Raw genomic sequence first — 55983 nt, forward strand, 5'->3', positions numbered from 1 at the left:
GATGCGCGTACGCTCGAAGAGATACGCAAGGACGGCAGGATCGTCATCGCGACCGAAGGCGCGTTCGCGCCGTTCAACTTCTTCGAGGGCAAGCAGCTCACGGGGTTCGAAATCGACGTCGCGAATGCGATCGCGGCGAAGATGGGCGTGAAGCCCGAGTGGAAGGCCATCGGCTTCGACGCACTGCTCGCCGGCCTGCAGCAGGGCCGCTGGGACATGGTGATCGCATCGCACGGCATCACGGAGGAACGCGCGAAGGCCGTCACGTTCGCCGATCCGCACTACTGCTCCGGCGGCGTGATCGTGGCGAAGGACTCGCGCATCCGCGGCGCGGGGGATCTCGCGGGCAGGAAAGTCGCGGTGCAGACGGGCACGACCTATCTGGACAACGTGAAGAAGATCGCGGGCGTGGCGGAGGTGAAGAACTTCCCGCAGGATGCCGATGCGCGCAACGCGCTTGCCACCGGGCGCGTCGACGCATGGGTCACCGACCGTTTCGTCGCGAAGCAGGCGCTCGCCGCGCACCCGGGCGCGGGCATGAAGATGGGCGACTTCCTCTTCGTGGAGCGCATCGCGTCGGCGGTGGCCAAGGGCAACCAGCCGCTCGTCGCGGAAATCGACCGCGCGCTCGCGGCGATCATGGCCGACGGCACATACGCCGCGATCTCGAAGAAGTGGTTCCACGAGGACGTGCGGTGCAAGTGATCGCGCGGTCGCGCGGCACGGCCGGCATGCTGGCCAGCGCGGCGGGGATGGTGCTCATCCTGTGGCTGATCGCGATTCCTCTATCCTGGGCGCCGGAGCCGATCGGCGGCAACGCGCAACTCTTCGCGGAGGGAACGCGCGTCACGGTCTTGCTCACGCTCGTGTCCGGCGCGGCGGGCCTTCTGCTCGGGCTTTTTGCCGCGCTCGGGCGGCTGTCGGGCGTGGCCGCGTTGCGCTGGGCGGCCGGCGCCTACCTCTGGATCATCCGCGGCACGCCCCTCATCGTGCAGGTGCTCTTCGTGTTCTTCGCGTTGCCCTCGCTCGTGCCCGCGCTTCAGTTGAGCGATTTCGCATCGGCCTGCGTGGCGCTTTCGCTGAACGTGGGCGCGTACAACGCGGAGGCGATCCGCGCGGGGCTGATGGCGGTGCCGCGCGGCCAGACGCTTGCCGCGCAGTCGCTCGGCATGAATCGCCGGCACGCGTTCGCGGGCGTCGTGCTGCCGCAGGCGACGCGGATCGCGCTGCCGCCGCTCGTGAACAACGTCGTGGCGCTTTTGAAGGATTCGTCGCTGGCGTATGCGATCGGCGTGGTCGAACTCACCAATGTCGGCAACCGCATCCAGGCGGCGACCTTCCAGCCGCTTGCGACGCTCACGACCACGGCGGTGATCTATCTCGCGCTGACGACGGTGACGACGCGGTTTTCGGATGCGCTGGAGCGGCGCTATGCGCTGGCCTAGACAGCCTGCCGAATCGCGCCAAAGACGCCATTATTCTGGCGAAAACACGGAGATATCGCTAGAATAATTTCATGGCCCAGCGCTCCTCCCCCCTGCTGCCCGCGACCGAGCGGCGACTGCACGACCTGGGCGAGCGCATCCGGCTGGCGCGCTTGAGGCGCAGGCTCACCGCGCGCCACGTGGCAGAGCGCGCCGGGATGTCGCCGATGACGCTTCGCGGCATCGAGCGCGGCGGACCGGGTGTCACGATCGGTGCCTATGCGGCGGTGCTGCAGGTACTCGGGCTCGAGGCGGATATCGACCATCTGGCGACACAGGACGCGATCGGCCGGGACTTGCAGGACAGCCGGCTGCGGCAGTCGCCTGCGCGCGCGCCGGCACCTCCAGCCGCGGTGCAGAAGTCGAAGATCGTGCCTTCGCGGCAAGCGCCTTCGTCGCCTCCACCCACTCTCGAGCCTGCCGTCGCGGCATCGGCCGCATCGCGACGCAAGGCGAGTGCGAGCGGCGTGAGTGCGCAGGACCTTGCGAAGCTGATCGTCCCTGCGCCCGCGCCGTCGCCTGCAAGCGCCGGCCGGCGTGGGCGAAGGAAGACCTGACGTGCCGCGGCGCATGTTCGTCTACGCCGACTGGCAAGGGTTGGCGGGCCCTCGCCGCCTGGGCACGCTTCACGCCCGGACAGGAAGCGCGCGCGAACTGTTCGAGTTCGAATTCGCGAAGGATGCGCTCGAGGATGCGTCGCTCACCGGTGTCCAGCTGGACCCGCGGATCGGTGCTTTCGAAGGTCCGCAGCACGCAACCAGGGGTGCTGCGAACTTCGGCGTGTTCGCCGATGCCAGCCCCGATCGCTGGGGGCGCCTGCTCATGCAGAGGCGGCTGGATCGGCTGAAGCGCGCGGGCAGCGTCGAGCGCAGCTATCGCCTTCAGGAGTCGGACTACCTGCTCGGTGTGCACGATGCGTTTCGCGCGGGTGCCCTGCGGTTTCGCCTGCAGGAGGAGGGCCCCTTCCTCGATAACCAGCACGGCGTCGCCGCGCCGCCTTTTGTCCGTCTGCGGGAGCTGGAAGCGGCCAGCCAGGCCCTGGAGGACGAATCCCTGACGGGCCGGGAACCCGGCATCGACGAATGGCTGAGGATGCTCGTGGCGCCAGGCGGCTCGCTCGGCGGCGCACGTCCGAAGGCGAGCGTGGCGGACGAGCACAACAACCTCTGGATCGCCAAGTTTCCGAGCATTCGGGACTCGCATGACGTGGGTGCATGGGAACTGGTCGTGCATTCGCTGGCCGTCGCATGCGGCCTCGCGGTGTCGCCCGCCAGGGCGCAGAGGTTCGGCAGCGATCGACATACCTTCATGGTGCGGCGGTTCGATCGCACATCGGCCGGAGCACGACTGCACTTCGCGTCGGCGATGACGCTGACGGATCACCAGGACGGCGACGATGCTTCCAGCGGCGCGAGCTACCTCGAAATCGCGAGAGTCCTCATCCGGTACGGTGCGCAGACGGCCGTTGACCTGAAGGAACTCTGGTCGCGCATCGTCTTCAACATGCTCGTATCCAACACGGACGATCACCTGCGCAATCACGGCTTCCTGCTCGTGCCCGGCAAGGGGTGGCGCCTGTCGCAGGCTTACGACATGAATCCCTCGCCCGAAGGCGGCGGGCTGCGCCTGAACGTGAGCGAGTCGGATAACGCGCGCGACGTGGAACTCGCGCGAGACGTCGCCGGATATTTTCGGGTGAAGCCTCGTGATGCGGCCGCGATCATCGAGCGTTTTCGTGCCGTCGTCGCGAAATGGCGCGTGCTCGCGGGCAGGCTCGGTGTTTCGCAAAGAGAGCAGGAGTGGATGGCCCCGGCGTTCGAGTTGGCGCAGGCGCCGTAGCCGGCCGCAGCCGGCTCTCGCCTCACGGCTTCACGAACTTCAGCACGAATTCATCCTTGGGCATCGGCGGCACGGGCGTGTTCCTGTCGCGCGGATCGTTCGGGTTGCGCATGAAGTTGCCGACCTCGGCGAGCCGGAAGCCCGCCGCTTCCACTTCACTGCGAACGAAAGCCTCTTCCACCCGATGCAGCGTGCCCGCCTCGGAGATGCCCGTGCCCGGCCGCCCCGAATGATCGGCGATCACGTACACGCCGCCCGGCTTGAGCGCGCGAAAGACTGCCGCATTCAACTTCGCGCGATCGACACCCATATGGCCGAAATCGTGATAGTTGAACATCAGCGTGACGAGATCGAGATGGCCGATGGCTTCGGGCGGCGCGGGGTCCTCGAAAGGACGTGACACCACGGCCAGGTGAGCAAGCGCGGGATTGCGCGTGCGCTCCGCGAGCGTGGGCAAGGGCGGCGGCGTGCCGGCAGGCAGCGGGGCGGCCTGGCCTTCCGGCTGCGCGGGCGGCGTCGCATTCTCGCGACGGGGTGCATTCTGCGCGTAGACCTTGCCGGTCGGGCCGACGGCGCGAGCGAGGAGCTCCGACGTATAGCCGCGCGCCGCGCTCACATCGAGCACCGTCATGCCCGGCCGCACGCGGATGAACGCGAGCATTTCGGCGGGGTGGCGCCGGATGTCGTTGAAGCGGTCGCCGGCGGAGCGGTCCGGCGCGGACAGCACGGCGCCGATGCGGTCCGCCGTGAGGCCATCCGTGGAGGCGCAGCCGGCGAGCGCGGCGAGCAGCGTGGCGAGACAGGTGAGACAGGCGAGCGAGGCAGGCAGGCGCGTGATCTTCATGGCTTGCGCACTATGCACTCCCGTTCCACCCAAGGCAAGCGGGCGCCCAAATTGCGAGGGGTCCGGATAAAGACTATATTCGGTCATGCGTTACTCGACCCAGGTCAAGCCCATCAGCTACGTCAAGGCGAATGCCGCTCAGGTGATCCAGCAGCTCGCGCAAACCCGGCAGCCGTTGCTCATCACCCAGAACGGCCAGGCGGCCGCCGTCATGCAGGATCTGGCCTCGTACGAGACCGACCAGGAGGCACTCTCTCTGCTGAAGATCATTGCACTGGGCAGGCGCCAGGTCGAGCAAGGCAGGGTCTACACGGTGAAGCAGGCGCTCGCGGCAGTCCGCGGCCGGCGAAAGAAGTGACGCGCCGCTGCCGCGTGATCCTCACGGAAGATGCGGCGCGCGACCTGGATGAAATCTTCGAGTACGTCGCCTTTCACGACGCACCGCAAAAGGCGGAGTATGTGCTGGATCGTATCGGGCGAACGATCGAAAGCCTTGCCACTCTTCCGGAGCCCCATCCCTGTACAAAGGAACTCCTTGCGATCGGCATTCGCGAGTTCCGGGAAACGTACTTCAAGCCATACCGGATCGTGTACGGGATCGACCGCAACGATGTGACGGTCTACCTCATCGCGGACGGCCGGCGAGACATGCACTCTCTGCTGCAAAAGCGACTGCTGCGGCCCTGAGGGCACTGAACGGTCCGAGCACCAACCGCGAACTTCGCGTATCGTCCCGCCCCATGCAGGACAACATCATCCTCACCATCGAAGGCGTCTCCAAGCGCTACGCCTCGGGCTTGCAGGCGCTGCACCAGGTCGACCTGGGCATTCGCCGCGGCGAGATATTCGCGCTGCTCGGCCCCAACGGCGCGGGCAAGACGACGCTCATCAGCATCGTGTGCGGCATCGTCACCGCGACCTCGGGACGCATCGCCGTCGACGGCCACGACATCGTGCGCGACTGGCGGCGCGCGCGCTCGATGATCGGCCTCGTGCCGCAGGAACTCACGACCGACGCCTTCGAGACGGTGTGGAATGCCTGCGCATTCAGCCGGGGCCTCTTCGGCAAGGCGAAGAATCCGGCGCACATCGAGAAGGTGCTGCGCGCGCTCACCCTCTGGGAGAAGAAGGACAACCAGATTCGCATGCTCTCGGGCGGCATGAAGCGGCGCCTCCTGATCGCGAAGGCCCTGGCGCACGAGCCCAGCGTGCTCTTTCTCGACGAGCCCACGGCTGGAGTCGATGTGACGCTGCGCCAGGAAATGTGGCAGCTCGTGAGGAGCCTGCGCGACACCGGCGTCACCATCATCCTCACCACGCATTACATCGACGAGGCCGAGGAGATGGCCGATCGCGTCGGCGTCATCGACAAGGGGCGGCTCGTGCTCGTGGAAGACAAGGTGACGCTCATGCGCAAGCTCGGCAAGAAGCAGCTCACGCTGCAGCTCGCGCACGCGCTGTCCGCCGTGCCGGCGGCGCTCGCGGCGCGCGGCATGCAGCTCGCCCCCGGCGGGCAGGCACTCGTGTACACCTACGACGCGCAGGACGAACACCCCGGCATCGCCGAGCTGCTGGAGGAGCTCGACCGCGCGGGCATCGCCTTCAAGGATCTGCAGACGAGCCAGAGCTCGCTGGAAGACATCTTCGTGGGGCTTCTGAAGGCCGAGGAGGAGCGCGCATGAACATCCCCGGCATCCGCGCGATCTACACGTTCGAGATGGCGCGCACCTTCCGCACGCTTTTGCAGAGCATCGTCTCGCCCGTGGTGAGCACCGCGCTCTACTTCGTGGTGTTCGGCTCCGCGATCGGCTCGCGCATTCCCGAGGTGGGCGGCGTGAGCTACGGCGCTTTCATCGTGCCCGGGCTCATCATGCTGTCGCTGCTCACGCAAAGCGTCACCAACGCGTCGTTCGGCATCTACTTTCCGAAGTTCACGGGAACGATCTACGAGCTGCTCTCCGCACCGGTGTCTCCGCTGGAAGTGGTGGTGAGCTACGTGGGCGCGGCGGCGACCAAGAGCGTCATGCTCGGGCTCATCATCCTCGCGACGGCCGCCGCGTTCGTGCCGCTCAAGATTCTGCACCCGGGCTTCATGCTGCTCTTCCTGGTGCTCACGGCGGTGACTTTCAGCATGCTCGGCTTCATCATCGGCATCTGGGCCGACGGATTCGAGAAGCTGCAGTTCATCCCCACGCTCATCATCACGCCGCTTACCTTCCTGGGCGGCAGCTTCTATTCCATCGACATGCTGCCTTCGTTCTGGCAGAAAGTGACGCTCTTCAATCCGGTGGTGTACCTGGTGAGCGGCTTCCGGTGGAGCTTCTACGGGCATTCGGACGTGGGCGTGGCATTGAGCCTCGCGATGACGTCGGTGTTCCTCCTCGTCTTCGTGGGCACCGTCGTGTGGATTTTCAGGACGGGGTACCGGCTGAAGAATTGAAGCGCGGGCGGCGAAACGCCCTTCGATTCCCCACCGTAGCGCCGCTGCCGCCGAACTGTGCCTGTGCCTGCGGCCAAGCTGGCGGGGGACCCGCAGGCGCTGCATACTCGATCGTCAAGCTCCTCAAGTTGGAGGAAGCGCGTGCACGGACATCGAACTAGGATTCGCCCACGTCCTCGGGAATCTGAAACGGATTGCGGGCTCGGACCGCACCAGACCTCTTGGCATTCGGAGAGTTCACATGCTTCGCTTTTCCGCCAGAGGCTGTCTGTACCTTCTGACTTGGCTTGTCGTGGCCACTGCGCTCTTCGCGTGCGGAGGAGGCGATACCGACGATTCTCTGAGCGAGCGCGTTCCGCCAAGCGCATTGAATGCCGTCTCGATTCCTTCGTCGCAAGGCTCCAATGAGGCAAAGTCGATCGCGAGACAGGCAGTGGCGAGAGCTCCCACCGCGGATCCGTATGGTGGGGTCGATCCGATCGACGCGGTCGAGCAGCTTTTCAATCTGGTCGAGAGCAGGTTCGCGCAATTCTTTCCATCGCATCGCGTGTCCGCGAACACCGGGCCCTTCGTCTATCGCTTCTATCCGGAAAGCGGCGCCTACATCGCGGTAGCGGTCGGAGACAGGGCATTGGCGGCGGGACTTCCGGACAGCGCCGTCTACGTTCTGGGCGGCGCCTTCGGTTCGACTCCCACTTACGTCGGCCTCCTGCTCCAGTTCATCACGCCGTCGCCATCGTCGCTCGACGGAATGCCCGCTATCGAAACCACTGCGGCGTCGCCCAACGAGTTCGTCCTCTCGACCGGGTCCCTCATCCAGGAAGCCGCGAATGCCGCGGCCACGGGATCGCGGCCGCTTGCCGTTTCGCAAGGTGTCGATTCGCGCATCTTGTCCGGCGTGCCCTGGATTTCGCAGATGCCTCCGAGCGCGACGAACTACGCGAGCATCTTTTGCCCCTGGTACAAGGACGCCGCCGGCAACACCGTGGGGGGACAATGCAGAAACGTCGACGACGCATCGCTGGCCGGCACGGGCAATTGCGGTCCCACTTCCTATCTGATGGCCGAAGCGTTCATCACGAACCGGCCGCTCACGCAGGCCAATTCCGAGCAGGCCATCGAGCACATGGTGACCTGGCTGGGAGCGCATCCGGAAGTCCACGACGGCTACACTTATAGCCCCAACGCGAGCTATCCCTACTCCGGAACAGGCGTGAGCACGGCGGCCATCAAGGCCTACGCGGAAGCGGACGGCAGCGGCCTCACCGGGCAGTCGGTCACCAATCATTCGCTCGACGGCCTCTATTCGGAACTCAATGCCGGCCGACCGGTGATCGTGCTGGTCTACTTCCAGGCCCTCAGCAACAAGACGTCGGACCAGATGCAGATTTCCGGGGGATTCCACCACTACATGCTGCTGGTGGGCATGGACGATCAATACGTCTACTTGAACGATCCGGGACGGTATTGGAGAGACAGCGCCTACGGAGCCTATCGGAAATTCACCAGAAGCTCGTTCTTCGCAGCCTGGCAAGCGGCAGGCTTCAAGGCCCTCTCCATCTTCTGCAAGACCTGCGCGGGCCCTTGGGGCATTGTCACGTCGACAACGAACCTCGGGACGGCGACCGTCGGTCTGCCGTTCTCCGCAACGCTCGCGAGTTGGGGCGGGGCCGCGCCTTATGCATGGACTTATCGAGTGCCCGGATCCGTCTCCTTCCTTTCGAACCAGACCATCACGGGACTTCGCCTGAATTCCGACGGCAGCATCTCCGGCACGCCTGGGCAGGTCGGTCAGTTCACCTTCGACGCGCGCGTGACCGACGCGACGGGTCGAATCGCTGAGGCCACTGCCACCTTGAACGTCGCGGCTGGAACGCAATTGCCTCCGTTGACGATCACCACACCCCCCAGCCTGCCGAGTGGAAGCATCGGCATCAGCTATTCGCTCAAGCTCTCGGCCTCGGGTTCGTCCAGCGGAACGTACCGGTGGAGCAAGAGCGCGGGGTCTCTTCCGCCGGGCATCGCCATGTCATCGGACGGCACTTTGTCTGGAACGCCCTCGCTAGGAGGAGCGTACGCATTCAGTGCACAGGCGAAGGACGCCTCGGATGGGTCTCGCACCGCGGTCAAGGCCTTTTCGCTGACGGTCGGCTGTAGTGCCAATCAGGACCTCGCGAACGGCGCTTGCGTCACCTCGACCGTCGCCTGCCAGCCGCCACAAGTCGCTCTCGGTGGAATTTGCGTAACGCCGCCCGTCACCTGTACGGGAGACCAGACGCTCGTCGGCGGTCAATGCGTAGCCAGCGCGCAGCACTGTCTCTCGTTCCAGGTCGTTCGAAACGGGGAGTGCGTGACGCCCGGCGTTGCGATCCCCGCGGTGCCTTCGGGTCTCAGTCCTGGGCTGGCGAGTCTGCCGGGACCCATGGTGGCCGGCAGCGCGGTGGTCCTGCGTTGGGCTGCGGTTTCTGGCGCGTCTTCATACAGGCTTGTCGTGCTCGACTACTACGCCAACAGACGCGTGCTGCAGGTTTCTGTGAACGGAGTCACGAGCTATTCGCTGCCGGCGCAGCCCGGAACGGTCTACTCATGGACGGTTTCCGCGTGCAGCGACGGTGGGTGTTCAGCGGCGTCCGAGACTCGCTTCTTCCAGTCCCAGTCGGTCGATACCGTCCCCGTGACCGTTAATTCCATCTCGCCCGTTCGAATGATTGCAGACAATCAGAGTCAGGTCCTGACGATCGCAGGTTCCAACTTTTCCTCCACCAGCGTCGTGCAGATCATGCGAGGGCAAGGCGGACGCGCAAATCTCTGGACGAACTCCAGCGCGGCGCCGACCGTCAACTCGGTGAGCGAGATCACGGCCAGCCTCGTCCCGGGTACGGTCGACGACGTCATCCGCGTGCGCGTTTGCGCTCGCAATGCGTCGACGAATTGCTCGGATGGGTCGCAGTACGTCAGCGTGACCGTAGCGACGGCAGCGCCGAGCATCAGCAGCGTCTCGCCGGGCTCGTATGCCGCATCGTCGTCGAACCAGACGATGACCATCAACGGGTCGAACTTCCAGAACGGGGCGTCGCTCACCTTCGTGACGCCGAGCGGGGGCAGCATCGGCAGCACGGCCAGCAAGCTGACGTTCGTATCGAGCGGGCAGATCAGCTACCAGTTCAACAACGGGAGTGATCGCGGGACATGGTCCGTGAAAGTGAACAACCCCGATGGCAGGAGCTCGTCGGCCGTGAGTTTCCTGGTCCAGTGAAGCAGAGGCTGAAGAATTGAAGTTGCCGATCGGCCGACGCGGCGCTCGCCACCGGCGGCCGCTTCGGCTCACAATGGAGCCGTGAAGCTGCTCGACTTTCTCGAATCCCTCACCGGCACCGCGCCCGAGCGCGGCGAGCTCGCGAATCCGCCGCCGCTCGATCTCGCGACGGCCGTGCTGCTCGTCGAAGTCATGCGCGCCGACCCCGACTTGCAAAGCGCCGAGCGCGAAGCCGTGCGCCGCGCCCTGCGGCAACGGTTCGCGATTTCCGACCGCGACCTGGACTCGCTCGTCGAGCTCGCCGAGCGCCGCTCGCGCGAGGCCAACGACTTCTTCGCCTTTACGTCCGTGCTGAACGACCGGCTCACGCAAGAGGAAAAGGTGAGCGTGGTCGAACAGATGTGGCAGGTGGCCTACGCCGACGGCGATGCGAACCCCTGGGAGCGCAACATCGTGTCGCGCGTCGCGGGACTGCTGCACGTGCCCCACGGCGAGTACATCGCGGCGCGGCTGCGTGCGCGGGCCGCGGCGGGGCTGCAGGAAGGTTGAGGCGGCAAGTGTCCAGCTCAGTAAAAGGAGTCGCCATCATGGCGAAGCGTTCGTTCGTGATCGCGTGCGCGCTGGCGCTGGCCGGATGCGCGGCCGCACCCCCTGTCATGCACGCCGCCTCGCCGTGCGACCTCAGCGAGGCGTCGTACGAGTGCCAGGTCGAGCGGTACCACAACGTCAACGTGCCGTAGCGATGCGCGCCACCGTCACGCCCCTGCGCATCGGCCTCGCCGCGGGCGCATCGGTTTCCGCCGTGCTGCGCACGCCGGAGCAAGCCTCGGCCGTGTTCGTGTTCGCGCACGGCGCGGGCGCGGGCATGAACCACCCGTTCATGGCCGACCTCGCATCCGCGCTCGGCGAGCGAGGCATCGCCACGCTGCGCTACCAGTTCCCCTACATGGAGCAGGGCAGCAAGCGCCCCGACGATCCCGCGACGGCGCAAGCGGCCGTTCGGGCCGCGGCGGCGCAAGCCGCGGCGCACCTGCCGGGCGTGCCGCTCTACGCGGGCGGCAAGTCCTTCGGCGGACGCATGACGTCGCAGGCGCAGGCGTCGCAACCGATCGAAGGCGTGCGAGGCCTTGTCTTCGTGGGTTTTCCGCTGCATCCCGCAGGCAAGCCCGGCACGCAGCGCGCCGCGCATCTGGCGAAGGTGCAAGTGCCGATGCTCTTTCTCCAGGGCACGCGCGATACGCTGGCGGAACTCGAGCTCATCCGCACGACGGTCGCTGACCTGGGCGAGCGCGCGACGATGCATGTCGTCGACGGCGCGGATCACTCGTTTCACGTGCTCGCGCGCTCGGGCCGCACGGATGCGCAGGTGATGGAGGAACTGGCGAATGCGATCGCGGGGTGGATCGCGCGGTAGGGCTGTGCGACTGGGCAAGAGGCGCTCTCGCCGCACTCGTTCAGCCCGCCGGACTCACCGCATACCGAGCGTCCTCAGCCCCGCCGCGAGCGTCTGCCGGCACTTCCAGTACGCCGCCCACGGGTCCTCCTGCTGGAACGACAGGTGTTCACGCGCCGTGCGCACCGTCCACTGATCGCTGCGCTGAAGCGAAAGCAGGTCCTCCCAAGCGACCGGCATCGACACGCCGAGCCCCGGGCGCGAGCGGGCCGAATACGCCGCGGCCGTGGTGGCGCCGTGGCTGTTGCGCAGATAGTCGACGAAGATGCGCCCCACGCGATTGGGCGCGCCGCTTTTCGCGACGAAGCGCTGCGGAATCACCTTCGCGATGTGCTGCACCACCGCTTCGGAAAAGTTCTTCACCGTGTCCCAGCCTTCGCGCGGCGCAAGCGGCACGACGATGTGCAGGCCCTTGCCGCCGCTCGTCTTCAGCCAGCTCTTCAGCTTCAGCTCGTCGAGCATGCCTTTGACGAGCAGCGCGGCTTCCTGCACCTGCTCCCAGCGCACGCCCTCGCCGGGGTCGAGGTCGAAGATCACGCGATCGGGGCAGGCGATGTTGCGCGCACGCGCATTCCACGTGTGGAACTCGATCACGTTCAGCTGCGCCGCGGCGACCAGCGCCTTTCTCGTCGGCACTTCGATCAGCGAGGCGTGCCCGGGCCAGAGGTGCGCGGGCAGTTCGCGCAGGCCCGCGATGCGCTGCTCGTTCAGGTGCTTCTGGTAGAAGAGCTCGCCGCCCACGCCGGCCGGCCCGCGCACGAGCGAACATGGGCGGCCCAACAGGTGCGGCAGCATCCAGCCGGCGACCGACTCGTAGTAGCGCACGAGTTCGAGCTTCGTGATGCCGCTCGCCGCGTCGACCACGCGATCGGGATGCGAGACCTTCACGCCGTCCACGATGCTTTCGCCACCCTCCACGAGCGCGGGCCCGGCCGGCATCACGGCTTCCTCGCGGCGGACTTCGGCGGCCGGCTTGTCGTCGCGCAGCGCGATGAATCTGGCGTGGCGCAACTGCTGCTCGGGCGTCCAGCCGGAGAACGCCACTTCGGCGACGACGCGCGGCCGCACCCAATGCACGGCGACGCCCCGCGCGCTGCCGCGCTGCGCCCGCACGGGTCCGCCGAAGGGCGACGCGTTCACTTCGATCTTCGCCAGATGTTTCTTCAATGCGGATGCGGTGGCCGAGTCCCACCCGGTGCCGACATTGCCCACGTACCGCAGCGTGCCATCGGGCTCGTGCAAGCCGAGCAGCAGAGCGCCGATCTCGGGCTCGCCGCTCGACCGGTCGCTGTAGCCCGCCACCACGAATTCCTGCCGCAGCTTGTTCTTCAGCTTGAGCCAGGTCTCGGTGCGGCGCGATTCGTACGGCGCGTCGCGGCGCTTGGCGATCACGCCTTCCAGCCCCATGCGGCGCGCGGACTCGAGGATCGTCGCCGCATCGGCATCGAACGCTTCGGAAAAGCGCAGGTGCGGCTGCGGCCGATCCTGCATCAGGCGCTGCAGCACCTGGCGGCGCGCGACGAGAGGCACCTTGCGCAGGTCATAGCCGTCCAGATACGCGACATCGAACAGGAAGTAATCGATGTTCGCGGCGCGCGTGTCGTCGATGGCGTTCTGCAGCGCATGGAAGTCGGGCGTGCCGTCGGGGCCGAGCACGACGATCTCGCCGTCGAGCCACGCGCTTTCGAGCCGCAGCGCCGCGATCGACCTCACGAGCGCGGGCAGCTTCGCGGACCAGTCGTGGCCGCCGCGCGTGATGAGCCGCACGTCAGTGCCTTCGACGCGCGCGAGCAGGCGATAGCCGTCGAACTTGATTTCCCAGATCCACTGATCGGACGTCGGTGCGGCAGCGGCGAGGCTCGGCAACTGCGGCGAGAGCTTCTGCGGCAAAGGCGCGCGCACCGCGCCGGCCGGAAGCCCGCCGTCGCTTGCCACGGCTTCGGCCTTCAGCGGCTTGGCGATGACGCTGTCCGGCAGCGCACTCACCACGTCGAATTCCGACCGCGGCCTCGCATGCCGGTCGCGCTTCTTGAAGAGGATCCACGTGTCCTGACGGTCACCGGGCTTGGCGATCCGAACGAGTTCCCACAGGCCGAACAATTTGTGCCCATGCAACCGGAAGACGAGCTTGCCGTCCTTCATGCCCTGGCGCGGATCGGTCGCGGGCTCCCACGTGCCGCGGTCCCAGACGATCACCGCGCCCGCGCCGTACTGCCCCTTCGGAATCGTGCCTTCGAACGTCGCGTACGAAAGCGGATGATCTTCCACGTGGATCGCGATGGGCTTGTCGGCGGGGTCGTAGCTCGGCCCTTTGGGCACGGCCCAGGAGAGCAGCACGCCATCGAATTCGAGCCGGAAGTCGTAGTGCAGACGGCTTGCCCAATGCTTCTGCACGACGAACGTGAGCGCGCCGCCGCTCGCCGCCTCGTCGCCGCCACGCGGCTCCCCCGTGACGTCGAAGTCGCGCTTGGCCCAGTAGCGCGCCAGCGCGCTGGCGGCTTCGGCGGGCGGGGGCTTGCGCGCCGGCATGGCGGGAACCGCGTGCTAGCGCTTCAGCCGCCGGTAAGCGCTGTAGTGGCGCAGCGCGCCGCGTTCGTCGCCCGCCTGGTCGTGAAGCTGCGCGAGGTTGAAGTGCGCATCGGCAAGCGTGGGGTCGAGCGCGAGGCTGCGCTCGTACGCGGCCGCGGCTTCATCGAGCCGCTGGAGCTGGTCGAGCGCCACCGCACGGTTGAAATGCATCAGCGCGGAATCGGGACAGTGCTCGAGCGCCGCGTCGCAAAGGCGTACCAGCTCGCCATGGCGGCCCGCGGCATCGAGCATCGTGCCCAGGTTGAGATAGGCGTCTTCCAGGGCCGGGTCGAGTGCGAGCGCGCGCAGGTACGCCGCTTCGGCGGCGGCGGGGTCGGTGTCTTCCATCGCGAGCGCGCGCTCGAAAAGGGTCCGTGCGTCGGGAGCATCGCCGCGCGGCGACGCGCGTTCCAGCACCGTCACGCTGCCCGCCACGGGGGCCACGTCGAAATCGAGCAGGAGCTGCCCCGTGTCGGCGCGCCAGCGGCCGCTTCGGTCGCGCACGGCCACGTCGGAGCCGATCGCGGTGATGCGCAGGCCCGCCAGCGGCAGTTCTTCGGGCAGCGTGGCCTTCAGACGCGCGAGCGAGCGCAGGATGCGGCGCGATGCGATGCCTGTGGCTTGCAATGCATGCGCGGTGCGCAGCAGCGCCACGTCCTGGAACGTGAAGCGCCATTCGTTGCGTCTGCCGCGCGTGGGCTTGACGAAGCCCGCTTGCACGAGCCCGGCCACGATGTGTCGCGACAGGCCCAGCATTGCCTGGACGCGGCGCAGCGTGAAAGTGGAGCCCTCGCTCGAGAGCGTCACCGGCTCACTTGCGGGCACGAGCCTTGGGCGCGGCGGCTCGCGCGGCCACGGCTTGCGCTGCTGCTTCGCTCGCGGGTGCGGGCGTCGCGGCGCGCTTCGCGCCCTTGCGTTCTTTCGTGGCGACGGCGGGCTGTGCCTCGACCGCGGCCGCTGTCGCCGACTTGGGCGCGGTCAATGGCTTCTTCGCGAGGCTCGCGCGCAACGCCTCCATGAGGTCGATCACCTGGCCGCCCGCGGGCGCGGCTTCCTCGTGCGACGCGGCCACGACCTGCTTGCCCGCGATCTTCTCGTCGATGGCGGCGAGGATGCGCTTTTTCTCCTCGTCGACGTATTGCGAGGGGTCGTAGCTGTCGGTGGAGATCTGCTCGATGAGCTGCAGCGCGAGCTGCAGCTCGCCCGCGGCCACGTCGACCTTCTCGATGTCGAGGTCCTTGTGCGAGCGCACTTCATCCGCGTAGAGCAGCTGCTGCAGCACGAGGCCGTCTTGCGCGGGGCGAATCTGCACGACGTACTGCCTGGACTTCCACTTCCACTTCGCGAGCGCGCAGCGGCCGCTCTCGCGCATGGCCTGCGCGAGCAGCGCATAGGGCTTGCCGCCGCGCTTGTCGGGTGCGAGGAGATAGGCCTTGTCGTAGTAGAGCGGATCCACCGACTTCGCGGGGATGAACGACATGATCTCGATCGTCGGGTCGCTCGATTCCTCCAGCGCCTTCAGCTCCTCCGGCGTGAAGAGCACGAAGCGGTCCTTCTCGAATTCGTAGCCCTTCACCATCTCCGACCGCGGCACGACGACGGCCGGGTCCTTTTCGGAGACGTACTGCTGCTTCACGCGCGAGCCGTCCTTCGTGAGCATGTTGAACTTCACCGAACCCGAGGTCTCGGTCGCGGAATAGAGCTTCACCGGGATCGACACGAGGCCGAAGCTCAAGGTGAGCGAGGCAATCGAACGGGCGGCCATGGCGCTTGAGGGAACTTCGCGAGGGGAGGTGTCAATGGTAGGTGGGGTGGCCCGGCCTGTCACCCGGGCGCCACCCGAGGGCGCCGCAATGTGGGGTTATCGCGACATGGAAGCCGCCGAAGAGGGGCGCTTTCGGCGCTACCTCCGCCGCTGGCTACTGCGCGTCGTCCCGCAGCGACTCGATCACGTCACGGAACTCCTCGCGATTGCGATCGCTGAGGCCCGCGAGCGCTTCGTGCGCGTGCAGGATTCGCTTCTGTGCCGCGGCCGGGTCGCCGCCCGTGCCGAGCGCATAGAGCTCGGGAGAAGCGGGAGCGCTCACGCGGATATTCGCAAGCACCTGCTCCATGCTCAGTTCCTCGAAGAGCGCGCGCACGGCGGGCGACACGCCCACGAGCGTCACGCGGCCGCGCGACACGAGTTCGTGGACGGTGCCGAGGAACGTGCTGTCCAGGTACTCGCAATCCGAGAGATCGAGCACCAGCGCATGCCCCTTCTCCAGCACGGCCTGCGCGGTTTCGTGGAAGGCATCGCATTGCAGCCACGTGGCGCGGCCGCGAAGCGCGAGGTGCGCCGCATGCTCCGTCTCGCCGTAGAAGACGCCCGCGCCTTCGGGGCGCGATGCGCCGGGCGATGCCTCGGCAGCCGGCGCCGAAGCGCCGTTGTCGAACCACGAGACGCCCGCATGCGCCTCGATGAGGAGCAGCGTCACGTCGTCGCGTTCGGTGGCCGGCTGCTGATCGAGCTCGGACAGAATTTCCTGCGCGCTCGCGTGAGGCCCCGACAGCAGGGCCTCCAGCCGCTGAAGGTCCTCCTGTGACCCCGAGGGAAGAAGGCCGTCGGTGTAGAGCAGGATGCGGTCGCCCGCGGCGACCTGGATGCGTTCCTGGCGGAACTGCGCGTCCGGCGCGAGGCCGAGCGCGGGCCCCGTGCGGCGGATGAGGCGTCCTTCGCGGCCGTCGCGCCCCTCGCGCACGTGCAGCACCGGCGGATGTCCCGCCGACGCGAGCGTGAGCGTCGCGTCCGACGTGTCGAGCAATCCGAGCACCGCCGTGAGGAAGAGCCCCGGTGTCGTGTGCGCCTGGCACAGCGACCGGTTCACGGCCTCGAGCACGGACGCGGGCGGCAGCGCGCGGCCCGTCGCGGCGTCCGTGAGGACGAGCCGCTGCTTGAAGAGGACCGAGAGCATCGCCGACGTGACGCCGTGGCCGGTCGCGTCGGCGAGATAGAACGCGAGGTGCCGCTCGCCGAGCCGCACGACGTCGTAGAGATCGCCGCCGACGTGCTGGCCCGGCCGGTAGACGGCCTGGATGCAGTAGCCCTCCATCGGAGGAGGATTGCGCGGCAGCAACGCGCGCTGGATCACTTCGGCGCGCTGCAGGTCGCGCCGCAGGAGTTCGGAGGTTTCCTCGAGCTCCTTCACCTTGCGTTCCAGCTCGCGGTGCAGCCGCGCGTGCTCGGCAAGGAGCCGCCGCTGCTTCAGCGCGTTGTGCACCGACACTTCGAGTTCCTCGGTGCGCGGCGACTTCGCCACGAAATCGAATGCGCCCAGGCGGATCGCGGCCACGGCGGAGTCGAAAGTGTCGAGGCCGGACAGGACGATCCACATCGCGTCCGGCGCGGCTTCGCGGCCCCAGCGCAGCAGCTCCAGGCCGTCCATGCGCGGCATCACGATGTCGGTGAGCACCACGGCGACTTCCGGGTGTTCGCGCAGGATCTCCTGCGCGGCGACGCCGTCGGCGGCTTCGAGCACCGGATCGCAGCCGACGCTTTCAAGCGCATGCCTCGCAAGCATGCGCGTCACGAGTTCGTCGTCCACCACCAGCGCGACAGGAGAAGGAGCAGCAGAAGGAGATGGAGAAGGAGAAGGAGTGGCTTCGCGATTCATGCCGTGTTGCGATGTGCGGATGGCATTCATTAAAAACTATTCTGCGAGTGCGCGGGGGCGAATGGCAAGCCGCGTGGCCGGCTGCCACGCTACGGTCGAGCGGCGCGGGTCGGCGCGCGGGTCGGCGCGCAGGTCGGCGCGCAGGTCGGCGCGCGGTTCGAAGCGCTCAGGGCGTTTCCCGAGGCGAGAAGAGCGCTTCCATCTCGCGGCGCAGGCGGCAGGCACGCGTTCCCGTGTCCATCGCCACGTCGTCCCACGTGAGGCTTTGCCCCTTTTTCACAGTCCGCACGACCTTCACGCCGTGCGCGAGGCCAAGCGGCAGGCCGCCCATGCGGGCGGACGCCGCGGAAGGCAGCAGCTTGCCCCAGACTGTGTAGCCGCCTTCGCCGTCGAGCAGTTCGCCGGGGGCGAGGTCGCGCTTGGCCGTCGCGACGACGTCCGCATGCCAGCCGTCGGCGACGCCCGTGGCTTCGCCTCGCAGGGCCACGCTCGCGACCGACATGCCCACTTCGAGGCCGATCAGGTGCCAGCGCTTGTAGAGCGTGAAGTAGCGGCCGCTCGGGTCGGTGTGCGCCTGGTATTCCTCGAAGCAGTTGCGGATGTATTCGGTTTCGCCTTCCACCGTCACCCACACGCCCATGCGGATGTCGTAGTCGATCGCGCGTCCGTCGGGTTCGAGGCACGAGATCACTTCGACCATGCCTTTGCGTTCGAGCACGCCGCCTTCGCTTCTCGGCCGCGTCACGAACGGAATGTCGGCGATGCTCGCGCTCGGGTAGAGCAACCCGTTGCCGGGCACCCCGAGTCCGGTGGCGTTGGACACGGCCGCGCTTTCGATGGAGGGCTTGGAGCCATCGAGGAAGCTGTTGAACATCTTCGGATTCAGCCCGCCGCGCTCGGCCTGCTGCGGCGTGAGGCCGTAGTAGCCCCAGACCGTCTCGGGCGTCGACTCGCTGAAGTGCGCGAGCCACTTGTGGCCGCGCCCCGCGGCCACGACGGGAAAGCCGCAGGTGCGGGCCCAGTCCACGAGGTCGCAGATGAGCGCGGGCTGGTCTCCGAACGCGAGCGAATAGACGACGCCCGCCTCGCGCGCCCTGCGCGCGAGCAGCGGCCCGCAGAACGCGTCGGCTTCCACCGTCACGTTCACGACGTGCTTGCGATGATCGAACGCTTCGAGGCAATGATCGACGGCCGCGATCGGGTGGCCCGTGCATTCGACCACCACGTCGATCGCCGGATGCGCGACGAGCGCGCGCCAGTCTTCGCCGACGTGCGTGGCGCCACTGCCGATCGCTTCGTCGATCGATCGGGCCTGCGCCCGCTCGGGTTTCCAGCCGACGCGCGCGAGATTGACGTGCGCGTTTTGCGGCGAGAGATCGGCGATCGCAGCCAGGTGCACGCCCGGCGTGCGCGGCACCTGCGCGAGGTACATGGAGCCGAACTTGCCCGCGCCGATGAGGCCGACGCGGATCGGCCTGCCTTCGGCCTGGCGGTGGAGAAGTTTGCTGTGCAGCGACATGTTCAATATTCTCGTCATTCCCGCTCCCGCTCCCCGTCATTCCCGCGAAAGCGGGAATTCAGGGGACCTTTCACGCCCCCCGAGTCATCGCATCGATCGGCTCCGTCGACGTCGCGAGCGCGCTCGCGGGCATGCCGCCCTTCCAAGGCAGCTCGACAGGATAGTCACGCAGCAGGCAATCGTCCGGCAGGCACTCGATGGGCGCGAAGTCGCGGTGCGCGATGTACTCCGGCCGCTTGAAGCGGCGGATGTGATTGGACACCGCGCAAAGCGACAGGTAGACGCTCACCCGGTTCCACGGCGACAGGTTGCTCGTCGACGCATGCACGAGGCAGCTGTGAAAGAGGATCATCGAGCCCGCCGGACCCTGGGGCGAGGCGATGCCGCATCCGGAGAGACGCCCGTTCTCGTCGTAGCGCCCCTTGCCGCCCGCGCGTTCCACGAGCTTCGCGATCAGTTCGTTGTCCACCACCCACAGGGGATAGCTCGTGGTCTGCAGATCGTGCTTCGCCTCGATCACGCCGCGCTTGTGGCTGCCGGGGATGAACATGAGCGGCCCGTTGAACTCGTTCACGTCGTCCAGGAAGATCGCCACGTTCATCGCGCGCTCGGTGGGCATGAGGTCGTCGTTGAACCACGTGCCGTAGTCCTGGTGCCACTGCCACACGTCGCCTTCGAACGCCATCTTGCCGTTGATCTTGAACTGGTGCATGTAGACAGCTTCGCCGAAGAGATCCATCACGGGCTGCACCATCCGCGGGTGCCGCGCAAGCCGCGCGAATGGCTCGCTGTACAGGTGCGCCGCGAAGTTCGTGCGCACGGCGTCGCTGCCTTTCTCGCGCACGTTGTACGCCTCGCGCCTCGCGTAGATTCCAGGCACGGCGTCCCTGAGCACGCCGATCTCCCCGGGCGAGAAAAGCGAAGGGAAGAAGAGAAATCCTTCGCGGTCGAACCGTTCGAGCTGTTGGGGTGTGAGCCTCATCACCATCTCCTTGGCGCTGCAGTTGTATACCGAATACATGGGTTGCCTCGTGGGGGAACCCCCGAAATCGAAGCCCGGCCGTGCGAGGATGCCGGGTTGGCGGAGGCCGCACATGGACAAAGGCTACGACGGCGCATGGCTCGACCGGATGTACAACAACCGGGCCCGCGTCGCGGATGCAGACGAAAGAATGCAGCGCTGGACGCGCGACTCGGCGCGCGTGCGCGCGGAGCACCGCTGCACGCTCGACATCCCTTACGGCAACGCGCCGGCCGAGCGGCTCGACGTCTTCCCGGCCGAAGGGCGCGGCGTGCCCGTCCTCGTCTTTCTGCACGGCGGCTACTGGCGCGCGCTCGACAAGAGCGATCACTCGTTCGTGGCCCCCGCCTTCACCCGCGACGGGGTGTGCGTCGTCGTGCCCAACTACACGCTGTGCCCGGCGGCGACCGTGCCGCAGATCACGCTCGAGACGGTGCGCGCCGTGGCGTGGGTGGCGCGCAACATCGAGCGCTTCGGGGGCGACCCGACCCGCATCGCGGTCGCGGGCCATTCGGCCGGCGGGCAGCTCGCGGCGATGATGCTCGCTTGTCTGTGGCCGATTCACGATCCGGCGCTCGATGCGCGCACGGTGAGGAACTCCCTCGCGATCTCGCCGCTCCATGATCTCGAGCCTCTCATGCACTGCCCCTATCTGCAAACTTCGCTGCATCTCACGCCCGAACACGTGCGCCTCGCAAGCCCGGCGCGCCTCGCAGCGCCTCCTGGCGGCATGCTGTATTCGGTGGTGGGCGGCGACGAGAGCGAGGAATTCCTGAGGCAAAATCGCCTCATCTGCGAGGCGTGGGGCGGCGAGCGCGTCCCTCTGTGCGAGGCACTCGAGGGGCTGAACCATTTCACGGTGCTCGAAGCACTGGTGGAGCCGGCACACCGCCTGCATCAGCTCGCGCTCGACTTGCTGCAGAACTGAACAACCCCTTGCCTCCTTCCCTCGTGCGTCCCGCCTGCCTCGCTGTTTTGCTGTCGCTCGCGCTCGCCGCGTGCGGTGGCGGCTCGCCCGAGCCGGCCCCCGCTGCCGCGGACCCGCAGGCCGAGGCCGCTTGCGCCCTGCCGATGCAGCAGGAGGTGGTCTCGGCCACGATGCGCAGCATCTACTTCTGGTACGACCACCTCGCCACGCCCGACGCATCGGCCGCGACGATCGCCGGGTATTTCGACTCGCTCCTGTACGAGCCGACGGACCGCTACAGCTTTTCCGAGCCGACCGTCGCCTTCGACGAGCGCACGAATCTGGGCATCAAGGTGGGCTACGGCTACACGCTCGTGTGGCAGGACGAGGCGCATTCGGCGATGCGCGTGAGGAGCGTGGAGCCGCTCGGCCCTGCCGCGGCCGCCGGCCTGCGGCGCGGCGACACCGTGCTGGACGTGAACGGCCACACGCCCGAGGAGATCGCGGCCGGCAATCCGCCTGCCGTTAGCGAGCCCGGCATCGCGCGCCGGATCACGGTGCGCGGCACGGACGGTGGCGTGCGCCTCCTCGAAATGGTTTCCGCGCAGTTCAATCTGACCGTGGTCCCGACCGTGACCACGTTCGACGTGTCGCGCAGCGACGGCTCGCGCGCGGGGGTGGGCTACCTGGACTACCGTTCGTTCGTCGACTACGGCAACCCCGCGCTCGGCGCGGCGATGCAGCGCTTCGCCGATGCGGGCGTGACGGACCTCGTGCTCGACTTGCGCTACAACGGCGGCGGCAGCGTGCCGGTCGCGCGCGACCTCGCCTCCATGATCGGCGGGGCGACGACGGCGTGGCATCTTTTCATGTACCTGCGCTTCAACCCGAAGCAGTATGCGCAGAACCGGTCGTTTCCCTTCCAGCCGCCCGACCCCGGCGTGCTGCCGGGGCCGTCCCTCGAGAACCTGCGCCACCTGATCGTGCTCACGTCGCCGGGCACCGCGTCGGCGAGCGAATCGGTGATCAACGGCCTGAAGCCGTTCATCCCGGTCGTGCTCGTGGGCGAGACGACCTACGGCAAGCCCTATGGGTCGGTCGTGCGGCAATACTGCGGCACGACCTATCACGCGATCCAGTTCACGACGCTCAACGCGCTCGGACAGGGTGACTATGCGCAGGGCTTCGCGCCCGACTGCGTGGTGCCGGACGACCTGGATCACGAACTGGGCGACCCCGCGGAGCGGAAGCTGGCCGCGGCGTTGAACTACGTTCGCACCGGAAGCTGCCCCGTGCGGGCGGCGGGCGCCCGGCCGAAGGGGCCGGCGCGTCAGCCGGTATTCGGTGAAGTCGCCCCGAGCGAAATGTACGTGCGTTGACGCGGTCTTGCTCCCTCTCCCCTCAGGGGAGAGGGTTGGGGTGAGGGGGCGCGCGGACCGTCACATCAGCAGGTGTTCCCCCGCGTTCTCCCCGCCCAGGATCACGTAGTTCACCTTCCGCAGATCCGCGAGCTTCGTCCCGCCCGCATAGGAGATCGAGCTTTGCAGGTCTTCCCGCATCTCCTGCAGCGTGTCCGCAAGCCGGCCCTTCACTTCCTCCAGGATGCGCTTGCCTTCCACGTGCTTGTACTGGCCCTTGTTGAAGTCCGACGCGCTGCCGAAATACTCCTTGTACAGCCGCCCGTCCACTTCCACCGTCTGGCCGGGCGACTCCTCGTGCCCCGCGAGCATGGAGCCCACCATCACCATCGAGGCGCCGAAGCGGATGCTCTTGGCGATGTCGCCGTGCTCGCGGATGCCGCCGTCGGCGATGATGGGTTTGGTCGCCACGCGCGCGCACCACTTGAGCGCCGAAAGCTGCCAGCCGCCGGTGCCGAAGCCCGTCTTCATGCGCGTGATGCACACCTTGCCCGGGCCGATCCCGACCTTGGTCGCGTCGGCGCCCCAGTTCTCGAGATCGATCACGGCTTCGGGCGTGCCCACGTTGCCCGCGATCACGAAGGTGGAGGGAAGCTTCTCCTTCAGGTGCGCGATCATGCCGCGCACCGTGTCCGCGTGGCCGTGCGCGATGTCGATCGTGACGTATTCGGGAGCGAGCCCTTCGGCCGCGAGCTGGTCGACGACTTCGCGGTCGGCGGGTTTCACGCCCACCGAGATCGATGCGTAGGCGCCTTCTGCCTTCATGCGCCGGACGAACTTCACGTTGTCCAGGTCGAAGCGGTGCATGACGTAGAAGTAGTCGTTGGCCGCGAGCCAGAGGCAGATCTTCTCGTCCACCACCGTCTTCATGTTGGCGGGCACCACCGGCAGCTTGAACCGCCGCCCGCCGAATTCCACGCCGGGATCGCATTCCGAGCGGCTTTGCACGCGGCACTTGCGCGGCAGAAGCAGCACCTTGTCGTAGTCGAAGATTTCCATGTCACGCTCCTGAAGGTCGTTGAACAACGATTGAGCGCTTGGACTGTGGGCGCCGGCCGCCGGGCGCGGGAAGCCCCACGAACTTCCCGCAAACGCGAACCGGGCCACAAATGCTTGGGCCCGGTGATTGATTCTAGTCTTCAGGCAACCGGCCGCACGGCGCGCCGCGGCAAAGCCTCTCGGTTCCGGCGGGAGTTCGATATTGTCCAGAATCTTGATTTTGTCTAAAATTCATCATGGACTGTGTAGAAGCTTCGCGAGCCAAACAGAATTTCGGCGAAATGCTCGCCCGCGCCGCACGCGAGCCGGTGGGCGTGCGCCGGCACGGCAAGCTCGTCGCCGCGCTGGTGCCGGCCGATTGGGTGGCGCGCCTGGCGGTGACGGACGAGAGGCGCGCTGCCCGCGAGGTTCAGAAAGCGGTCGAAGCCAGACGCCTCGCGGCGCATCAGCGCATCGGCATCGAGCTGCTCTGCGCCGCGCCCAGTCAGCAAGCCAGGATGCTGCAGGCCGCGCGGCGCGAGGTGGACCGCTGGGAGAGCGAGAGTCTGTGCAGCCGGGATTACATCGACCGCTGGCGCGGGTGGCTGGCGCTTCCCCCACGCAAACTGGTGAAGCTCATGTGTTCGGATGCGGAGGGCTGGGGCGCTGCCATGCGGCAGAACTCGCCATTGACGGCCCAAGCCGCAAGCGAATGAATCTGGCGAGCCTGTTCGAGCTCTTGAAGGCGGCGCGCGCCGAGTGCGCGCACGCGGAGTACGTGGTCATCGGCAGCCTCTCCATCCTCGGCATGAGCGAAGTGAGCGAGTTGCCGCAGGACATGACCCTGTCGATCGACGCGGACTGCTATACGCCCGCGGACCCGGGCCGGATATTCGACCTGGCCGAATCGCTGGGCGAGCACAGTCGGTTCCGCCGCGAACATGGCTACTACCTCGATCCCGTTTCACCGAAGCTCGCGACGCTGCCCGAAGGCTGGGAATTGCGCATGATCCCGCTGGAGCGCGATGGCATTCGGGGCTTCTTCCTCGAGCCCAACGACGCCGCCATCTCGAAGCTCGCGCGCGGCGAACCGCGCGATGTGCGGTGGGTGCGGGCCGGCGTCAGGGCCGGCCTCGTATCGGTCCCCGTGCTGAGGCTGCGGCTGCGGCATACGGACTTCTTCGATGCGGCCGAGCGCGACACGGCGCAGCGCCACGTCGACGCGATTTCCAAAGCGGCGAAGCGATGACGCCGATCTATTCGGCTTCGCAGTGGCTGCGCGCGAGCCCGACGAGCCGGCCCCGCGCGTCTTCCACCAGGCCGACGACTCGCAGCCGCGACGCCTGCGCGCCCTCGTGAATCTGCATCGGCCGCGCCTCCTGCAACGCCGCTGCGGCTCGCACGTCCACGCGCATCGCGTTGCGCACCACCCGGCGCGGCACCGGGCTGCCCGCGGTGCCGGCAGGCAATTCCTCCACCAGCAGCAGCCACGCGCGCGAAGCGCCGCGAGCGGCGGGCATCTCGATGGAGGTGCCGATGTAGTCGTTGACCGGCTCGCCCTGCGCGACTCGCAAGGCGCGCGCGGGCTGCACGGCCCGTGAGCGAACGGCGTCCGTGCGATCCGGCACCGGGCGCCTCAGCATGCGAAGCCGCTCGGCCGCGTCGTCGCTCGCGGCCATCGAAAGCGGCGCGTCGTCGCCCCGGCTGCCGGGCACGATCCAGTCGAGCGAGAGCTCGCCCGGGCGCGCCTTCGGCGTCGCCCGGTCGCGCCAGCAGCCCTCGCAATCGGCGTTGACGAAGCGTTCCAGCATGGCCGACGGGCGCGGCTGCCCGTCGCTCGAGCACAGCGACTGCGCCATTGCGGGAAGCACGGCCGTGCAAAGCAGGGTGAGGACAAGCGTCTTCATGATCGTTTCTACAATGCCCGTATGTTCCCAGAAGTCGCCGACGACCTTCCGCTCTTACACAACCTGAATCCGGAGCAGCGCGCCGCCGTCACGCTCCCGAACGAGCATGCCCTGATCCTGGCCGGCGCGGGATCGGGCAAGACCCGCGTGCTCACGACGCGCATCGCATGGCTGCTCGCGACGGGCCAGGTGTCGCCGGGCGGCGTGCTCGCGGTCACGTTCACCAACAAGGCGGCGCGCGAGATGATGACGCGCCTCACATCGATGCTGCCCGTGAACGTGCGCGGCATGTGGATCGGCACTTTCCACGGCCTGTGCAATCGCTTCCTGCGCGCGCACTGGAAGCTCGCGAACCTGCCGTCGACCTTCCAGATCCTCGACACGCAGGACCAGCTCTCGGCGATCAAGCGGCTCATGAAGCAGCACAACGTCGACGAGGAACGCTTCCCCGCGCGCGAGACGCAGTGGTTCATCGCGGGCTGCAAGGAAGAAGGCATGCGCTCGAGCGCCGTGCCGGTGCGCAACGAGCAGGACCGCAGGAAGGTGGAGATCTACCAGCTCTACGACGAGCAGTGCCAGCGCGAAGGCGTGGTGGATTTCGGCGAGCTGATGCTGCGCAGCTACGAACTCTTGCGCGACAACGACCCCATCCGCGAGCACTATCGCAGGCGCTTTCGCCACATCCTGATCGACGAGTTCCAGGACACGAACAAGCTGCAGTACCAGTGGATCAAGATGTTCGCGGGCGAGGAGAGTTCGGTCTTCGCGGTGGGCGACGACGACCAGAGCATCTATGCGTTTCGCGGCGCGCGCGTGGGCAATATGCAGGACTTCGTGCGGGAGTTCGGCGTGAAGCATCAGATCAAGCTCGAGCAGAACTACCGCAGCTACAGCAACATCCTCGACACCGCCAACGAACTCATCGGCCACAACAGGAACCGTCTCGGCAAGAACCTGCGCACCGAGCAGGGCGCGGGCGAGCCGGTGCGCATCTACGAGGCGCCCACCGACATGGCGGAGGCGCAGTGGATGGTGGAGGAAATCCGCAACCTCGTGCGCGACGGCGTGCCGCGCAGCGAGCTCGCGGTGCTCTACCGCAGCAACGCGCAAAGCCGCGTGATCGAAACGGCGCTCTTCAACGCCGCCGTGCCGTACCGCGTGTACGGCGGCCTGCGATTTTTCGAGCGCGCGGAGATCAAGCATGCGCTTGCCTACCTGCGGCTGCTGGAAAACCCGCGGGACGACACGTCGTTCCTGCGCGTCGTGAACTTCCCGCCTCGCGGCATCGGCGCGCGAACGATCGAGCAGCTCCAGGATGCCGCGCGCGCGGCGGGCTCGTCGCTGCACGATGCGGTGCGGCAGACGACGGGCCGCGCCGGCGCGAACCTGCTCGCCTTCGTGGCGAAGATCGACGCGATGCGCAAGGCGACCGAAGGCCTCACGCTGCGCGAGATCGTCGCGGCGGTGGTGGAGCAAAGCGGCCTCGTCGAGCACTACAAGGGCGAGCGAGAGGGCGCCGACCGCATCGAGAACCTGGAAGAACTCGTGAACGCCGCCGAAAGTTTCGTGACGCAGGAAGGATTCGGGCGCGATGCCGTCGCGCTTCCGGTGGACGAACTCGGCGCCACGCTGCTGCGCCAGTCGCCCGCGAGCCAGGGGCTCGATCCGAGCCTGCCCGAAGCGAACGAGCCCGCGCCGGACTACGTGCCGCCGGATGCGCAGACGGGCGAGACGCTATCGCCGCTCGCGGCCTTCCTCACGCACGCCGCGCTCGAGTCCGGCGACAACCAGGCGTCCTCGGGGCAGGACGCGGTGCAGCTCATGACGGTGCATTCGGCCAAGGGGCTGGAATTCGACTGCGTCTTCATCACGGGGCTCGAAGAAGGGCTTTTTCCGCATGAGAACTCGCTGAACGACCATCAGGGGCTGGAGGAGGAGCGGCGCCTCATGTACGTGGCGATCACCCGCGCGCGCAAGCGGCTGTATCTCAGTCATTCGCAGACGCGCCTTCTGCACGGCCAGACCCGCTACAACGTGAAGAGCCGGTTCTTCGACGAATTGCCCGAGCACGCCTTGAAGTGGCTCACGCCGAAGAACCAGCGGTTCGGCGGCTCGGCGTTCGGATTCGGGATGGGCTATCCGACCTCGCGCGGCGGCGGTGCGTCTTCGTCCTCGTCCTACCAGCGCGAGACTTTCGCGAGTCCGCCGGTGCCGGCGAGGAAGGCCGAGCCTTCGCACGGCCTGAAGCCCGGCATGCAGGTGTTTCACACGAAGTTCGGCGAAGGAACCGTCCTCACGCTCGAAGGCAGCGGCGAAGACACGCGCGCGCATGTCAATTTCCCGAGGCATGGGCCGAAATGGCTTGCGCTCGCGGTGGCGAAGTTGACGCCGGTGGACTGAAGCCTTGCTCTCAGTCCCCCATGTGATGCCACTCATCCTCCGGCAGGCTCTTCAGGAATTCGAGCATCGGCTCGAGGCAGCCGTTCTTGTGGGCCCACTCGATGTGATCGCGCAGCGCCATGCGCTTCGCAAGCGCGGGCGTGCGCTTCCACGCGTCGCCGGTGAGCGGCGCGCCGGGCAGATCGGCCGCTTCGGGTGCCCACTGCGGCATCTGCCCGAAGAGCTCCGCCCAGCGCCGCGGCTTCGGGCAGACGCGGTTGTTCTTGCGGGCTTCGACCATCGCCGTTTCGGCCGTGAGGCGCTTGCCGCGTCCGGCCTGCGAGATGTCCTTCGCGGTCGATAGCGCCGCCGGCCGCGTCTTGGCGTAGCGCGGATCGATGCCGTCGGGGGGCATCGGCGCGGTCATGGGCCCCGTGGGCGCGAACTGCCGGTCGCTCTGTTCGAGCGCCTGGTTCCATTCCACCCAGCCGGTTTCGTCACTCATCTCTTGCGCCTCGCCGCCAGGGATGCTGTTGCCGAGGGACGCCCTGCGCTTCGCGGACTTGGAATCGGTCTTCACGCGGATTTCTCCATCACGCGCGGATTATCGGGCGAACGCTTTCAACGCGCTGACTTCCGGGCGACGGGCGGCGCTCCCCCGGGCGCAGCGGCGGCCGTCCCGCTAGACTCGCCCGGTGAACCCCGATGCCGCACAAATCTGGCGAGCGCCCCGCTGGGCGCTGGCCGCCCTCCTGGCCGTCCTCGCGATGATCGGCCCGTTTTCGATCGACACGTACATCCCGGCCTTCTCGGGCATCGCGCACGCGCTCGACGCGACGCCGGTGCAGATGCAGCAGACCTTCTCGGTCTACCTCTTCGGCTTCGCCTTGATGAACCTGCTGCACGGCGCGCTGTCCGACAGCTTCGGCCGCCGGCCCGTGATCCTCGCCGGCACCGCCGTCTTCACGCTCGCATCGGTGGGCTGCGCGCTCGCGCACAGCATCGGCCAGCTCGTCTTCTTCCGCGGGCTGCAGGGCCTCGCGACGGGCGCGGGCATCGTCGTCTCGCGGGCCGTCGTGCGCGACATGTTTCCGCCCGCGGACGCGCAGAAGGTCATGAGCCAGGTCACGATCTTCTTCGGCGTGGCACCGGCGGTCGCGCCCATCGTCGGCGGGTGGCTCTTCGTGCAGATCGGCTGGCAGGCGATCTTCTGGTTCCTGGTGGCGGTGGGTGTCGCGCTGTGGGTGGCGACGTACCGGCTGCTGCCGGAGACGCTGCACGTGACGCACCGGCAGTCCTTCCACCCGGCCAACCTGTTGCGCGGCTACTGGCAGATGGGGACGAGCCCGCAGTTCGTGCTGCTCGCGCTCGCAAGCGGCGTGCCGTTCAACGGCATGTTCCTCTACGTGCTTTCGGCGCCCGCCTTCCTGGGCGAGCACCTGCACCTGGAACCCACCCAGTTCTTCTGGTTGTTCGTCCTCACCATCGGCGGCATCATGGCGGGCTCGTGGGTGAGCGGGCGTGCCGCGGGCCGGATGCTGCCGCGCCGGCAGATTCGCTGGGGCTTCGGGGTGATGGCACTCGTCTCCGTCGTGAACGTCCTCGCCAACTTCCTGTTTCCCGCGCACGTGTCCTGGGCGCTGCTGCCGATCGCCGTCTTCGCATTCGGCTGGGCATTGATGGTGCCGGTCGTCACGCTGCTCGTGCTCGACCTGTTCCCGGACCGGCGCGGAATGGCGTCCTCGCTGCAGGCCTTCGTCGGCTCCGCGGCCAACGGCGTGGTGGCGGGTGCCGTGGCGCCGGTCGTCATGCATTCGACCCGGGCGCTCGCCCTCACGTCGATCGGCTTCATGGCGATCGGGCTCGTGGCGTGGATTTGGCTTCGCAGGCGCTGGCCCGACACCGGGGCGGGCGCGCATGCCCCCGCGGCGGCCTGACGACTTGCGCGCCAGGTTGTAACGGCGGGCCGAACCGTTGACGCGGCCGGTCCGGCGGGCGGACACTCGACCCCCAATGCACGCCCAGACGAGGAGAGCGACATGAACATCACCCGGCAGATCATGGCCGCCGCAGCGGCGCTCGCGATCGCGGCGCCGCTCTTCGCGGCCGACACGCCCGACAACAGTCGCCCGGCCGCCGCGCGCGAGCCGAGCGTGCGCGAGCGCCTCGCCAACGCGCGCAAGCTGCTCGACCAGAAGCGGTTCGACGCGGCGATGACGGAGCTCGACGCCGTCGTCGACCGCGACCCCGACAACGCGGATGCGCACAACCTGCTCGGCTATAGCTGGCGCAAGCGCCCCAATCCAGACCTGGTGAAGGCGATCGAGCAGTACCAGATCGCGCTGAAGATCAACCCCGACCACCTGGGCGTGCACGAATACATCGGCGAGGCCTACCTCATGAAGAAGGACCCGGGGCAGGCCGAGAAGCACCTGGCCGAGCTGGAGCGAATCTGCGGCAACCGCACGTGCGAGCCCTATCGCGAGCTCGCCAAGTCCATCGCCGACTACAAGACGAGAAACTGAGACGCCGTGAACGATCGCGCGCGCGATTCGGACCTGCAGTACACGCGCCGGCTCGGGCACGAACTGCGCACGCCGCTGAACGCCGTGCTCGGCTTCAGCATGCTGCTCTTGCGCGACGCGAACCTCACGCAGCACCAGCGCGAGCGCATCGGACTCATCGAAACGGCGGGCAAGCAACTGCTCGAGCGGATCGACCGCCTGCTGGAGGACGCGACGATCGTCCCGCGCCATGGCGACGGCTCGGCCGTGCCGCCCGGCGCGCGTCCTCAGCCCGAGGAGCGGCCCGCGCGGTTGCCGCGCCTCGAGACCGATCAGCAGGTGCAGGGCACCGTGCTGGTGGTGGACGACACGCCTTCGAACGTCGAACTGCTGACGCAGCTGCTCGCGTCCCAGGGCACGAGCGTGCTCGCGGCCGACAGCGGCGAGCGCGGCCTGGCACTCGCGCGCGAGCGCGAGCCGGACGTGATCCTGCTCGACGTGCAGATGCAGGGCATGACGGGCTTCCAGACCTGCGCGGCGCTGAAGGCCGATGCGCGCACGCGGGCGATTCCCGTGATCTTCATGACCGTCATCAGCGATGCGACGGCGAAGATCGCCGCGTTCGAAGCCGGTGCGGCCGACTACGTGACCAAGCCGTTCCACGTCGATGAGGCGCTCGCCCGCGTGAACACCCAGCTGCGGCTCACGCAGAGCCAGAAGCAGCTCGCCGGGCTCAACGCCGAACTCGAAGCGCGCGTCGCGCAGCGCACGGCGCAGCTCGAAGCGGCGCACCGCGACTTGCAGGCCTTTTGCTATTCGATGGCGCACGACCTGCGCGGCCCGCTCGGTGCGCTCGACGGGTTCAGCGTGCTGCTCGCGGAGCTGCTCCAGGGCGAAACCAGCCAGCGCGCGCGTCACTATCTGGGGCGCATCCGCGGCGGCGTGCAGCAGATGGACGCGCTCACCGAGGCGCTGCTCGCCCTTGCGCACCTGAGCCTGCGCGACCAGAAGGGCGAGACGGTGTCGCTGTCGCAGCTCGCGCGCGACGCGATCGAGCGGCATCGCGCCGCCGACTCGCAGCGGCACGTGGACGTGAAGATCGAACCCGATCTCGATGTGATGGCCGACCCGGGGCTCATGAACCTGCTGGTCGATCACCTCGTGGACAACGCGTGGAAGTTCACCGCGCGCGAGGCCCGGGCCGTGATCGAGGTGGGCCGCGCGCGGCAGGGGCAGGCGGGCTCGGACGTCTTTTTCGTGCGCGACAACGGCACCGGCTTCGACATGGCCTACGCGGACAAGCTCTTCCGTCCGTTCCAGCGGCTGCACGGCAATTCGGATTTCGAGGGCGTGGGGATCGGCCTCGCGATCGTCGACCGCATCGTGCTCAGGCACGGCGGCCGCGTGTGGGCCGAAGCGTCGCCGGGGGAGGGGACGACGATCTACTTCACGATGCCCCTGGGCGAGGCGCGGGAGCGTCTCGGTGAAAGCAGCGGGCTCACCGCGCCGTCCTGACGCAGGCGGCGCGGTGTCCCGACAGGGTCAGGTCCCGTACTTGCCGAGCTCCCACTTCGCGATCGCGTTGCGGTGCACTTCGTCGGGGCCGTCGGCGAATCTCAGCGTGCGCGCGCCGGCATAGGCATACGCGAGCGGAAAATCGTCGCTCACGCCCCCGCCGCCGTGCGCCTGGATCGCCCAGTCGATCACCTGGCAGGCCATGTTCGGCGCCACCACCTTGATCATCGCGATCTCGGTCTTCGCGGCCTTGTTGCCCGCCACGTCCATCATCCACGCGGCTTTCAGCGTGAGAAGCCGCGCCATGTCGATCCGGCAGCGTGCCTCGGCGATGCGTTCCTGCGTCACGGTCTGCTGCGCCACCGTCTTGCCGAATGCGACGCGAGAGGACGCGCGCCTGCACATCAGCTCCAGCGCGCGTTCGGCAAGACCGATGAGCCGCATGCAGTGATGGATGCGCCCCGGGCCGAGGCGGCCCTGCGCGATCTCGAATCCGCGGCCTTCGCCGAGCAGGATGTTGCCCGCCGGCACGCGCACGTTTTCGAAATAGACTTCCGCGTGGCCGTGCGGCGCATCGTCGTAGCCGAAGACGCTCAGGCTGCGCACGATGCGGATGCCCGGCGCGTCCGACGGCACGACGATCATGCTCTGCTGCGAATGCTTGGGGGCCTCCGGGTCGGTCTTGCCCATCGTGATGAACACCTTGCAGCGCGGATCGTTGGCGCCGGAAGTCCACCACTTGTGGCCGTTGATCACGTACTCGTCGCCCTGGCGCTCCATGCGCGTCTGGATGTTGGTCGCGTCCGACGAAGCGACTTCGGGCTCCGTCATCGCGAACGCCGAGCGGCATTCGCCCGCAAGGAGCGGCTTCAGCCACTTCGCCTTGATCTCCTCGGAGCCGTAGCGCGCGATCGTCTCCATGTTGCCGGTGTCGGGCGCCGAGCAGTTGAAGACTTCGCTCGCCCAGGGCACGCGGCCCATGATCTCCGCGAGCGGCGCGTATTCCTGGTTCGTGAGGCCCGCGCCGCCGTAGCCGGACGCTTCGGCGGTATCCACCGGCAGGAAGAGGTTCCACAGCCCCGCTTCGCGCGCCTTGGGCTTCAGTTTCTCGATGGTTGCGAGCGGCTGCCAGCGGTTTCCCGCCGAGGTGTGCGCGGCGAGTTCGTCCTTGTACGCCTTCTCGTTCGGATAGACGTGCTCGTCCATGAATCGCATGAGGCGCTCCTGCAGCTGCCTCGTCTTTGGGGAATATTCGAAGTCCATCGTCTGCTCTCCTCGAGTGTCGTTTCCTGGGATGCCGGTGTTCAGGCCTTCTGCGCGAAGGTCCATGCCAGTTCGGCCATGGGGCGCGCGCTGGCGCCGGAAGCGGCGGCCTGCGCGCTCGATGCGGTTCCCGCCTCCACGCGCTTGGCGATGCCTTGCAGGATGGCGGCGATGCGAAACATGTTGTAGGCGAGATAGAAATTCCAGTCGGCCTTCAGCTCGGCGGGCGTCGCGATGCGCGTGCGATCGCACCAGCGGCGCACGTATTCGTCCTCCGAAGGGATGCCGAGCGCGGCGAGGTCCAGCCCGCCGATGCCGCGGAACGCTCCGTGCGGGATGTGCCACGACATGCAGTGGTAGCTGAAGTCCGCAAGGGGATGGCCGAGTGTGGAGAGTTCCCAGTCGAGCACCGCGATCACGCGCGGCTCGGTGGGATGGAACATGAGGTTGTCCAGGCGGTAGTCGCCGTGCACGATCGACACCTTGCTTTCGTCGCGCGCGGCAGCTGGGATGTGCGCGGGAAGCCACTCGACGAGCCGTTCCATCTCGGGGATCGGCTGCGACATCGGGCCCGCGCCGTCGGCCGACGCCTTGTACTGCTTGCTCCAGCGGCCGATCTGGCGTTCGAAGTAGTTGCCGGGCTTGCCGTAGTTCGCGAGTCCGCGCTCGGCGAACTTCACGGTGTGCAGCGCGGCCATCACCCGGTTCATCTCGTCGTAGATCTCGGCGCGACCCGCGCCGTCCATGCCCGGCAGCGACTGGTCCCACAGCACGCGGCCCGACATGAACTCCATCACGTAGAAAGCGCGGCCGATCACCGATTCGTCCTCGCAGAGGCCGTACATCCTCGGCACGGGAACGTCCGTGCCGGCGAGGCCGCTCATCACGGCGTATTCGCGCTCGATCGCGTGCGCCGAGGGCAGGAGCTTCGCAACGGGTGCCGGCTTCGAGCGCATCACGTACGAGCGAGCCGGCGTCGTGAGCTTGTAGGTGGGATTGGACTGGCCGCCCTTGAACATCTCTACGGTGAGCGGGCCGCGGAAGCCGTCGAGATGCGACTCGAGCCAGCCCACGAGCGCCGCGGTATCGAAGGCATGCTGGTCGGACACCGGCCGGGTGCCGATGAAGTGGTCGAATTCATTCATGGTGTGTGTCCGCGGCCGCGGCAATGATGTGTGTTCGCGGTCGCGGCAATGATGTGGGTTCGCGGTCGCGGCAATGATGTGATTTCGCGGCCGCGGCAATGATGTGTATTTGCGGCCGCGAAGTGCGCGAGCCGCGCGTCAGATCTGCTGATCCGCGATGCGCATCAGCGCGTCCCGGTTTCTCACGACGAGCCCGCCCGGCTCGATGCGGATCACTTCCTCGCGCTCCATCGACTTCAGTTCCTGGTTCACGCGCTGGCGCGACGCGCCCAGCAGCTGCGCGAGTTCCTCCTGCGCGAGCTGCAATCCGATGCGTACCTCGCGCCCATCCGAGAGCGAGGGAACTCCATAGCTGCGGATGAGGTGCGTGAGCTGCTTGGCAAGGCGCGCGCGCAGGGGCAGCGTGTTCAGGTCCTCCACCAGCCCGAACAGCTGGCGGATGCGCCGCGCATGCAACCTGAGGAGCGCTTCGTACAGCTCCACGTGCTGCGTGAGGATCTTGCGCAGGTCGCCGCGCGACACGCACACGATCGTCGTGTCGCCATGCGCATACGCGTCGTGCGTGCGCCGGTCGCCGTCGAAGATCGCCACGTCGCCGAACCAGATGCCCGGCTCCACGTAGGTGAGAGTCACCTGCTTGCCCGTGACCGACGTCGAGCTCACCCGCACCGCGCCCTTCGCGCAGGCGATCCACTCCTCGGGCGGGTCGCCGCGCGCGGCGATCAGCTCGCCGTCCTTGAAGCGTTTGACGTAGGCGCATCGCAGGATGTCGTGCCTGAGAGAAGGTGAAAGCGACGAGAACCAGCGACCCGCATTGATCGCTGCACGTTCTTCGATGGTAAGCATGGGGTCGTCCACGGTCTGTCCTCTTAGCGACTGGCGCGCGCGGCCATTGTCGCGCCAGCGACCCGTCCGCCGTCCCCGGGTTGTCACACGAGCGGCGCGCGCCTGGCTGCCTTACTCGTAGCGCGCGGGCTTCTTCCCGAGAAACGCCGCGATGCCGATGCCCGCGTTCGGATGATGGAGGTTGCGAACGAAATGGTCGCGCTCGGCCGCGAGCTGCGCATCGAGCGTGTTGGCCGGCGCATCCGAAAGCAGCTCCTTCACGCTCGCCAAGGCGTTGGGGGCGCGTTCGTCGAGCCTGCGCGCGAGCGCCAGTGCTTCGGCGAGGGCGCCCCCGGCGGGCGTGACGCGGTTCACGATGCCCATCTGCGCGAGGCGCGCGCTTCCCACGCGCTCGGCGAGCATCACGAGCTCGCTCGCGAGCTGGCGCGGCATCGAGCGCGCGAGGCTCCACGTTGCGCCCGCATCGGGCGACAGGCCGACGGTCGTGTACGCCATCACGAAAACGGCGTTGTCGGCCGCCACGATGAAGTCGCACGCGAGCGCGAGCGAGAACCCCGCGCCGGCCGCCGCACCCTCGACTGCGGCGATCACCGGTTTCGGAAACGTGCGGATCGCCTCGATCCAGCTGTGCAGCGCTTCCACGCTTTCGGCCTGCACGGCCGGTGGCCGCTCGCGGTTGGCGATCAGGCGCTGCAGGTTGCCGCCCGCGCAGAACGTCGCGCCTTCGCCCGTGATCACCACGCTGCGAATGTCCGCGTTGCGTTCGGCGGCGTTCAGCGCTTCGACGCCCGCCGCGTAGATCTCCGGCCCGAGCGCATTGCGCAGTTCGGGGTTGGAGATGGTGAGCACCATCGTGCGTCCTTCACTCGTGCTCTTCAGCTCGGCGGCCATCGCGTCATTCCTCCTCGTGCGTCAGCGACAGGCCGATCGCGCCCCTGCGGCGCAGCCACGGGCTCGGGCGATAGCGCGGGTCGCCGTAGACGGTCTGCATGTTGAAGAGGACTTCGAGCACGTTCGCCGGTCCCCAGCGGTCGCCCATCGCAAGCGGCCCCATCGGGTAGCCGAGGCCGAGCGTCACGGCGGTTTCGAGGTCCTTCGGCGAGCAGATGCGCTGCTGGCAGATGTCGGACGCGATGTTGACGATGGTGGCGAGCACGCGCTGCGTGACGAAGCCCGCCGAGTCGCGGATCACGCTCACGGCCTTGCCGTCCCTTGCGAAGAGGGCGTGGGCCGCATCGCGCATGTCGGCGCGCGTGGCGGGGTTGGTCGCGAGCACGCGGCGCTTCGTGGCGGCGTCCTCCACGAGCAGGTCGATGCCGACGGTGCGCGCCGGATCGAGCCGTTCCACGACCGCGACGGTCGTGACGTCGAAGCCGAGCGGGGCGACCACCGTGAGCGCCTGCGGCGAGGGCGACGGGTCGGTCTCGATTTTCGCGCCGAGGTCCTTCAGGAGCTGGTAGAGCTCGGCTCGGCGCGCCGCGCGCGTGGAAACCCACACGGGCGGGGTCTCGCCGACTTGCGGCACGGCGGGTTCGGCAGGGACCTGCGCCTTGCCCTCGGCGTACGCGTAGAAGCCTTCGCCCGACTTGCGCCCGACCACGCCGCCTGCGAGACGCTGCGCGGTGATCACGCTCGGGCGGAACCGCGGCTCGTCGTAGTACTGGCGGTAGATCGACTCCATCACCGGATGCGAGACGTCGAGCGCCGTGAGGTCGAGCAGTTCGAACGGGCCGAGCCGGAAGCCGGCCTGGTCCTTCAGGATGCGATCGATGGTGGCGAAATCGGCCACACGCTCGCTCGCGATCCGCAGTGCTTCGGTGATGTAGCCGCGCCCCGCGTGGTTGACGATGAAGCCCGGCGTGTCCTCGGCGCGCACGGGCGTGTGGCCCATCTGGCGCGCATAGTCCGCGAGCGCATCGATCACGGCCGGATCGGTCTTCAGGCCCGCGATCACCTCCACCACTTTCATGAGCGCAACCGGATTGAAGAAGTGATAGCCCGCCACGCGCTGCGGCCGCGCGAGGCCCGCGGCGATCGCGGTCACCGGCAGCGACGAGGTGTTGGTGGCGAGCACCGCGTCCTCGCGCACGATGCGCTCGAGCTCGGCAAAGAGCGACTTCTTCACGTCGAGGCGTTCGACCACGGCCTCGATCACGAGGTCGCAATCGGCCAGGTCCTGCAGCGAAGCGGCCACCCGCAGGCGCTCTTCGCAGGCGCGCACGCCTGCCGCATCCATCCGGCCTTTTTCCTTCAGGCGGGCCCACTGTGTGACGATTTCGTCACGTCCACGCGACGCCGCCCCCTCCAGAGTGTCGAAGATTCGCACGATGCTGCCCGCCTGTGCTGCAATCTGGGCAATGCCTCGTCCCATGGCGCCCGCACCCGCGACGCCGACTGTGCTGAAACGTATCTGCATCGCCACGATTATCGGGTGCAGGGGTTCCCGGGGAGGAGTGGACGAGTTTACAATATGTTACTGATGGATTTGCGTCGTCTGACATGCCTCTTAGCGCTCGCGGCGCTGGCGGTCTTCTCATCGCCCGAATCGCTGGCTCTCGGGTTGGGGCATGCGCGCGGCGCCGTGTTCATCGGCCGCCCGCTGAACGTCGCGATCCCGGCCACCATGGAAAGCGACGATCCCGCATCGCCCTGCGTCGATGCGGATGTGTTCCAGGGCGACTCGCGCATGAACGCTCGGCGCGTGACGACGCAATGGGAGCCTGCCGCTTCGGGCGGCGGCACGGTCCGCGTGCTGAGCGAGTCGGTCGTGGAGGAGCCCGTCGTCACGATCTACCTGCGCGTCGGCTGCCTCAACAAGATCACGCGTCGCTACGTGCTGCTCGCCGAGCAGCCGCCCGACGCCGAACCGTTCCCCGCCGCCCGTGCAACGCCGCCCCTCGTGCGTCCTTCGGCGAGCTCCGTGTCGGCCGTGCCGAGCGCTGTGCCTCGTGCTCTGCCGAGCGGCGCGCCGAGCGCTGTGCCGGCGGCGGTGTCCGCTTCGCCCGCCGCTTTGCCCGCGCCATTGCCCCGTGCCGAGCCGCTTCGCATCCAGCCCGCGCCGCGCATCGAGCCGAAGAAATCCCTCCGGCGCACTGAACGTGCCGCCGCGAGCAAGCCCCCATCGGTGGTGCGGGCCGAGTCCCGGCTGAAACTCGAGCCGCTGGACCTCTCGACCGAACGCGATCCTTCGCTGAAGACCACTCAGCGTCTGCAGGCCGCCCCGTCGATGGATGACCCGACGCGGCAGCAGGCGGCCGCGATGTGGCGCGTGCTGAGCGCGGGTCCGGAGGAGGCGATTCGCAACGGCGAACGCATCGTGGCGCTGGAGCGCGAGATGCGTTCGCTGCACGACCTCGTGACCCGCAACACGGCCGCGGTGGAGCTCATGCGCGAGCAGACGGAAAAGGCGCGGGGCGAACGCAACCTGATGGCGACACTCGCGCTCTTCCTGGGCATCGGACTGGTGGCCGCCGTCATCGCCGCCGTATGGGTCGCGCGTTCGCGCTTCATGCAGCCGCGCGCGAAGGCCGCGTGGTGGGGCGCCGGCGCGCAGCCGGCCGAGGCCGACAGCGAATTCGACGAATCGATGCAAGCCGAGCCGCGTCGGGCCGCGCCAGCGGAGCCGCCCGCGGCGCGCGCCTCGGAGGCGCCCGACATCGACCTGTCGGAAGCACCGGCTCTCGAGGCGCCGCAGCGTGCCGCGCGTTCGCGCGAAGCCCTCGCGGAGCGCGCGCCGAGCAGCCGCTGGTCGAACTCGGATTTTTCGAGCAGCCTGCCCGGCAGCGCGCGCAACCTGAAGGCCGAGGAGCTGATCGACATCCAGCAGCAGGCGGACTTCTTCCTGTCCATCGGCCAGCCCGAACGCGCCATCGCGCTTCTGGAAAACCACCTGCAGCAGCAAGGCGAGACGAGCGCGCTCGCCTGGCTCGATCTGCTCGAGATCTACCACGACCTCGGCCAGCGCGAGGAGTACGACCGCGTGCGCGGCTCGTTCCAGGACCGCTTCAACGCGCACGTGCCGGAGTTCGACGACTATCGCCGCGAAAGCGCGGGGCTCGAGAACTACGGGCGCGCACTGTCGCGCATCGAAAGCCTGTGGCCCGGGCACCGCGTGCTGGAAGTCATCGAGGAATCGCTCCTGCGCCGGCCCGGCGCCGACGATTCGGAAGGGTTCGATCTCGAGGCCTACCGCGAACTCGTGCTGCTCTACAACATCGCTCGCGAAGTGGCCACGCGCGACGATCGCGAAACCGCCCCCACGAAGGAAGACACGTCGAAATTCTTCGAGACGCAGGTGCAGCCGCTTTCCGCCCTTCAACCGCACCCGGGCGTGGGCGAGGAGCCGACCGACTTCCTCGAGCTGGAGCCCAACACGGGCGTCGACATCGACCTCGAATTCCTCGATCCGCCGCCGGGCGCGCCTGGCGCCGCGCCGGCGCCTCAGGTCGAGGAGCCGCTCATCGGTCTCGACGAACTGGACTGGCGATCGCTGCGCCGCTGAGACCGACTGTCTCGTCTCGCGCGGCGCGGGCGGCGGCCGCGCTGGCGAGCATGGCGAGCACGAGGCCCGCGAAGCCGGCCCAGTGAAGCTGCATGAATCCGCCATTCAGGATGACCCAGCCGCCGCTGGCCGCGCCGATCGCCTGGCCCGCGTACATCGCGGAGCTGTTGAGCGCGATCGAGCCGGACGCAAGCGAGGGCGCGAGGCTCACGAGCCGTGCCTGCTGCGCCGAGTTCGTGGAAAAGCAGCCGAGCGCCCACGGCAGGCAGACCGCCGCGGCCGTCGCGAGCGTGCTGCCCATGGACCAGGCCGCGAGGCCGAGCGCCATCAGTGCGAGCCCGATCATCACGGCGCGGTGGTTTCCGAGGCGGTCGATGTATCTTGACATCAGCACGTTGCCAAGGAGGCCGGCGGCGCCGAACCACATGAAGAGCGCGCTCAGCGCGCCGGGCGAGATGTCGAGCCTTTCCTTGAAGTAGGGCGCGAAATACGAGAACTGCGAGAACTGCCCGGCCGAGGAGAGAACCGTCACCGCGAGGCACAGCAGAAGCGTTCGCGAACTGAACACCTGGCCCCACGCCGCCGTGGAGAGCGCGGGCGGCTTCACCCCGCGCGGCATGCTGCGCCAGATCCACACGGTGCTCACGAGGCCGAGGACGCCGACCACGGCGAACGCGCTGCGCCATCCGAGCGTGCCGCCGAGGAAGGCGGAAAGCGGCATGCCCAGCACGGACGCCAGCGACCAGCCGACGAAGATGAACGTGATCGCCCGTCCGCGCTGATGGGGCGGCACGAGCATGCCCACGCATGCAGCGGCCTGCGGCGTGAAGATCGCGGGCGAGAGCATCGTGATCACGCGCAGGGGCAGGAGCTCGCCGATATCCGTGGCCGCGGCGCTCACGAGGTGCATCAGCGCGTACCAGAGCATGCTGAGCATGAGAAGGCGCCGCCGGTCCCAGCTGCCCACCACTGCCGCCATCACGGGCGCGCCGATCGCCATCAGCAGCGCCGCCGCGGAAATCAACTGCCCCGCGACCGCGATCGAGACGTCGAGCGAGCTGCTGATTTCGTTGAGCGTCCCAGGCACCACCATCACGCCGGTGCCGATCACGAAGTTGCCGAAGAGAAGAGGCCAGACCACGGCCGGCAGCCGTTGTCCGCGAGCGTCGATGTTCGTTGCCGATGTCATGCGCGCCGCTTCCTCTCAGCGCCTCACCTGGAGCGCGCCCGGATTGACGATGTTCGTCGGCGTCCCCTTGATGAAGTTGACGACGTTGTCGAAGGCGGCGCCGAAGTAGAGCTCGTAGGCTTGCTGCTCGACATAGCCGATGTGAGGCGTGCAGATGCAGTTCTCGAGGCGCAGCAGCGCATGCCCTTGCAGGATCGGCTCGCTTTCGAACACGTCGATGGCGGCCATGCCGGGCCGGCCGCGGTTCAAGCCCGCGATGAGGGCTTCCGGCTCGATCAGCTCGGCACGCGATGTGTTCACCAGCAGCGACGTCGGCTTCATGAGGTTCAGGTCGTCCAGCCGAACGATACCGAAAGTCTCCTCGTTCAGGCGCAGGTGCAGACTCAGGACGTCGCTTTGCGCGAACACCTCTTCCCGGCTGGCCGCGGCATCGTAGCCGTCCGCCACGGCTTTGTCGCGCGACGCGGGGCTGCCCCACACCACGACCCGCATGCCGAACGCCCGGCCGTAGCCCGCCACGAGCTGGCCGATCTTGCCGTAGCCCCAGATGCCGAGCACCTTGCCCTGCAGCACCATGCCCAGCCCGAAATTGGGCGGCATCGAAGCCGCCTTCATGCCCGACTGCTGCCAGGCGCCGTGCTTCAGGTTGCTGATGTACTGCGGCAGGCGGCGCATGGAGGCCATCATCAGGGCCCAGGTGAGCTCGGCCGGCGCCACGGGCGAGCCGACGCCTTCGGCCACGGCGATGCCGCGTTCCGTGCACGCTTCGATGTCGATGTGAGAGCCGACGCGCCCGGTCTGCGCGATGAGTTTCAGGCGCGGCAGCTTCTCGATGAGCTGGCGGGTGAGGTGCGTGCGTTCGCGGATCAGGACGATCACGTCGGCATCGCGCAGGCGCACGGAGAGCTGCCCGATGCCCTTGACGGTGTTGGTGAAGACCTTGGCGGGGTACGGCTCCAGCTTGGATGCGCTCTGGAGCTTACGCACCGCGTCCTGGTAATCGTCAAGGATCACGATGTTCATGGGCCCGGATTGTGCCTTGCCCGGCAGGGACGGGCGCCTCACTGTAGCATCGCGGCTTTTACTTACACGAACGGAGACCCCGCATGGCGATCACGATGTACTCGGCCGGTGTGCCGACCTTTCAGCACACGCTGCGCAATCTGATCCACATCCTCGAGAAGGCCGAGGCCTTCGCGCAGGCGCGCAAGTTCGACCCGGCCGTCCTCACGACCTACCGCCTCGCGCCGGACATGCTGCCCTTCACGCGGCAGATCCAGATCGCGTGCGACGGACCGAAGAACGGCGTGGCGCGCATCTGCGGCCTGGAAGCCCCGAAGTTCGACGATGGCGAGACGACCTTCCCGGAACTGAAGGCCCGCATCCAGAAGACGCTCGATTTCCTGGCGACCATCACGCCCGAGGCAATGAACGGCACCGAGGACAAGGACATCACGTTCCCGGTCGGCCGCGACACCACCCGCACGATGAAGGCAGAGGCTTACCTCAAGCACTGGGTGCTGCCCAACTTCTTCTTCCACGTCGTGACCGCGTACGACATCCTGCGCCACAACGGCGTGGACCTGGGCAAGACCGACTATCTCGCCGGTCCGCAGAAGGGCTGACCTTCGAGCGCGGCGAGCCGTTCGAGCTCGGCGCAAACGTCGGCCATGCGGCCGGCAATCACCATGCGGCCGGCCGCCGAGCGGCCGCAGCCGCGGTCGACGAGCCGCACGACGCGCAGCGGCGGCCGCGCGGTGCGCCGCATGCAGGCGGGCTGCAGCACGGGTTGCGCAACCGGCGCGGGTGCCGTGCGCCCCGCAGCGCTCGCCTGCGGCGGCATAAGCCAGTCGAAGAATGCCTGCACCGGTGCGAGCAGGGTGGAAAAAAGACGCAGTGCACTTGCCATGGGAACTCCTGGTCAGGGGGCACGGCAGGATTGCTCTGGGAAAGCTCCGCTCACCAGGGTGTTGGCCTTGTGCCAAACGCCTGCCACCTGTGCGCGAAGCGGGAACTACACGAGGGTCACATCAGCATCGTGTTGCGGATGAGACCGACTGCGATGCCTTCCACTTCGAACGGCTCGCCGGGCTCGACCACGATCGTGGGGTAGTCCGGGTTTTCAGGATGCAGTTCGATGAGGTGCTTGTTGCGCCGGAATCGCTTGACCGTGACTTCGTCGCCGATGCGCGCCACGATGATCTGGCCGTTCTTCACTTCCTTGGTGGCTTGCACGGCAAGGAGATCGCCGTCCATGATGCCGGCGTCGCGCATCGACATGCCGCGCACCTTCAGCAGGTAATCCGGCCTGCGCTGGAACAGCGTGGACTCCACGTAATACGTCTGGTCGACGTGTTCCTGCGCGAGGATCGGCGAGCCTGCGGCGACGCGCCCGATGAGCGGCAGCGCGAGTTGCGCGAGCGACTGCAGCGGCAGCGAGAACTGCTTGCTGCGTTCCTCGTTGATCGAGCGCAGCATCTCGCGCTTCAGCCGGATGCCGCGCGAGGTGCCGCTCACGAGTTCGATCACACCCTTGCGTGCGAGCGCCTGCAAATGTTCTTCCGCCGCATTGGCGGACTTGAAGCCGAGTTCGGCGGCGATTTCCGCGCGAGTGGGCGGCGCACCCGTGCGCGCGATGGCGCTCTGGATCAGGTCCAGAATCTGCTGCTGGCGGGCGGTGAGCTTGGGCGTTTCCATCGTGGCGGCACTCCTGTGCACTCCTGTGCGTTGCCTGTCTCGATATCCAGTACCTGTATTTTTTAACAGTTCGCGGAAAAGTGCAAGCGATGGCAAAGAAGATTGTGGTTCTGGGCACCGGTGGAACGGTTGCGGGGCGCGCGGCGTCGCGCGCGGACAACATCGGCTATGTGGCGGGGCAGGTCGCGGTGGCCGATCTGCTCGCGGGCGTCGCGCCGCCTGCGGGCGTCGAAGTCGAATGCGAGCAGGTCGCGCAGATCGACAGCAAGGACATGGATTCGCAGACGTGGCGACGACTCGCGCTGCGTTGCGCGCACTGGCTGGCTGAACCCGAAGTGACGGGCATCGTCGTCACGCATGGCACGGACACGATGGAGGAGACAGCCTTTTTCCTCCAATCGCTTCTCGCGCCCGCGAAGCCCGTCGTGCTCACGGGTGCGATGCGCCCCGCAACGTCGCTCGCCGCGGATGGTCCCGCGAACATCGCGGATGCGCTGCGCGTGGCGGCCGCGCCCGGCGCGCGCGGTGTCGTCGTGGTGTTCGCAGGCGGCGTGCACGGCGCGCGAGACGTCCTGAAGCAGCACCCTTATCGCATCGATCCGTTCGTGTCGGCGGATGCGGGCTGTGTCGGCTACGTGGAAGAAGGGGTCGTGCGCCAGGTGCGCGCGTGGCCCGAAGGCGGACTCGACGTGGCCGATGCTGCGCTTCGCGCGATGGAGCGTGCAACGCCCTGGCCGCGCGTGGAGATCGTGCTGAACCACGCGGGCGCCGATGGCCGCATCGTGTCCGCGCTCGTGGGCGACGGAGTGCAGGGCATCGTTGCCGCGGGCACGGGCAACGGCACGCTGAGCGCCGGGCTCGAAGCGGCTCTGCTCGGGGCGCAGGCATCGGGCGTGCGCGTCGTGCGGGCAAGCCGTTGCGAGCAGGGCCGCGTGATCTCGCACGGGCGCGGACCCTTCCCCGACTCGGGCGGCCTCACGGCCGTCAAGGCGCGAATCGAGCTGATCCTGAAACTGCTGGCCGCAGCCGCGTGAGCGCTGCTAGGTCGAAAGCGCCTGCAGCGCGCGCGCGGTGATGTCGTCGACGCTGCCGATGCCGTCGATCTTGCGGTATTTCGGCGCGTTCGCGGGATCGGCGCTCGCCCAGGCCGCGTAGTAGTCCACGAGCGGACGCGTCTGCGCGGCGTAGACCGCCAGGCGCTTTTGCACCGTCTCTTCCCTGTCGTCGTCGCGCTGGATCAGCGGCTCGCCCGTCACGTCGTCGCGGCCTTCGACTTTCGGCGGATTGAACTTGATGTGATAAGTGCGACCCGACGCCGGATGCGAACGCCGGCCGCTCATGCGCTCGACGATGGCCTCGAAGGGCACTTCGATCTCCAGCACGTAATCGATCTTCACGCCGGCCGCCTTCATCGCTTCGGCCTGCGGGATGGTGCGCGGAAAGCCGTCGAAGAGAAATCCGTTCACGCAGTCCGGCTCGCGGATGCGTTCCTTCACCAGGCCGATGATGATGTCGTCGCTCACGAGCGCGCCGGAGTCCATCACTTTTTTCGCCGCGAGGCCGAGCGGCGTGCCGGCCTTCACCGCCGCGCGCAGCATGTCGCCCGTGGAGATCTGCGGGATGCCGTATTTCCCGCAGATGAATGCTGCTTGCGTGCCCTTTCCGGCACCGGGCGCGCCCAACAAGATCAGTCTCATGGATGGTCCTCGAAAACGAATGCGCAATCCGTGGCGCTGCGCAAGCGGCGGGCCGTCCTTCGCGCGCTTCACCGCACTTCACCGCTCTTCGCGCATCATCTGCAGCGAGGATAGCATGTGGCCCCCCGCGAGAAGTTTACGTGGATCAAGCGTTCTTCAGGCCGCCTCGAACCACTTGCGCACGCGCTCCAGGTCCTGCGGCGTATCCACGCCCGGGCCGGGTTCGTGCGCCGTGACATGCACCGCGATGCGCCTGCCGTGCCAGAGCGCGCGAAGCTGCTCCAGCGCCTCGAGCCGCTCGAGCGGCGACTGCGCGAGCCGGGGGAATTCGAGCAGGAACGAGGCCCGGTAACCGTAGATGCCCACGTGACGCAGGGCAGGCGGCTCGGGGAGCTGCTGCATGTCGCGCGCGAAGCCGTCGCGCCACCACGGAATGGTCGCGCGGCTGAAGTAGAGCGCGAGGCCCGCCGCATCGGTGACGACCTTCACCACGTTCGGGTTGTGCAGTTCGTGCGGGTCGCGGATCGCATGCGCGGCCGTGCTCATGGCGGCGCCCGGTTGTGCGTGCAGCAATTGCGCGACTTCGTCGATCAGCGACGGCGCGATGAGCGGCTCGTCGCCTTGCACGTTCACCACGATGTCGTCGGCCGCGAGGCCAAGGAGCGTGCAGGCTTCGGCGAGGCGGTCGCTGCCGGACGCATGATCGCCGCGCGTCATGAGTGCCTCCACGCCATGCGCGGCGCACGCGGCCTGCACTTTGTCGCTGTCGGTGGCGACCACGACGCGCGATGCGCGCGACTGCCGCGCCCGTTCGGCCACCCGCACGACCATCGGCTTGCCCGCGATGTCGGCGAGCGGCTTGTCCGGCAGGCGCGTGGAAGCGAGCCGCGCCGGAATGAGCACGGTGAAATCCATCAGGCAAGCGGCGTGCGGCGCGGCAAGCGTTCGAGTTCCTCGTCGCTCAAGGTGCGAGCCTGCTCTTCGAGCAGCACGGGAATGCCGTCGCGCACCGGATAGGCGAGCCGCGCGCTGCGCGAAATGAGCTCCTGGCGCTCGCGGTCGTAGTCGAGCGGCCCCTTGGTGACGGGGCACGCGAGCAGCTCAAGCAGCTTCGGGTCCATGGCGCGATGATAGCCCCGCGTCGTGTAGCCGATCGAGCAGCCGATCGAACGCATCCCAGAAGGCGGGGTCGATGCGCACTTCGAGCGGCACGCTCCACGCGTCGGGGCGCAAGCGCCAGAGCTTCGCGGCGTCTTTCTCCGTGCAGACGAGCGTGTCGCTCCCGGCAAGCTCGATGCCCTCGAAATCGTCGTGATCCGGCAGTGGCGTGCATCGCGCCGGGTGCAAGCCGGCGTCGCGCAGCATCGCGAAGAATGCATCGGGATTCGCGATGCCCGCGATCGCATGCAGCGGCTTCGACCGCAGCTCTTCAAGGGCGATGCGCGTTCCGTCGGCGCGAGCGCCTTGCGGCGCGAGCGATCGCGTGATGGCGTACCCGCCGAGCCGCGCCAAGGCGGGCGGTCTCAACACGAGGTCGACGTCGCGCGGCCAGCGCTCGCGCAAGGGTCCTGCCGGCAGCAGCCAGCCGTTGCCCGTCCCCCGTTCGTCGAAGACGCAGACCTCGACGTCGCGCGCGAGCGCCAAGTGCTGCAGGCCGTCGTCGCTCACGATCGCCTGCGTGTCGGGGTAGGCCGCGAGCAACGCGCGGGCCGCTTCGGCTCGGCGCGCCGCGACGAAGACCGGCACGCCGGTGCGCCGCCGGATGAGAAGAGGCTCGTCGCCCGAGTCCGCCGGGTCGGCGTGCGAATGCACTTCGCGGCAGCCGGTCGTCTTGCGGCCGAATCCTCGCGATACGACGCCGGCGCGCAATCCTCTTGCCTGCAGATGTTCGACCACCGCCATCACGACGGGGGTCTTGCCGGCGCCTCCGGCGACGACGTTGCCGACGACGACCACGGGCCGCGCAAGGCGTTCGCCGCGCAGCACGCCGAGCCGATACATCGCGCGCCGCAGCGCCACGGCCGCGGCATACGCCCACGCGAGCGGCAGCAGCAGGACGGCGAGTGCTCCGCGGTGCAGCCACGCGCGCTGCAGCGCGGCGCGCATGACGCGTTCCTTACTTGCCCTCGGCCTGCGCCGAGGACTGCGTCGCGAACGTGATCTGCGACAGGCCGCTTCGCCGCGCCGCTTCCATCACGGTGATCACCGACTGGTGCGTCGCGGTCGCATCGGCGCTGATGATCACGATCGTGTCCTTGCCGGCCTTGGCGTTTTCCGCGAGCGCGAGCGCCACCGCCTCGGGGCTGCGTCCGGCCACCGGCTGGCGATTGACCATGTAGCGGCCGTCGGCAGACACCGAGACGACCACCTCCTTCGGGTAGTCGCGCTGCGCATCGACGTCGGCCACGGGCAGCTTCAGCTGCATTTCCGTGAAGCGGCTGTACGTGGTCGTGAGCATCAGGAAGATGAGGATCACGAGCAGCACGTCGATGAACGGGATCAGGTTGATCTCCGGCTCGTCCTTCGCGTGGGGGCGGAAGTTCATCGGCGCAGGGAGTTCAGATGCCGCACGAGGCGCTCGGCCGACAGTTCGAGCGTGAGGAGGTATTCATCCACGCGGGCGCGGAAGTAGCGCCAGAAGATGAGCGAGGGAATCGCCACCATCAGGCCGAACGCGGTGTTGTAGAGCGCAACCGAGATGCCGTGCGCGAGCTGCGCGGGGTTGCCGCCGGTCGCGCCGCCCGTGGGCGACTGCGAGCCGAAGATCTCGATCATGCCGATCACCGTGCCGAGCAGGCCGAGCAAGGGCGCGGCCGAAGCGATGGTCGCGAGCGCGCTCAGGTAGCGTTCGAGCCGGTGGGCGACCGACCTGCCGGAATTTTCCATGATCGCGCGCAGGTCGCTTTCGCTGCAGCGCGGATCGGCGTTGAGCGCGCGAAAGCCGCTCGCGAGCACTTCGCCGAGCGCGGAGTTCTGTTCGAGCTGCCGCACGACGTCGGGCGTCGGCACCGCCGTGCGCGAGACCGCGAGCGCTTCTTCGAGCAGTTTGGGCGGCACTACCTTCGCGCGCTTCAGGCTCACGAAGCGTTCGATGATGAGCGCGAGAGCCAGCACGGAGCAGGCAATGAGCGGCCATATCGGCCAGCCCGCGGCTTGTATGATGGAAAGCAAGGGGAGGTTCTCCGCGCCGTGTTCTTTACTTCCGGGTCGCGGCGATTATCGCGGACCGCGAGCCATGTAGGAAAACACGACGTGGCCGTAGGACGACACTCACAATTTTTGTGGATAACTTTGTTGAGAAGCCACACCCCGCGCCACGCCGGGCCGCGCCGATGCTGGACGATGACGAAGCGATGACAAATTGAGCAGAAAAAAATCCAATGGGCTCAAGCACTTGCTCGGAAGAATCTGCGTTGCGCGGGGAAACCCTTGCGCTGCCGCGCGTCCTCGCGCGGCTGTGGACTAAATCGACCCCCGAATCGGCCGCCGAGCCGCGTATTTGCTGATGGGACACGGCTGGGACCCAATGGCCGCGCCGCGAATCTGGGAAGTTGGCGCGCTATGCCGCGCCGTGGCTGATTCCCTGGATGCGAGGTTCAATCCCGTCGCGGTCCGCGGCGAGGTTTCGGGCTTCTCGCGCGCATCCAGCGGGCATTGCTACTTCTCGCTGAAAGACGGCGCGGGTCAGCTGCGCTGCGCGATGTTCCGGCGCGCGGCCATGCTGCTCGACTTCGTTCCGCGCGACGGCGACGTGGTCGAAGTGCAGGGCCGCCTCGGCGTGTACGAAGCTCGGGGCGACCTGCAGCTCATCGTCGAGGCGCTCACGCGCGCCGGGCAGGGTGCGCTCTTCGAGCAGTTCCTTCGGCTGAAGGCCCGGCTCGAGGCCGAAGGCCTGTTCGATGCCGCTCGCAAGCGTGCGCTGCCCGCGATGCCGCGCGGCATCGGCGTCGTGACGTCGCCCGGCGCGGCCGCGCTGCACGATGTCGTGACCTGCCTCGCGCGCCGTGTGCCGCACATTCCCGTGGTCCTCGCGCCGGCCTCCGTGCAAGGCAGCCAGGCACCGCGTGAACTCGTCGCGGCGCTCGAATCGCTCCATCGCATGGCGGCCGCGGGCGCGATCGACGTGATCCTGCTCGTGCGCGGCGGCGGCTCGCTCGAGGATCTCTGGGCATTCAACGACGAGACGCTCGCGCGCACCATCGCGGCGAGCCCGGTGCCGGTCGTGAGCGGCGTGGGCCACGAAACGGATTTCACGATCGCGGATTTCTGCGCCGACCTGCGCGCGCCGACGCCGACCGCCGCCGCGGAACTCGCCGCACAGTCGCGCGAGACGTGGCTCGGCGTGCTCGAAGCGCTACGCGTGCGGCTGCGGCGCGGCGTCACGCACCGGCTCGACGGCGCCGGCCAGCGGCTCGACCAGGCCGCCGCGCGGCTGGGGCGTCCTTCCACGCGCACAGCCGAGCAGCAGTTGCGCATCGCGCGGGCGGCGCATCGGCTGCAGGCGGCCGTGGCGTCGCGGCTTCAATCCGCGCGGCACACGCAGGACGCGGGCCTCGTGCGATTTCGCAATGCGTCGCGGCTGCGCGTCGATGCGGCGCGCCAGTCGCTCGACCACATGGCGCTCAGGCTGAGACTTCTCGACCCGAAGCTCGTGCTCGAGCGCGGCTATGCGTTGCTCGCCGACGAATCGGGCCGGGCGATCACGAGTGTGGGCCGGCTGAGCGAGGGCGATCGCGTGAGCGCCCGCCTTGCCGATGGCGAGGTCGACATGAGGGTTTCAGCCCGGCCGCGGATTCATCCCTAGAATCACCGCCTGAAGACCGACCCCCAACCCGTAGAGGAAGAAAACAATGGAACATACCCTGCCGCCCCTGCCGTACGCCATCGACGCGCTCGCTCCGAACTATTCGCAGGAGACGCTCGAGTATCACCACGGCAAGCACCACAAGGCCTACGTCGACAACCTGAACAAGCTGCAGGTGGGCACGGAGTTCGAGAACATGCCGCTGGAGGACATCATCCGCAAGTCCTCGGGCGCGATCTACAACAACTCCGCGCAGATCTGGAACCACACCTTCTTCTGGAACTGCATGAAGCCGGGCGGCGGCGGCGAGCCCACCGGCGCGCTGGCCGAGGCGATCGGCAAGAAGTGGGGCAACTACGCGGCCTTCCGCGATGCCTTCGTGAAGTCGGCGGTCGGCAACTTCGGCTCCGGCTGGACTTGGCTCGTGAAGAAGGCGGACGGCTCGGTCGACATCGTGAACACGGGCGCCGCGGGCACGCCCCTCACCACGGCCGACAAGGCGGTGCTCACGGTCGATGTGTGGGAACACGCCTATTACATCGACTACCGCAACCAGCGCCCGAAGTTCGTCGAGACCTTCCTCGACAAGCTCGTGAACTGGGATTTCGCCGCGAAGAATTTCGGCTGAGATCGGGACAGGCGAGGTCCGCTCGCGGCGGTCCTCGTCCCCGTCACCTCGAAAAGACGTCGCCCGCGAATTTCATTCCGGGCTTCACGCCGCGCTTGGCGAACCAGCCCTTGTTCATCTCGAGCACGTAGCGCACGGGCTTGCGCGAGCAGTGCGATTCGAGCGTCTGCGGCGCCATGTCCTCGATGTTGACGATGGTGCCGTCGTCGCCGATGAAGGCGGCCGAAAGCGGCAGGATCGTGTTCTTCATCCAGAAGCACTGCTGCGAGGGCTGCTCGAACACGAAGAGCATGCCTTCTTGCTGCGGCATCTCTTCGCGGAACATGAGCCCCGTCATGCGCTCGTCGTTGGTCTGGGCGAGCTGGACTTCGATCCGGTGCATGCCGATCGTGAGCTGCGTGCGGGCGAGCCCGAGCTGCGGCGCCTGGGCCCATGCGGCGGTCGCCACGGCCGCCGCGAGCAGCAGCGCCGGGAGTGCGAGAAACGGCTTCTTCATGGCTCGCATTGTGCAGGCCCGCAAAACAAAATGCCCGCACGGGCGGCGGGCATTTCGATTCAGCGAGCGAGTCGGATCAGGACTTGCTTTCGGCCTTGGCCTTCTTCTTCTTGGCGGCCTTCTTGGCAGCAGGCTTCTTCTCGGCCTTCTTTTCCATCTTTTCCATCTTGGCGCCCGAGGCGGCCGGCATGGCGCCGGAGGCGGCACCCATGGCGGCGCCGGTGTGCGAGGCGGCGAAAGCCGTGGACACGGCGAACGCGGAAGCGATCAGGGCTGCGAGCAGCTTGTTCATTGGTGGGTCCTTTCGAAAGGTTGGTTCCCCCCCGGCTGGGGAAGGCTCATCCGTAACGCCGCCCCCGCTTCGACGGTTGACAGGACTCGCGATCCCGTTCGCGGGCACGTAAGGAGCGCGAAGGATTCACCGCTAGAATCTCAGGGTTTACCCAGAAAGGCCGGGACCGCGGCCACCCCCATTCCCCGGAGACGCATTTCCCCATGTACCAGCACATCAAGGTGCCCAGCCAGGGCCAGAAGATCACCGTCAACGCCGACAACTCGCTCAACGTGCCGGACGAGCCTGTCATCCCCTATATCGAGGGCGACGGCACCGGGCTCGACATCACGCCCGTGATGCTGAAGGTGGTCGACGCCGCCGTGGCCAAGGCCTACGGCGGCAAGCGCAGGATTCACTGGATGGAGGTGTATGCCGGCGAGAAGTCGACCAAGGTCTACGGCCCCGACGTGTGGCTGCCCGACGAGACGCTGCATGCCGTGCGCGACTACGTCGTGTCGATCAAGGGGCCGCTCACCACGCCCGTGGGCGGCGGCATCCGGTCGCTCAACGTCGCGCTGCGCCAGGAACTCGACCTGTACGTGTGCCTGCGTCCGGTGCAGTACTTCAAGGGCGTGCCTTCCCCCGTGAAGGAGCCGGAGAAGACCAACATGGTGATCTTCCGCGAGAACTCCGAAGACATCTACGCCGGCATCGAATGGGAAGCCCAGAGCGACAAGGCGAAGAAGGTGATCGACTTCCTCGTGAAGGAAATGGGCGTGAAGAAGATCCGCTTCCCGGACACCTCGGGCATTGGCATCAAGCCCGTGTCGAGCGAGGGCACCAAGCGCCTCGTGCGCAAGGCGATCCAGTACGCGATCGACAACGACCGCCCGAGCGTCACGCTCGTGCACAAGGGCAACATCATGAAGTTCACGGAAGGAGCCTTCCGTGACTGGGGCTACGAGCTCGCGCAGCAGGAATTCAAGGCCGAGCCGATCGACGGCGGCCCGTGGTGCAAGATCCGGAATCCGAAGACCGGCCGCGACATCGTCGTGAAGGACGTGATCGCCGACGCCTTCCTGCAGCAGATCCTCCTGCGCCCCGCCGAATACAGCGTGATCGCCACGCTCAACCTGAACGGCGACTACATCTCCGACGCGCTCGCCGCGCAGGTGGGCGGCATCGGCATCGCGCCCGGCGCGAACCTTTCGGACACGGTCGCGATGTTCGAAGCCACGCACGGCACCGCGCCGAAGTACGCGGGCAAGGACTACGTGAATCCGGGCTCGGAAATCCTCTCGGCCGAAATGATGCTGCGTCACATGGGCTGGCGCGAGGCCGCCGACCTCATCATCAGCTCGATGGAGAAGTCGATCCTCTCGAAGAAGGTGACCTACGATTTCGCGCGGCTCATGGAAGGCGCGACGCAGGTGAGCTGCTCCGGCTTCGGGCAGGTGATGATCGAGCACATGTAAGGCCGGCTCGCGCGCAAGCGTCCGGACCACCAGGCCCCGGTGTGGCTCGCGCCCTCCGGGGCTTTCCATTCACGGAGGAGAGTCTGCAAGCCGCAACCGACATCCATCCCGCGATCGTCTTCGAGCCCGACGGCTACCGCACGGACGGCGCCCGGCTGATGGGGCGGCAGGCCGCTGGCCTCGGATTTCTTCGCGCCGCCGTCGCGGCTTCTCGCGGCCGGCCGCTCGCGGGCTACACGGCGCGCAAGGCCTCCGCCGACAGCTTCGCGAAGACGGTGGCCGAGATCGATCCGCAAGCGCGCGCGCAGTGGCTGAACCCGTTGCGGCCCGATGCGTTGCAGCAGCTGGGCCATCTCTACACGCCGGGGCCCGGCATCGGCGAGCTCGCGCTGCAGCGCCTGCGCGTGGGAACGCATGCGTGGTCGATCACGGGCGTGACGCACACCACCGCATCGCATGGCGTGATGGATTCGCTCGTTGAGCTGCCGATCGCGCCGGTGATGCCGTGGGATGCCGTGATCTGCACGTCGCATGCGGTTCGCGGCACGGTGGAGACCGTGCTCGAAGCGCAGCGGGACTATCTCGCGTGGCGCTTCGGCGAGAAGCCCAGGCAGTGGTCGCTGCCCCAACTGCCCGTGATTCCACTTGGCGTGCATTGCGCGGACTTCGAATTCGGCGCGCAGGAGCGCCGTGCGGCACGCGAGTCGCTCCGGGTCGCGGCGGACGAAGTGGTGGCGCTTTTCGTCGGCCGTCTCTCGTTTCACGCCAAGGCGCACCCGCACGCGATGTATGCGGCGCTCGAAGCCGCCGCGCAACGCTCCGGGCACAAGGTGGTGCTCGTGCAGTGCGGCTGGTTCGCCAACGACGCGATCGACCGGGCGTTCCGCGAGGGCGCGGCCGCCACGTGCCCGAGCGTGCGATGCGTTTTCACGGATGGGCGCGACGAGCGTGCGCGCCGCGCGAGCTGGGCTGCGGCCGACCTCTTCATCAGCCTGTCGGACAACATCCAGGAAACCTTCGGGCTCACGCCGATCGAGGCGATGGCCGCGGGATTGCCCGTGCTCGTCACCGACTGGGACGGCTACAAGGACACCGTGCGCGATGGCGTGGACGGCTTTCGCATCGCGACCTGGACGCCGCCCGCGGGGGCGGGCGAACGGCTCGCGTGGACGCACGAAGCCGATGTCGACAGCTACGACTTCTACTGCGGCCTCACGTGCCAGTTCGTCGCACTCGATCGCGCGATGCTGGCGGACCGCCTCTGCCTCCTCGTGCAGGACGAAGCGCTGCGCCGCCGCATGGGCGATGCGGGCCGCGCGCGTGCGCGCGAGGCGTACGACTGGGCCGTCGTTTACCGTGCCTACCAGTCGCTCTGGGCGCAACTCGGCGAACTGAGGCCGCGCGAGGCGCCGGCTGCGCCGCGCGCGTCGCCCGCGCGGCTCGACCCCTTCACCGCGTTCGCGCATTACCCCACGCATCGCATCGCGCCTGCGACGCTTGCGCGGCGCCGCGCCGGCGCGAATGCGCACGACTACGCGCCGCTCGCCGGCATGGCGATTTTCAGCTATGCGGCGCGCGAGCAGCCGTCCGCGGACGGATTCGCGCGGATCTGGGCCGCGCTCGGCGAAGGCGGCGCGAGCGCAGAGGCCGTCGCCACGGCCTGTGGCGCGACGTTCGCGGAAACCGCGCGCGCGCTGGCGATGCTCGCGAAGATGGGCCTCGTCGAACTCGCCGATCGGAGCGGCGAGTGACGATCGAGCAGTTGCGGGAGCAACTTCGCGGCTTGCGCCTGCAGCGGCGCATGGCCGACGCGCGCGACCTGATCCGCGCGCAGCCGGGCTTCGAGAGCTCGCCGGCGCTGCAGCAGTTGCACCACGACCACGAGGACTTCTGGTGGCAGCCGATGCCCGGGCGCCGCATGACGCTGCGCCGCCGCGACGAAGGCGACGCCGCTTTCGTGCGCGCGTGCTGGGCCGATGCGGGCTTCATGCACAAGTTCAATCGCGTCGCGCGGCCCTTGCCGGCGGACGATGAGGCCCTGCGGGGCATCCTCGCGCGCGAACGGGCAGCCATCTTCGGTGAATCCAAGGCGTTGCACTGGACGATCGACACGCGAGGCGGCCCCGCCGGATTCGTGAGCGCCACGGACTACACGCCGGGCCACAGGCGCTGCGAATTCCTGATCGGCGTGCTGAACCGGCCCGCGAGCCCGGTGCCCGTGGAGGCGGCACGCGAGGCAATCGCTTTCCTGCGGGATCGCGCGGGGGTCGAGCGGCTCACGGCCTACATCTATGCGGACAACGGGTACGCGACACGGCTGGCGGTCAAGTTCGGCTTCGAACGCGAAGGCGTGCTGCGCGGCTATCTCCGCGAGCCCGATGGAAGCCGCTCGGACCTCGTCGTCGCGGGAATGTTGCTCGGCAGGCGGCGCGCCCCAGGCACACCGCGCGCCGCAAGGCGAGCCGCGCGGCAAATGGGTTAAATTCGAACGTTCTCGAGCAGAGGAGAAACTCGCACAATGGCCACACTCACCGGCACTTCCGCCGACGACACGTTGACCGGCACCGGCGCGGACGATTCATTGAACGGCGCGGCCGGCAACGACTCGCTTTCGGGCGGCGCAGGCAACGACCAGATCACCGGCGGCGCAGGCAACGACGCGATCGACGGCGGCGACGGCACGGACACGGCCGTCTTCTCGAGCGCGTTCGCTTCGTACAACATCGATTACGACAACGACACGGGCCAGTACGTGATCGAGGCGACCTCGGGCACCGACGGCACCGACCTCGTGCTCGGCGTCGAGCGCTTCGAATTCTCCAACGGCGTGAAGACCGAAGCGCAGCTCTTCACGGGCGAGGGCGGCGGCACGCCGAGTGCCGATACGCTCACCGGCACTTCGAGCGACGATTCGCTCGAAGGGCTCGACGGCAACGATTCGATCTCCGGCGCCAACGGCCGCGATTCGCTCTACGGCGGCGGCGGCGACGACACCCTCTCGGGCGGCGCCGGCAACGATGTGCTCTCCGGCGGCACGGGCAACGACAGCCTGAACGGCGGCGACGGCAACGACGCCATCACGGGCGGCGACGGCACCGATACCGCATCCTTCGACGGCGCCTCGGCCGCGGTGCATGCCGATCTCGACGCGGGCACCGCGACCGGGCAGGGCACCGATACGCTCGACTCCGTCGAGAACCTCGTGGGCTCCGCGCACAACGACACGCTCGCCGGCGACGAACACGGAAACCGGATCGAAGGCGGCAGCGGCGCCGATTCGATG

General features: G+C 67.8%; 56 protein-coding genes (2 of these 56 cut by a window edge). 29 read left to right on the forward strand and 27 right to left on the reverse strand.

All coding sequences use genetic code 11. From position 1 onward, the window contains the following. The 4 genes from VHA82_RS23025 to VHA82_RS23040 form a co-directional block, all read left to right on the forward strand. A protein-coding gene (locus VHA82_RS23025) for an ABC transporter substrate-binding protein (protein ID WP_325547514.1) crosses the window boundary here: on the forward strand, nt 1-705 show its 3' portion. 72 nt of this gene lie to the left of the window's left edge; the window shows 705 of its 777 coding nt (coding positions 73-777); its start codon lies beyond the left edge, outside the window; the stop codon is at nt 703-705. A 26-nt stretch (nt 706-731) separates the two neighbouring features. Further along, nucleotides 732-1445, forward strand: coding sequence for an amino acid ABC transporter permease (locus tag VHA82_RS23030; protein WP_325547644.1), 714 nt, complete (start codon nt 732-734; stop codon nt 1443-1445). Nucleotides 1446-1516: 71 nt separating this feature from the next. Continuing rightward, nucleotides 1517-2041 (forward strand): helix-turn-helix domain-containing protein, encoded by a 525-nt coding sequence (locus tag VHA82_RS23035; RefSeq protein ID WP_325547515.1) that lies wholly within the window; start codon nt 1517-1519, stop codon nt 2039-2041. A gap of 1 nt (nt 2042) precedes the next feature. Further along, nucleotides 2043-3323, forward strand: coding sequence for a HipA domain-containing protein (locus tag VHA82_RS23040; protein ID WP_325547516.1), 1281 nt, complete (start codon nt 2043-2045; stop codon nt 3321-3323). Between the two features lie 22 nt (nt 3324-3345). On the opposite strand, the gene VHA82_RS23045 is transcribed toward VHA82_RS23040, so the two are convergent. Further along, a complete protein-coding gene (locus VHA82_RS23045) occupies nt 3346-4167 on the reverse strand; it encodes a hypothetical protein (protein WP_325547517.1) in 822 nt (273 codons plus the stop codon). Nucleotides 4168-4252: 85 nt separating this feature from the next. Between VHA82_RS23045 and VHA82_RS23050 the strand changes: the two genes are divergently transcribed. The 8 genes from VHA82_RS23050 (at nt 4253) to VHA82_RS23085 (ending at nt 11277) form a co-directional block, all read left to right on the forward strand. Further along, on the forward strand, nt 4253-4525 hold the full coding sequence (locus VHA82_RS23050; RefSeq protein ID WP_325547518.1) for a type II toxin-antitoxin system Phd/YefM family antitoxin: 273 nt from the start codon (nt 4253-4255) through the stop codon (nt 4523-4525). Next, nucleotides 4522-4854 (forward strand): type II toxin-antitoxin system RelE/ParE family toxin, encoded by a 333-nt coding sequence (locus VHA82_RS23055; RefSeq protein WP_325547519.1) that lies wholly within the window; start codon nt 4522-4524, stop codon nt 4852-4854. Before VHA82_RS23050 ends, VHA82_RS23055 begins: the two co-directional genes overlap by 4 nt. Before the next feature lie 53 nt (nt 4855-4907). Continuing rightward, nucleotides 4908-5849 (forward strand): ABC transporter ATP-binding protein, encoded by a 942-nt coding sequence (locus VHA82_RS23060; RefSeq protein WP_325547521.1) that lies wholly within the window; start codon nt 4908-4910, stop codon nt 5847-5849. Beyond that, nucleotides 5846-6607 carry an ABC transporter permease gene (locus VHA82_RS23065; protein WP_325547523.1) on the forward strand — a complete coding sequence of 254 codons (762 nt, stop codon included), beginning with the start codon at nt 5846-5848 and terminating at the stop codon, nt 6605-6607. The genes VHA82_RS23060 and VHA82_RS23065 overlap by 4 nt, the downstream gene beginning before the upstream one ends. 241 nt (nt 6608-6848) lie before the next feature. Further along, complete coding sequence (locus VHA82_RS23070) at nt 6849-9863, forward strand: C39 family peptidase (protein ID WP_325547525.1); 3015 nt, start codon at nt 6849-6851, stop codon at nt 9861-9863. 81 nt (nt 9864-9944) lie between these two features. Next, entirely contained in the window at nt 9945-10412 is a 468-nt protein-coding gene (locus tag VHA82_RS23075) for a TerB family tellurite resistance protein (protein ID WP_325547527.1), read from the forward strand. Nucleotides 10413-10450: 38 nt separating this feature from the next. Further along, the gene (locus VHA82_RS23080; protein WP_325547529.1) at nt 10451-10603 is read left to right on the forward strand and encodes a hypothetical protein; all 153 of its coding nucleotides are present in this window, start codon (nt 10451-10453) and stop codon (nt 10601-10603) included. Between the two features lie 2 nt (nt 10604-10605). Then, on the forward strand, nt 10606-11277 hold the full coding sequence (locus tag VHA82_RS23085; protein WP_325547531.1) for an alpha/beta family hydrolase: 672 nt from the start codon (nt 10606-10608) through the stop codon (nt 11275-11277). A gap of 54 nt (nt 11278-11331) precedes the next feature. On the opposite strand, the gene ligD is transcribed toward VHA82_RS23085, so the two are convergent. The 6 genes from ligD to VHA82_RS23115 form a co-directional block, all read right to left on the reverse strand. Next, nucleotides 11332-13845 carry a DNA ligase D gene (gene ligD / locus VHA82_RS23090; protein WP_325547533.1) on the reverse strand — a complete coding sequence of 838 codons (2514 nt, stop codon included), beginning with the start codon at nt 13843-13845 and terminating at the stop codon, nt 11332-11334. 15 nt (nt 13846-13860) lie between these two features. Continuing rightward, nucleotides 13861-14691: a tetratricopeptide repeat protein gene (locus tag VHA82_RS23095; RefSeq protein WP_325547535.1), complete on the reverse strand. Its 831-nt coding sequence runs from the start codon at nt 14689-14691 to the stop codon at nt 13861-13863. A gap of 4 nt (nt 14692-14695) precedes the next feature. Then, entirely contained in the window at nt 14696-15649 is a 954-nt protein-coding gene (locus VHA82_RS23100) for a Ku protein (protein WP_325547537.1), read from the reverse strand. 154 nt (nt 15650-15803) lie between these two features. Further along, complete coding sequence (locus VHA82_RS23105) at nt 15804-17567, reverse strand: SpoIIE family protein phosphatase (RefSeq protein ID WP_325547540.1); 1764 nt, start codon at nt 17565-17567, stop codon at nt 15804-15806. A 136-nt stretch (nt 17568-17703) separates the two neighbouring features. Further along, nucleotides 17704-19056: an NAD(P)H-dependent oxidoreductase gene (locus tag VHA82_RS23110; protein ID WP_325547542.1), complete on the reverse strand. Its 1353-nt coding sequence runs from the start codon at nt 19054-19056 to the stop codon at nt 17704-17706. A gap of 70 nt (nt 19057-19126) precedes the next feature. After that, nucleotides 19127-20038, reverse strand: coding sequence for a phytanoyl-CoA dioxygenase family protein (locus VHA82_RS23115; RefSeq protein ID WP_325547646.1), 912 nt, complete (start codon nt 20036-20038; stop codon nt 19127-19129). A 112-nt stretch (nt 20039-20150) separates the two neighbouring features. Between VHA82_RS23115 and VHA82_RS23120 the strand changes: the two genes are divergently transcribed. Then, nucleotides 20151-21005, forward strand: a complete 855-nt coding sequence (locus VHA82_RS23120; protein ID WP_325547544.1) for an alpha/beta hydrolase — start codon at nt 20151-20153, stop codon at nt 21003-21005. Nucleotides 21006-21013: 8 nt separating this feature from the next. Further along, on the forward strand, nt 21014-22363 hold the full coding sequence (locus VHA82_RS23125) for a S41 family peptidase (protein WP_325547547.1): 1350 nt from the start codon (nt 21014-21016) through the stop codon (nt 22361-22363). A gap of 60 nt (nt 22364-22423) precedes the next feature. On the opposite strand, the gene VHA82_RS23130 is transcribed toward VHA82_RS23125, so the two are convergent. Further along, nucleotides 22424-23401 (reverse strand): GMP reductase, encoded by a 978-nt coding sequence (locus VHA82_RS23130; protein ID WP_325547549.1) that lies wholly within the window; start codon nt 23399-23401, stop codon nt 22424-22426. A 281-nt stretch (nt 23402-23682) separates the two neighbouring features. Here VHA82_RS23130 and VHA82_RS23135 point away from each other — a divergent pair, with 281 nt between their 5' ends. Both VHA82_RS23135 and VHA82_RS23140 read left to right on the forward strand, forming a co-directional pair. Next, nucleotides 23683-24096: a hypothetical protein gene (locus tag VHA82_RS23135; protein ID WP_325547551.1), complete on the forward strand. Its 414-nt coding sequence runs from the start codon at nt 23683-23685 to the stop codon at nt 24094-24096. After that, nucleotides 24093-24629, forward strand: a complete 537-nt coding sequence (locus VHA82_RS23140) for a DUF6036 family nucleotidyltransferase (protein ID WP_325547553.1) — start codon at nt 24093-24095, stop codon at nt 24627-24629. Before VHA82_RS23135 ends, VHA82_RS23140 begins: the two co-directional genes overlap by 4 nt. Nucleotides 24630-24636: 7 nt before the next feature. Here the strand turns inward: VHA82_RS23140 and VHA82_RS23145 are convergent, their stop codons facing one another. Continuing rightward, nucleotides 24637-25287 carry a hypothetical protein gene (locus tag VHA82_RS23145; protein WP_325547555.1) on the reverse strand — a complete coding sequence of 217 codons (651 nt, stop codon included), beginning with the start codon at nt 25285-25287 and terminating at the stop codon, nt 24637-24639. A 21-nt stretch (nt 25288-25308) separates the two neighbouring features. On the opposite strand from VHA82_RS23145, the gene VHA82_RS23150 reads away from it, so the two are divergent. Continuing rightward, nucleotides 25309-27687: a UvrD-helicase domain-containing protein gene (locus VHA82_RS23150; protein ID WP_325547557.1), complete on the forward strand. Its 2379-nt coding sequence runs from the start codon at nt 25309-25311 to the stop codon at nt 27685-27687. 10 nt (nt 27688-27697) lie between these two features. Here VHA82_RS23150 and VHA82_RS23155 read toward each other — a convergent pair whose 3' ends face one another. Then, nucleotides 27698-28246, reverse strand: a complete 549-nt coding sequence (locus VHA82_RS23155; RefSeq protein WP_325547559.1) for a hypothetical protein — start codon at nt 28244-28246, stop codon at nt 27698-27700. 115 nt (nt 28247-28361) lie between these two features. Between VHA82_RS23155 and VHA82_RS23160 the strand changes: the two genes are divergently transcribed. The 3 genes from VHA82_RS23160 (at nt 28362) to VHA82_RS23170 (ending at nt 31685) form a co-directional block, all read left to right on the forward strand. Further along, a complete protein-coding gene (locus tag VHA82_RS23160; protein ID WP_325547561.1) occupies nt 28362-29603 on the forward strand; it encodes a multidrug effflux MFS transporter in 1242 nt (413 codons plus the stop codon). A 102-nt stretch (nt 29604-29705) separates the two neighbouring features. Next, nucleotides 29706-30191 carry a tetratricopeptide repeat protein gene (locus VHA82_RS23165; RefSeq protein ID WP_325547563.1) on the forward strand — a complete coding sequence of 162 codons (486 nt, stop codon included), beginning with the start codon at nt 29706-29708 and terminating at the stop codon, nt 30189-30191. 6 nt (nt 30192-30197) lie between these two features. Next, the gene (locus VHA82_RS23170) at nt 30198-31685 is read left to right on the forward strand and encodes a sensor histidine kinase (RefSeq protein WP_325547565.1); all 1488 of its coding nucleotides are present in this window, start codon (nt 30198-30200) and stop codon (nt 31683-31685) included. Between the two features lie 27 nt (nt 31686-31712). Here the strand turns inward: VHA82_RS23170 and VHA82_RS23175 are convergent, their stop codons facing one another. The 5 genes from VHA82_RS23175 to VHA82_RS23195 all read right to left on the reverse strand — a co-directional run bounded on the left by VHA82_RS23175 (nt 31713) and on the right by VHA82_RS23195 (nt 37355). Then, nucleotides 31713-32948, reverse strand: a complete 1236-nt coding sequence (locus tag VHA82_RS23175) for an acyl-CoA dehydrogenase family protein (protein ID WP_325547568.1) — start codon at nt 32946-32948, stop codon at nt 31713-31715. Nucleotides 32949-32989: 41 nt separating this feature from the next. Next, nucleotides 32990-34093, reverse strand: coding sequence for a phosphotransferase (locus VHA82_RS23180; RefSeq protein WP_325547570.1), 1104 nt, complete (start codon nt 34091-34093; stop codon nt 32990-32992). A gap of 138 nt (nt 34094-34231) precedes the next feature. Next, nucleotides 34232-34951, reverse strand: coding sequence for a Crp/Fnr family transcriptional regulator (locus VHA82_RS23185; RefSeq protein WP_325547573.1), 720 nt, complete (start codon nt 34949-34951; stop codon nt 34232-34234). A gap of 99 nt (nt 34952-35050) precedes the next feature. Next, on the reverse strand, nt 35051-35830 hold the full coding sequence (locus VHA82_RS23190; RefSeq protein WP_325547575.1) for an oxepin-CoA hydrolase, alternative type: 780 nt from the start codon (nt 35828-35830) through the stop codon (nt 35051-35053). A gap of 4 nt (nt 35831-35834) precedes the next feature. Continuing rightward, nucleotides 35835-37355: a 3-hydroxyacyl-CoA dehydrogenase gene (locus VHA82_RS23195; protein ID WP_325547577.1), complete on the reverse strand. Its 1521-nt coding sequence runs from the start codon at nt 37353-37355 to the stop codon at nt 35835-35837. Between the two features lie 63 nt (nt 37356-37418). Between VHA82_RS23195 and VHA82_RS23200 the strand changes: the two genes are divergently transcribed. Next, complete coding sequence (locus tag VHA82_RS23200; RefSeq protein WP_325547579.1) at nt 37419-39440, forward strand: hypothetical protein; 2022 nt, start codon at nt 37419-37421, stop codon at nt 39438-39440. Here the strand turns inward: VHA82_RS23200 and VHA82_RS23205 are convergent. Then, nucleotides 39397-40629 carry an MFS transporter gene (locus VHA82_RS23205; RefSeq protein WP_325547581.1) on the reverse strand — a complete coding sequence of 411 codons (1233 nt, stop codon included), beginning with the start codon at nt 40627-40629 and terminating at the stop codon, nt 39397-39399. The two genes, VHA82_RS23200 and VHA82_RS23205, sit on opposite strands and share 44 nt — an antisense overlap. Nucleotides 40630-40644: 15 nt before the next feature. After that, on the reverse strand, nt 40645-41652 hold the full coding sequence (locus VHA82_RS23210; RefSeq protein WP_325547583.1) for a D-2-hydroxyacid dehydrogenase family protein: 1008 nt from the start codon (nt 41650-41652) through the stop codon (nt 40645-40647). Nucleotides 41653-41735: 83 nt separating this feature from the next. On the opposite strand from VHA82_RS23210, the gene VHA82_RS23215 reads away from it, so the two are divergent. Continuing rightward, entirely contained in the window at nt 41736-42254 is a 519-nt protein-coding gene (locus tag VHA82_RS23215; RefSeq protein ID WP_325547585.1) for a DUF1993 domain-containing protein, read from the forward strand. Here VHA82_RS23215 and VHA82_RS23220 read toward each other — a convergent pair. Then, entirely contained in the window at nt 42227-42538 is a 312-nt protein-coding gene (locus tag VHA82_RS23220) for a hypothetical protein (RefSeq protein WP_325547588.1), read from the reverse strand. The genes VHA82_RS23215 and VHA82_RS23220 overlap by 28 nt on opposite strands. 116 nt (nt 42539-42654) lie before the next feature. After that, nucleotides 42655-43326, reverse strand: coding sequence for a transcriptional repressor LexA (gene lexA / locus VHA82_RS23225; protein ID WP_325547590.1), 672 nt, complete (start codon nt 43324-43326; stop codon nt 42655-42657). 89 nt (nt 43327-43415) lie between these two features. Between lexA and VHA82_RS23230 the strand changes: the two genes are divergently transcribed. Next, entirely contained in the window at nt 43416-44360 is a 945-nt protein-coding gene (locus VHA82_RS23230) for an asparaginase (protein WP_325547592.1), read from the forward strand. A 6-nt stretch (nt 44361-44366) separates the two neighbouring features. On the opposite strand, the gene adk is transcribed toward VHA82_RS23230, so the two are convergent. From adk to VHA82_RS23260, 6 genes are all read right to left on the reverse strand, one after another. Next, nucleotides 44367-45023, reverse strand: coding sequence for an adenylate kinase (adk, locus tag VHA82_RS23235; RefSeq protein WP_325547594.1), 657 nt, complete (start codon nt 45021-45023; stop codon nt 44367-44369). Between the two features lie 156 nt (nt 45024-45179). Beyond that, nucleotides 45180-45938, reverse strand: a complete 759-nt coding sequence (kdsB, locus tag VHA82_RS23240) for a 3-deoxy-manno-octulosonate cytidylyltransferase (RefSeq protein ID WP_325547596.1) — start codon at nt 45936-45938, stop codon at nt 45180-45182. After that, nucleotides 45938-46144 carry a Trm112 family protein gene (locus VHA82_RS23245; protein WP_325547598.1) on the reverse strand — a complete coding sequence of 69 codons (207 nt, stop codon included), beginning with the start codon at nt 46142-46144 and terminating at the stop codon, nt 45938-45940. Before VHA82_RS23245 ends, kdsB begins: the two co-directional genes overlap by 1 nt. Beyond that, the gene (gene lpxK, locus VHA82_RS23250) at nt 46125-47129 is read right to left on the reverse strand and encodes a tetraacyldisaccharide 4'-kinase (RefSeq protein ID WP_325547600.1); all 1005 of its coding nucleotides are present in this window, start codon (nt 47127-47129) and stop codon (nt 46125-46127) included. Before lpxK ends, VHA82_RS23245 begins: the two co-directional genes overlap by 20 nt. A gap of 10 nt (nt 47130-47139) precedes the next feature. Then, a complete protein-coding gene (locus VHA82_RS23255) occupies nt 47140-47568 on the reverse strand; it encodes a biopolymer transporter ExbD (RefSeq protein ID WP_325547602.1) in 429 nt (142 codons plus the stop codon). Then, a complete protein-coding gene (locus tag VHA82_RS23260; RefSeq protein ID WP_325547606.1) occupies nt 47565-48194 on the reverse strand; it encodes a MotA/TolQ/ExbB proton channel family protein in 630 nt (209 codons plus the stop codon). The genes VHA82_RS23255 and VHA82_RS23260 overlap by 4 nt, the downstream gene beginning before the upstream one ends. Before the next feature lie 334 nt (nt 48195-48528). Here VHA82_RS23260 and xseA point away from each other — a divergent pair, with 334 nt between their 5' ends. Further along, entirely contained in the window at nt 48529-49827 is a 1299-nt protein-coding gene (gene xseA, locus VHA82_RS23265) for an exodeoxyribonuclease VII large subunit (protein WP_325547608.1), read from the forward strand. Nucleotides 49828-49873: 46 nt separating this feature from the next. Continuing rightward, nucleotides 49874-50455, forward strand: a complete 582-nt coding sequence (locus tag VHA82_RS23270) for a superoxide dismutase (RefSeq protein ID WP_325547610.1) — start codon at nt 49874-49876, stop codon at nt 50453-50455. A gap of 43 nt (nt 50456-50498) precedes the next feature. On the opposite strand, the gene VHA82_RS23275 is transcribed toward VHA82_RS23270, so the two are convergent. Both VHA82_RS23275 and VHA82_RS23280 read right to left on the reverse strand, forming a co-directional pair. Then, nucleotides 50499-50951 carry a DUF192 domain-containing protein gene (locus VHA82_RS23275; RefSeq protein ID WP_325547612.1) on the reverse strand — a complete coding sequence of 151 codons (453 nt, stop codon included), beginning with the start codon at nt 50949-50951 and terminating at the stop codon, nt 50499-50501. A 76-nt stretch (nt 50952-51027) separates the two neighbouring features. Continuing rightward, on the reverse strand, nt 51028-51243 hold the full coding sequence (locus tag VHA82_RS23280) for a hypothetical protein (RefSeq protein WP_325547614.1): 216 nt from the start codon (nt 51241-51243) through the stop codon (nt 51028-51030). A gap of 203 nt (nt 51244-51446) precedes the next feature. Here VHA82_RS23280 and icd point away from each other — a divergent pair, with 203 nt between their 5' ends. The 4 genes in view from icd to VHA82_RS23300 are tightly spaced (at most 41 nt apart) and all read left to right on the forward strand, a layout consistent with a single transcriptional unit that may run on beyond the window. After that, nucleotides 51447-52700: an NADP-dependent isocitrate dehydrogenase gene (icd, locus tag VHA82_RS23285; RefSeq protein ID WP_325547616.1), complete on the forward strand. Its 1254-nt coding sequence runs from the start codon at nt 51447-51449 to the stop codon at nt 52698-52700. A gap of 41 nt (nt 52701-52741) precedes the next feature. Beyond that, complete coding sequence (locus VHA82_RS23290) at nt 52742-54451, forward strand: glycosyltransferase family 4 protein (protein WP_325547620.1); 1710 nt, start codon at nt 52742-52744, stop codon at nt 54449-54451. Further along, on the forward strand, nt 54448-55182 hold the full coding sequence (locus VHA82_RS23295; protein WP_325547622.1) for a GNAT family N-acetyltransferase: 735 nt from the start codon (nt 54448-54450) through the stop codon (nt 55180-55182). Before VHA82_RS23290 ends, VHA82_RS23295 begins: the two co-directional genes overlap by 4 nt. A gap of 36 nt (nt 55183-55218) precedes the next feature. Then, nucleotides 55219-55983: the start of a calcium-binding protein gene (locus VHA82_RS23300; protein WP_325547625.1), read on the forward strand. It continues 2772 nt past the right edge of the window; the window shows 765 of its 3537 coding nt (coding positions 1-765); its start codon is at nt 55219-55221; its stop codon lies off the right edge, out of view.

The organism is Ramlibacter sp. (assembly GCF_035548915.1).
Taxonomy (GTDB): domain Bacteria; phylum Pseudomonadota; class Gammaproteobacteria; order Burkholderiales; family Burkholderiaceae_C; genus Ramlibacter.

Excerpts from the sequence above, each read along its gene's own strand:
- xseA (WP_325547608.1), top strand. The coding sequence starts at position 48,529 with ATGGGACACGGCTGGGACCCAATGGCCGCGCCGCGAATCTGGGAAGTT.
- VHA82_RS23190 (WP_325547575.1), bottom strand. The coding sequence starts at position 35,830 with ATGGCCGCCGAGCTGAAGAGCACGAGTGAAGGACGCACGATGGTGCTC.
- icd (WP_325547616.1), top strand. The coding sequence starts at position 51,447 with ATGTACCAGCACATCAAGGTGCCCAGCCAGGGCCAGAAGATCACCGTC.
- VHA82_RS23145 (WP_325547555.1), bottom strand. The coding sequence starts at position 25,287 with ATGAAGACGCTTGTCCTCACCCTGCTTTGCACGGCCGTGCTTCCCGCA.
- VHA82_RS23200 (WP_325547579.1), top strand. The coding sequence starts at position 37,419 with ATGGATTTGCGTCGTCTGACATGCCTCTTAGCGCTCGCGGCGCTGGCG.
- VHA82_RS23205 (WP_325547581.1), bottom strand. The coding sequence starts at position 40,629 with ATGACATCGGCAACGAACATCGACGCTCGCGGACAACGGCTGCCGGCC.
- VHA82_RS23270 (WP_325547610.1), top strand. The coding sequence starts at position 49,874 with ATGGAACATACCCTGCCGCCCCTGCCGTACGCCATCGACGCGCTCGCT.
- VHA82_RS23115 (WP_325547646.1), bottom strand. The coding sequence starts at position 20,038 with ATGAGGCTCACACCCCAACAGCTCGAACGGTTCGACCGCGAAGGATTT.
- VHA82_RS23135 (WP_325547551.1), top strand. The coding sequence starts at position 23,683 with ATGCTCGCCCGCGCCGCACGCGAGCCGGTGGGCGTGCGCCGGCACGGC.
- lexA (WP_325547590.1), bottom strand. The coding sequence starts at position 43,326 with ATGGAAACGCCCAAGCTCACCGCCCGCCAGCAGCAGATTCTGGACCTG.
- VHA82_RS23085 (WP_325547531.1), top strand. The coding sequence starts at position 10,606 with ATGCGCGCCACCGTCACGCCCCTGCGCATCGGCCTCGCCGCGGGCGCA.
- VHA82_RS23280 (WP_325547614.1), bottom strand. The coding sequence starts at position 51,243 with ATGAACAAGCTGCTCGCAGCCCTGATCGCTTCCGCGTTCGCCGTGTCC.
- VHA82_RS23210 (WP_325547583.1), bottom strand. The coding sequence starts at position 41,652 with ATGAACATCGTGATCCTTGACGATTACCAGGACGCGGTGCGTAAGCTC.
- VHA82_RS23050 (WP_325547518.1), top strand. The coding sequence starts at position 4,253 with ATGCGTTACTCGACCCAGGTCAAGCCCATCAGCTACGTCAAGGCGAAT.
- VHA82_RS23035 (WP_325547515.1), top strand. The coding sequence starts at position 1,517 with ATGGCCCAGCGCTCCTCCCCCCTGCTGCCCGCGACCGAGCGGCGACTG.
- VHA82_RS23070 (WP_325547525.1), top strand. The coding sequence starts at position 6,849 with ATGCTTCGCTTTTCCGCCAGAGGCTGTCTGTACCTTCTGACTTGGCTT.
- VHA82_RS23045 (WP_325547517.1), bottom strand. The coding sequence starts at position 4,167 with ATGAAGATCACGCGCCTGCCTGCCTCGCTCGCCTGTCTCACCTGTCTC.
- VHA82_RS23215 (WP_325547585.1), top strand. The coding sequence starts at position 41,736 with ATGGCGATCACGATGTACTCGGCCGGTGTGCCGACCTTTCAGCACACG.
- VHA82_RS23100 (WP_325547537.1), bottom strand. The coding sequence starts at position 15,649 with ATGGCCGCCCGTTCGATTGCCTCGCTCACCTTGAGCTTCGGCCTCGTG.
- VHA82_RS23120 (WP_325547544.1), top strand. The coding sequence starts at position 20,151 with ATGGACAAAGGCTACGACGGCGCATGGCTCGACCGGATGTACAACAAC.
- VHA82_RS23275 (WP_325547612.1), bottom strand. The coding sequence starts at position 50,951 with ATGAAGAAGCCGTTTCTCGCACTCCCGGCGCTGCTGCTCGCGGCGGCC.
- VHA82_RS23245 (WP_325547598.1), bottom strand. The coding sequence starts at position 46,144 with ATGGACCCGAAGCTGCTTGAGCTGCTCGCGTGCCCCGTCACCAAGGGG.
- VHA82_RS23220 (WP_325547588.1), bottom strand. The coding sequence starts at position 42,538 with ATGGCAAGTGCACTGCGTCTTTTTTCCACCCTGCTCGCACCGGTGCAG.
- VHA82_RS23150 (WP_325547557.1), top strand. The coding sequence starts at position 25,309 with ATGTTCCCAGAAGTCGCCGACGACCTTCCGCTCTTACACAACCTGAAT.
- VHA82_RS23110 (WP_325547542.1), bottom strand. The coding sequence starts at position 19,056 with ATGTCGCTGCACAGCAAACTTCTCCACCGCCAGGCCGAAGGCAGGCCG.
- ligD (WP_325547533.1), bottom strand. The coding sequence starts at position 13,845 with ATGCCGGCGCGCAAGCCCCCGCCCGCCGAAGCCGCCAGCGCGCTGGCG.
- VHA82_RS23080 (WP_325547529.1), top strand. The coding sequence starts at position 10,451 with ATGGCGAAGCGTTCGTTCGTGATCGCGTGCGCGCTGGCGCTGGCCGGA.
- VHA82_RS23195 (WP_325547577.1), bottom strand. The coding sequence starts at position 37,355 with ATGCAGATACGTTTCAGCACAGTCGGCGTCGCGGGTGCGGGCGCCATG.
- adk (WP_325547594.1), bottom strand. The coding sequence starts at position 45,023 with ATGAGACTGATCTTGTTGGGCGCGCCCGGTGCCGGAAAGGGCACGCAA.
- VHA82_RS23165 (WP_325547563.1), top strand. The coding sequence starts at position 29,706 with ATGAACATCACCCGGCAGATCATGGCCGCCGCAGCGGCGCTCGCGATC.
- VHA82_RS23230 (WP_325547592.1), top strand. The coding sequence starts at position 43,416 with ATGGCAAAGAAGATTGTGGTTCTGGGCACCGGTGGAACGGTTGCGGGG.
- lpxK (WP_325547600.1), bottom strand. The coding sequence starts at position 47,129 with ATGCGCGCCGCGCTGCAGCGCGCGTGGCTGCACCGCGGAGCACTCGCC.
- VHA82_RS23140 (WP_325547553.1), top strand. The coding sequence starts at position 24,093 with ATGAATCTGGCGAGCCTGTTCGAGCTCTTGAAGGCGGCGCGCGCCGAG.
- VHA82_RS23060 (WP_325547521.1), top strand. The coding sequence starts at position 4,908 with ATGCAGGACAACATCATCCTCACCATCGAAGGCGTCTCCAAGCGCTAC.
- VHA82_RS23180 (WP_325547570.1), bottom strand. The coding sequence starts at position 34,093 with ATGAATGAATTCGACCACTTCATCGGCACCCGGCCGGTGTCCGACCAG.
- VHA82_RS23175 (WP_325547568.1), bottom strand. The coding sequence starts at position 32,948 with ATGGACTTCGAATATTCCCCAAAGACGAGGCAGCTGCAGGAGCGCCTC.
- VHA82_RS23130 (WP_325547549.1), bottom strand. The coding sequence starts at position 23,401 with ATGGAAATCTTCGACTACGACAAGGTGCTGCTTCTGCCGCGCAAGTGC.
- VHA82_RS23065 (WP_325547523.1), top strand. The coding sequence starts at position 5,846 with ATGAACATCCCCGGCATCCGCGCGATCTACACGTTCGAGATGGCGCGC.
- kdsB (WP_325547596.1), bottom strand. The coding sequence starts at position 45,938 with ATGGATTTCACCGTGCTCATTCCGGCGCGGCTCGCTTCCACGCGCCTG.
- VHA82_RS23255 (WP_325547602.1), bottom strand. The coding sequence starts at position 47,568 with ATGAACTTCCGCCCCCACGCGAAGGACGAGCCGGAGATCAACCTGATC.
- VHA82_RS23030 (WP_325547644.1), top strand. The coding sequence starts at position 732 with ATGCTGGCCAGCGCGGCGGGGATGGTGCTCATCCTGTGGCTGATCGCG.
- VHA82_RS23105 (WP_325547540.1), bottom strand. The coding sequence starts at position 17,567 with ATGAATGCCATCCGCACATCGCAACACGGCATGAATCGCGAAGCCACT.